Source organism: Aestuariibaculum marinum, from assembly GCF_014596975.1.
GTDB classification, from domain to species: domain Bacteria; phylum Bacteroidota; class Bacteroidia; order Flavobacteriales; family Flavobacteriaceae; genus Aestuariibaculum; species Aestuariibaculum marinum.
In genome coordinates, this window is record NZ_JACVXD010000004.1 from 1 (window position 1) to 57,671 (window position 57,671).

Genomic DNA, 57,671 nt, shown 5'->3' on the forward strand with positions numbered 1-57,671 from the left:
TCATATTAGAGTAAGAAAGAGGGACTTTAGTCCCTCGTGTAACAAACCTATGGACTTCAAGTCCATAGTGGTTTAGTCAAGGTGATATTGAATTTTTTTGATAACGACATCTTTTTCTTTAAGCATCTCGTAAATACAAGGTCGGGATTGCTTATTGGAGCCATTTATCGAATATATCGCGTTAAAAGCAATATGAGTTTGTACAAAGGCGTTTAGAATATTACAAAAATTGCTAATTTCGGCTAGCCCTAAATTTATTAATATTTAACTGAAAAGTATGAGAAGATTTTTTTTGAGTTTATGTTCTATGGTATTCGGATTGTCTGCATTTGCCCAGAGTTATGGTGGAAGCCCATGGGTTTTTGAAGCAGGAATTAATGCCGTAAATGTATATTCGGTAGGAGAGGATGCGCCTCAAGGTCCTTTTTTTGATGAGTTTTTTAATGTGAATGATCATTGGAATATTGGCTTACCAACTGTTAAAGTAGCTAGATACATAAATGATGATGTTTTTGTTAGTGTTAGAGCTTCTTTTAATAAATTAAATAAGTGGGGAGAATTTCCTAATGATCCAAAAGCGGAAGTGGATAAACTTACTTATTTAGGATTTGATGCCATGATTAATACAAATATTAACAACTTGTTTGAATCTGAAAAAGTAGAACCTTTCGTTGGAGCTGGATTTGGATATACCTGGATTCAGGAAGGGGAATATAATATGCTTTCACCAGCGAATGGAACCGATGATTTGGTTGGAGCGGCAACTATTAATGCAAGTGTAGGTTTAAAATACTGGTTTTCTGAAACTATTGGTTTAAGTTGGGAAACCACTTATAAGCATTCCTTTGAAGATTACTTAACAAAGCACTGGCAACATAGTCTAGGGGTTATTTTCAAGATTGAAGATTGTACCTGTTATTAATATAAACATGAAAATAAAAAAGGCTTAGTTTTTACTAAGCCTTTTTTTATTTAATACTTTAATAGAAGCTTACAAAGATTTAATAAGATCACGGAATAAAGTAATCATATTAGGTTCGGCTTTTTTAGCCATTTCAATAATCTCGGTAATATCCACAGGCTGTAAGTTATCTGGATCACATTCATCGGTTAAAACAGAAACTGCTGCAACCTGTAGTTTTAAGTGGTTGGCTACAATAACTTCAGGTACAGTACTCATGCCTACAGCATCGGCACCAATAATTTTTAGCATGCGATATTCGGCTCTGGTTTCCAATTGCGGGCCTAAAACACTGGCGTAAACTCCTTCGTGTAATGTGATACCACAATTCTTAGCTATAGTTTTAAATTTAGAATTAATAGTTGCATTATAGGGAGCACTCATATCGACAAAGCGTTCGCCTAAATGTTCAACACCCATAAATGCTAATGGTGAATCTCCTTGAAGGTTAATATGATCATCAAGAAGCATAAGTTCTCCTTTTTTAAAGTTGGTGTTAATCGCGCCGGCAGCATTAGACACAAGTAAGGTTTTAATACCTAATTTTTCCATAATACGAACAGGAAACGTTACATCCTGCAAGCTATAACCTTCATACAAGTGGAAACGGCCTTGCATAACCATGATTTTTTTCCCTTCTAAAATACCATAAATCAACTTGCCTTTATGAAATTCTACAGTTGCAGTCGGGAAGTTAGGAATGTGGTTATAGCTTACTTCGTGTAAAATTTCAATTTCGTTAACAAGCTGACCAAGTCCTGTGCCCAAAATAATACCTATTTCAGGATTATCGAAGCCCTTGCCTTTTAAATAATCTGTAGTTTCGTTTATTATCTTAATCATGTCGTGTAATACGGTTTTAATTCTTGATAGTCTTGAATATCTTCAAAGGTATCAATATCGTTTAACTCTTTTAACATGTAAACGTTGTTGTTTTGTAAATTTTCTAAAGTGTCTTTTAAAACGGTTTCGGTTCCCCAATGTTTATTTTTAAAAACGTCTTGATTTAATTTTGTCATGCCCAACAGGTAATAACCACCGTCTTTAGCAGGACCAATAACATAATCACCTTCATTTAATTTTTGAAACGCTTCGTTTATGATATCTTCCTTTAAATCTAACAAATCACTACCAATAATAATTGCTTTTTCATATCCTAAACTGAAAAGATGAGCAAAAGCCTGTTTCATGCGTTCTCCTAAATCCTTACCGTGTTGTAATTTCTTTTTGAAAACATCAGGGTTCCATAAATCGTCTTTAACGATATTTTCAGAATAAAACACAAACTTGTCTGCTTCAAGGTTTGCAGTAATTGATGCGGTATGAATTAATAGATGTTTGTAAATATTAAGAGCAGCTTCATCTCCAACAGTTTTAGCAAGTCGCGTTTTGCATTTTCCTAATTGCGGATTTCTAGTGAAAATGATTAAAGCCTTTTTTGATGTTGGAAAATGAAAATCGAATGTCATGTCGTTATCATTGTCCTGTCTTTTTTTATTGATAAACCTCATGGTTTTATGAATTAAGCAACTGTACCCTGACAACTACTTCCGGCACCCGCAGTACAACCGTAACAATGTTGAGAAACCACAATATCTCGACCTTCTAAAAGTTTCTCGTTATATTCTGAAATATGTTTTACTTCATTATTTACAGGAAGTTCGAGCATTTGATTAAAATCGCAATCGTACAAATACCCATTCCAACTTACAGAAAGTGTATTGGTACACATCACATTACTTACTGCATTCGGATTGAAAGCTTCTACCAGCGCGTACATGTAATCTTCATAATTTTCTGAAGCTATTAAATAATCTAAAAAGCGACTAATCGGTAAATTGGTTAAGGCAAATAGGTTGTGAAAATGAATACCAAAGTCATCTAAAAGCGCTTTTTTAAAATCTTTCTCCATTGCCATTTGATTTCCTGGTAAAAAAGCACCTGATGGATTATAAACTAAATCTAATTTTAAGTTGCTATCAGGCATGCCATATCCAACATCATTCAGCATTTTTAAAGCTTTAAGTGAAGCATCAAAAACGCCATCGCCACGTTGCTTATCGGTTTTGCCTTTAGTCCAGTGTGGCATAGAACTTACCACATGAACATTATGGTTTTTAAAGAATTCAGGTAAATCGTGATATTTTTTGTTGGCCGTAATGATGGTAAGATTCGATCGAACAATAAAATCTTTTATACCAGCCTTTGAAGCTTCATCTACAAACCATCGAAAATGAGGATTCATTTCCGGAGCGCCACCAGTTAAATCCAGCGTATGAGCACCAGTGTTTTTAATCACCTCCAAACATTGTAGCATCGTGTCCTTACTCATAATTTCTTTGCGGTCCGGGCTGGCATCAACATGGCAGTGGCTACACGTTTGATTGCACATGTATCCTACGTTTATTTGTAAAATTTCAAGCTTTTTAGCTTTAAGAGGGAACTGATTGGTTTCCGAAATTTTAGCTTTAAAGGTTGGTAACTCACCTTGTTTAAAAATGCCATTAGATAAAATGTCTAATTGCTTTTTAGCATGAGCTAACTCGCTTTCTCTTTTAAGCAGAGATTTAATCATAGGTGCTGTTTTAGTTTTCGATTCCAAGTAATATAAAGGGTTTACATGTCTAGTTTATTCACTTTGTTCATCATTTGAACACCGTGTACTAAAGACGCGCCACCACGAATAGCGGCAGCCACATGTAAAGCTTCCATCATTTCTTCTTTAGTAATACCTCGTTGTAACCCGTCGCCGGTGTAGGCATCAATACAATAAGGGCACTGAATGGTGTGTGAAACAGCTAAGGCGATTAGCGATTTTTCGCGTTCGGTTAGGGCGCCTTCCTCAAAAACTTTTCCGTAGTATTCAAAAAATTTAGTGCCAAGTTCTTCATTCCACTCCGATATTTTTCCAAATTTCTTAAGGTCCGCTGGGTCGTAATATGTTTTTTGCATGAATGTTTTTTGTTTAAAGATAGAAATCTATGGTTTTAAAGTCGAAAGGTTTTAATATTCTTAACAAAAAAAGCCCATGATTCACAAAGGAACAATGGACTTAAAAACGTTTCAGTTTTTTGATCTAGAAATTAAAAAGTGGAATTTAATCTTTTGTAATACTTCTGGAGATAACAATTTTCTGAATCTCGGAAGTACCTTCGTAAATCTGAGTAATTTTAGCATCCCGCATTAGACGTTCTACATGGTAATCTTTTACAAAACCATTACCGCCAAAAATCTGAACGGCTTCAGTGGAGTGTTGCATAGCTACTTTCGACGCTTGCAATTTTGCCACGGCACTGGATACGTCGTAATTTTTGCCTTGGTCTTTGTCCCAGGCAGCGCGCATCACTAGATAGCGAGCAGCTTCAATATCAGAATACATATCGGCCAATTTAAAAGCTATGGCCTGATGGTTACATATTTCTGTTCCGAAGGCCTTACGTTCTTTGGAATATTTTAATGCCAGTTCGTAAGCGCCAGAGGCAATACCCAAAGCCTGAGCAGCAATTCCAATGCGTCCGCCTGAAAGTGTTTTCATTGCAAAACGGAAACCGGAACCGTCATCACCAATGCGATTTTCTATAGGAACTTTTACGTCGTTAAATTGAAGGGTGTGGGTGTCGCTTCCGCGGATTCCTAATTTATTTTCCTTAGGTCCAATATGGAAACCTTCCATGCCTTTTTCAATAATAAATGCATTGATGCCGTGCGACCCTTTATCTCTGTCGGTTTGAGCAATTACCAGATACACATCGGCGCGACCACCATTAGTAATCCAGTTTTTTGTTCCGTTTAAAATATAATGATCACCTTTATCAATAGCCGTCGTTTTTTGTGAAGTCGCATCGCTGCCGGCTTCAGGTTCACTTAAACAGAAAGCACCCACAAATTCTCCGGTAGCCAGTTTGGTAAGATATTTTTGTTTTTGTTCTTCGGTTCCGTAGGCTTCCAGACCATAGCAAACTAATGAATTATTAACTGAAACAATCACTGAGGCTGAAGCGTCAATTTTTGAAAGCTCTTCCATGATAAGAACATACGATATGGTGTCCATACCACTGCCACCGTATTTAGGATCTACCATAATCCCCAGAAAGCCTAGATCACCCATTTTTTTGACGAGATCATTCGGAAAGTGTTGATTTTCATCACGTTCAATAACGCCGGGAAGCAATTCATTCTGAGCAAAATCGCGAGCGGCATCGCGAATCATTTTATGTTCTTCGGAAAGATTAAAATTCATAATTCTTAGTTATTTTGTTTATTTGGTAAAAAATATACACAAATATAGCTTTTTAATGATAATTTATTAAAAACCATTCTTATTTTTGTTGAGTATGGCAAAAAATAAATACAACGTAGTAGGAGTCATGTCGGGGACTTCGTTAGATGGTATCGATTTGGTTTATGTGACTTTTGAGAAAGGTAAGCAATGGGAATTTGACATTGTTAAAGCGGAAACAGTAGCTTACCCGAAACATTGGGAAGAACACTTGAGGGGATTGGTGTCGAATTCTTTAAAGGAATTGAAGGTTATAGATGTTGAGTATACGAAATATTTAGCTGAAGTGATTCGAAATTTCATTTTAAAACATGATTTAAAGAACATCGATGCTGTGTGCTCTCATGGTCATACAGCTTTGCATCAACCTGAAAATAAACTAACGTATCAAATCGGCAATCTACCAGAACTAGCAAAACTTTGTGACCAAAATGTGGTTTGCGATTTTAGGATTCAGGATGTGGAATATGGAGGTCAAGGTGCACCGTTAGTGCCAATAGGGGATAAGTTGCTGTTTGGAGGTTACGACTTTTGCTTGAATTTAGGAGGTTTCGCCAATATCTCAACCGATATAGAAGAACAGCGCATTGCTTACGATATTTGTCCGGTTAACATTGTATTGAATCATTATGTGAAGCACTTAGGATTAGCGTATGATGATTCAGGAAAAATTGCTGCTTCTGGAATTGTTCATAAGGAATTATTAAGCCAATTGAACGATTTAGGTTTTTACAAAGAATCCTATCCAAAATCTTTAGGTCTGGAATGGGTAAAAACAAATGTCTTTCCACTAATAGATCATTTTAAGCTAGTAACACAAGATATTCTTAAAACATTTGTCGAACATATAGCCGCTCAATTGGCTACTGAAATCAATAAAAAGGAAGCCGCTTCGGTGTATATTACTGGTGGCGGCGTTTACAATGTTTACTTAATAGAAAGACTAAAGCATTATACAAAAAACACCATAATAATTCCTGAAAATACGATTGTAGAATTTAAAGAAGCTTTAATTTTTGGGTTCTTGGGCGTGTTAAAACTTCGTGACGAAAATAACTGTTTAAGTAGTGTAACCGGTGCTATAAACGACCATTCTTCCGGCAAAATATACCTTCAGCAAAAATAATATAAAATTAATCTGTTAGGATTTTTAGTTTTTTATATTTGTGGATTAATAATTTTAAACTGTTTAAAAATGACTCAATTATAGCTACGCTTTAATTTATTATCCACGGAATACATCAATCAAAACTGAGCTAAAACGAATCAATTTTTAAATATCAACAATGAAAGAATTATTAAAAAAATACGAAAATAAAACTCCCGAAATTATATTTAACTGGAAAGATGCTGAAACCGAAGCTGAAGGCTGGGTGGTGATTAACTCACTGCGAGGTGGAGCGGCAGGTGGAGGAACCAGAATGCGATTAGGACTTGATGTAAACGAGGTACTATCTTTAGCAAAAACTATGGAAATTAAGTTTACAGTGTCAGGGCCAGCAATTGGCGGCGCGAAATCAGGAATTAATTTCGATCCTAAAGACCCAAGAAAAAAAGGGGTTTTAGAACGCTGGTACAAAGCGGTATCACCGTTACTTAAAAGTTACTACGGTACCGGAGGTGATTTGAATGTAGATGAAATTCACGAAGTGATTCCAATTACAGAAGAAAGTGGCGTCTGGCATCCACAGGAAGGTGTGTTTAATGGTCATTTTAAACCTACAGAAGCCGATAAGATAAACCGCATTGGGCAGTTAAGACAAGGTGTTATAAAAGTAATTGAAAACCCAAAGTATTCCCCTGACGTTTTAAGAAAATATACAGTAGCAGACATGATTACAGGCTTTGGAGTGGCTGAAGCTGTAAGGCATTACTACAATATTTACGGTGGCGAGGTTATAGGTAAACGCGCTGTAATTCAGGGATTTGGTAATGTAGGAGCTGCCGCTGCATATTATTTGGCTCAAATGGGTGCAAAAGTGGTTGGAATTATCGATATTGCGGGCGGTTTAATTAATGAGGAAGGATTTACGTTTGAGGAGATTAAAGCATTATTTCTTGCAAAACAAGGTAATACTTTAGAAAGCGATAATTTAATTCCTTTTGATGAAATCAACGATAAAATTTGGAGTATTCAAGCCGAAATTTTTGCACCATGTGCTGCATCTCGATTAATAACAGAAGGTCAGATTAATCAATTAATAGATAGTGGTCTTGAAGTGGTGTCGTGTGGAGCTAATGTGCCGTTTGCCGACAAAGAAATTTTCTTTGGACCAATTATGGAGCATACCGATAATCAGGTGAGTTTAATTCCAGATTTTATTTCAAATTGCGGTATGGCACGTGTGTTTGCCTATTTTATGGAACGCCGTGTACAAATGACCGATGATGCGATTTTTAACGATACATCAAACAAAATAAAAGAAGCAATAGAAAACGTATATAACAAAAACCAGCATAAAACCGGTGTGAGTGCCACGGCATATGAGATTGCACTCAGCCAACTTGTATAATTTTTAAATTTTTTATGGAAACAGCGATTATTTTAGTATTTGTATTAGGCTATTTGGCCATTACTCTTGAACATAACTTAAAAATAGATAAACTTATCCCAGCCTTAGTGATGATGGCTATTTGTTGGGCTTTGATTTCTTTAGGTTTAGATAGCTTTCCAAATTGGTTCGATTCTGCTCAACATGCTTTGTTAGATGGTTTTGGTAATTTCGGCCATGAAGAGAAGCTTCATCTAATGGAAGAAACTTTGTTGCACCACTTAGGTAAAACAGCAGAAATATTAGTCTTCCTTTTGGGAGCTATGACGATTGTGGAAATTATTGATTATTTCGATGGTTTCGCAACAATTAAAAGCTTTGTAAAGACAAAGAAAAAAAGCAAAATCTTATGGATTTTCTCAATCTTAGCCTTTGTTTTATCAGCTATCATAGATAACTTAACAGCAACTATTGTACTAATTTCAATTCTTCAGAAAATTGTTAAGGAAAGAGATGTGCGTATTTGGTACGCTGGTTTAATCATTATCGCAGCTAATGCGGGTGGAGCCTGGTCTCCAATTGGTGATGTAACCACGACTATGTTATGGATTGGTAAGAAAGTATCATCAGATCATTTATTTGTTTACCTTTTTATCCCTTCATTATTATGTATGGCGGTGCCATCTTTTATCGCATCTTTCTTACCAGTATTTAAAGGTGATTTAGAAATAGATGAAAGTGATGACGACAAACCAAAATCTAAATACAGTGCAACAATGTTGTATTTAGGTCTAGGAGCAATTGTTTTTGTTCCTGTATTTAAAATGGTAACGCACTTACCTCCATATGTAGGTATGATGTTATCTTTGGGTGTTGTAGCTGTTTTTGCTGAAATTTATAGCAGTTCAAAATTCAGTATGACTGAGTTTGGTGCAGAAGAAAGTGATGCGCACGCGCACCATAGTCCGGTACATCACTCGTTATCTAAAATTGAATTGCCAAGTATTTTATTCTTCTTAGGAATTTTAATGGCAGTAGCAGCATTAGAGTCTTTAGGTATTTTATTCGGTTTTGCTGAATCTTTACAGGAAACAATGCCTATGTTAGGAACAGAAATTCACGTAGGTGAAGGGGTTTCAGATTTAGTGGTCTTATTATTAGGAGTAGGTTCTGCTGTTATTGATAATGTACCTTTAGTGGCAGCATCCTTAGGAATGTTCCATGAGCCATTAGATAACGAACTTTGGCACTTTATTGCGTATGCAGCTGGTACAGGAGGAAGTATGTTAATCATCGGATCGGCTGCCGGAGTAGTTGCAATGGGAATGGAAAAAATAGACTTTTTCTGGTACTTTAAAAAGATTTCGTGGTTAGCTTTAGTTGGGTTTTTAGTAGGTGCAGCTGCATTTATGGTAACCAGAACAATGTTCTAACATACTTTTATAAGAAAACCTACGTTATACAATTGCCCAAAAACTTAATTATATGCTTAACACTTTATTACAAAACACTCAAGAAGGCGCCGAGTTATTAACCGATGAGGAGTCTGTTGAAAAAACACTTTCCATTATTGAGCTCATCAGTAGTGGTGGTGTTGCTGGTCAAGTAATTATCCTACTTTTATTTGTGTTGCTTGTTGCAGCGATTTACATTTATTTTGAACGCTTGTTTGCTATTAAAGCAGCAGCTAAAATAGATGCGAATTTTATGAATCAGATTAAAGACCACGTTACGCATGGTAAAATCGATTCAGCACAATTGTTATGTGCTCAGGCCAACTCGCCGGTATCAAGATTAATTAACAAGGGGATTTCTAGAATAGGAAAACCATTAGCCGACATCAATACTGCTATTGAAAATGCAGGTCGATTAGAGGTTTACAGTTTAGAGAAAAACGTAAGTGTGCTTGCAACTATTTCAGGAGCAGCACCAATGATTGGTTTCTTAGGTACGGTTATTGGTATGATCTTATCTATTTTCGAAATTGCTAATTCAGGAGGTCAAATCGATATTAAACTATTAGCTGATGGTTTATATACTGCGATGACTACCACGGTAGCAGGTTTAATTGTAGGTATTGTAGCATATATGGCATACAATCACCTGGTAGTTAAAACCGACAAAGTGGTGTACCAAATGGAAGCCCACTCGGTAGAATTTTTAGATCATTTAAATGAGCCTATTTAATGAATTTAAAAGGAAGAAATAAAGTTACGCCAGAGTTCAGCATGGCATCTATGACAGATATTGTATTCCTGTTGTTGATATTTTTCATGTTGGCCTCTACTTTAGTAACGACTAATGCGATTGATATTTTATTGCCGAAAGCCAGTGGTAAAACGGAGAATAAAAAATCAATTGCTGTTAGCATCAAGAAAGATTTAACCTATTATATCGACCAAAAACGTGTTGGTGAAAGCGTACTGGAAAACGAATTGTTAGCCTTATTGTCTTCAGAAGAAAAGCCAACCATTGTTTTAAGAGCAGAGAAATCGGTTCCGGTGGAAAATGTAGTTAAGGTTATGGATATAGCTAATAGAAACAAGTTTAAGGTTATTCTGGCAGTAAGGCCGAATAACTAAGGTTTCTAGAAATCGACGATTCTTATCCGTCGAGGTGAAATAAAGAGAAATGTCTACGGTTTGTAGACTTCAAATCCTAGACATTTCTTCTTTTAATAGATCAAAAATAATATTAAAATTAACTGATGAAATATTTCGAAACCAAGCACGAAAAAGACTCAGCAAAGTTAACAGCCTTAATTACTGTTATTTTGTTGTTATTGTTGTTTGTTGTTGGTGCGCCTTATATGGATCCGCCAGTGGAATATGGTGTAGCAGTTAATTTTGGAACTACCGATTTTGGTTCAGGAAATGTTCAGCCATTAAAACCTATAAAATCTGAACCTAACAAAATCAATCGTCCAACCGAACCAGAAGTTACTCAAACCGAACCGACTAAGTCCGCTGTAGCAAAGGAGGAAGTTTTAACAGCTGATAACGCAGAAGAAATTGCTATCAAAAAGCAAAAGGAAGCAGAAGCTAAGGCGAAAGCCGAAGCCGATGCAAAAGCGAAAGCCGAGGCGGAACGTATTGCTAAAGAAAAACGTGAGCAAGAAGAAAAAAAGAAGAAGCTCGATGCGTTAATTGGTGGTGTTAGTAAATCTGAAGGTTCAGCAACGGGTGGTGAAGGAGACGATAATAAAGCGGGCGATAAAGGCCAGTTAGATGGCGATCCTTATGCACCAAGCTATTTTGGATCTGGTGGTTCAGGAAGCGGAGGTGTAGGTTATGGTCTCAACGGACGAGGTAAAGCTTCATATCAAACTTTAAAACAAGATTGTAACGAATCCGGATTGGTTATTGTTAAGATAATAGTAAACCGAAATGGTAACGTTATTGAAGCGGAACCGGGTGTAAGAGGAACAACCAATACCGCAGCTTGTTTATTGGAGCCAGCAAAAAAAATTGCGTTATCTCATAAATGGCAGGCAGACCCAAATGCGCCAGTAAAACAAATAGGGTTTGTAAAAGTGAACTTCAAATTAGGGCAGTAATAGCATGACATATCAAGATACAATCAATTGGATGTTTACCCAACTACCAATGTATCAACGCCAGGGCCAAACGGCTTTTAAAAAGGACTTATCGAATACCATTAAACTGGTTGAATACCTCAATCATCCCGAACGAAATTTTAAATCTATTCATGTGGCTGGAACCAATGGAAAAGGGTCTTCAAGTCATATGTTAGCTTCTATTTTACAGGAAGCCGGTTATAAAGTGGGATTGTATACATCACCGCATTTAAAGGATTTCAGAGAGCGCATAAAGATTAATGGTAATATGGTGAATGAAACCTTTGTTGTTGATTTTATAGCTGATAATAAAGTGTTTTTAGAAAGTAACCAATTGTCTTTTTTTGAGATGACCGTTGGTATGGCTTTCGATTATTTCTCAAAAGAGCAGGTTGATATTGCAGTTGTTGAAGTAGGTATGGGCGGCCGATTAGACTCTACCAATGTGATTATGCCAGAAGTGTCGGTGATTACGAATATAGGGTTAGATCATACGCAATTTTTAGGAAATACACTTGATGCAATTGCTGCGGAAAAAGGAGGGATTATAAAGGTGCAGGTTCCTGTAGTAATAGGAGAAACTCAAAAGGAAACCACGGCTGTTTTTGTAAAATTGGCTGAAGAAAATGGGGCGAACATTATATTCGCTGATCAACAACCATTTAAAGCTTACGATAGCGATTTAATCGGGCCTTATCAAGCTAAGAATATTATAACTGTTCAGCAGGCTATAAAGCAATTACAGTTAAAAGGCTTTAGCATTTCAGAAGAACATATTAAAAAAGGCTTTAAGAATGTGGTAAAGAACACAGGATTATTAGGGCGCTGGCAAACGTTGCAAACAAAACCTAAGGTGGTTTGCGATACGGGGCATAATCGAGACGGGTTAACTTATGTGATGCAACAACTTTTAAAAGAAAAATATAAGGTCTTACATGTGGTTTTTGGGGTGGTAAATGATAAAGATATCAGTTCCATTGTAGACTTGTTGCCTAAGAAAGCCGTGTATTATTTTTGTAAACCTGACATTCCACGAGGTTTAGAAGCAGAAACTTTAAAACAGAGTTTTGAAGAATATGGACTGAACGGTGAAGCCTATGCTTCTGTTAATGAAGCATATCGTTCGGCATTAACAAACGCCAAAGAAGATGATTTTATTTTCATAGGTGGCAGTACTTTTGTCGTCGCTGAAATAATTTAAATTTTTACAAAAAATGTTTTTGTAGAACCAAAAACTAGCTTATATTTGCACACCTAATTGAAGGGCGCGTAGCTCAGTTGGTTCAGAGCACTTGGTTTACACCCAAGGGGTCAGGGGTTCGAATCCCTTCGCGCCCACATAAGTTTAAAAACCTGATATAGAAATCGGGTTTTTTAATGACATATTGTGAGGCTAATTTCAATTAGAAATTTACTCAAACCCGAAATATTCGGGCGCGTAGCTCAGTTGGTTCAGAGCACTTGGTTTACACCCAAGGGGTCAGGGGTTCGAATCCCTTCGCGCCCACATAAGTTTAAAAACCTGATATAGAAATCGGGTTTTTTAATGACATATTGTGAGGCTAATTTCAATTAGAAATTTACTCAAACCCGAAATATTCGGGCGCGTAGCTCAGTTGGTTCAGAGCACTTGGTTTACACCCAAGGGGTCAGGGGTTCGAATCCCTTCGCGCCCACATACACATATTAATAAAATCCTAAAGTATTGTGCTTTAGGATTTTTTATTTGCTATTATTTCTTCTTTCAAATAGGCATTTATCTTACAATTAGGCATTTTTTAATACATTTAGGATTACATAAGTTGCTATTATGAATTTAAATGAAATTAAAGGTCTTTATAAGGAAGTGTTTAAAACCTATGACCACCCGTCTTTAGAAGAACATGTTAAGAAGATTGTCGAGTTAGATACGTATTTACCTTATAGTTCTACTTTTTTTTGTATTACTAATACTCGCGATCTCAAGTTTGAGTATATAAGTAAGAATATGACCGCTTGTTTGGGATTGGAAAAGTCCTTGTTCGAAACGCAGGGCATGCGTTATTTTTGGGGGAGAATGCATCCTGATGATGTAGAACAATGGTTGCAGGCTTTAAATGAATTGATGAAGTTTACTTTATCTGAAATTGATTTAAAGGATAGGAGTAAGATGAGTTATACCTGGAATTATCGCTTAATGAATGCCGATGGCGTTTACGTGAATATTGTACAAAATACAACACCTATTGAGTTTGATATTGCTAACAAGCCTATAATTGGTTTGGCTCATTATACCGTTATGGCGCCTGAGATTAAGATGAGTATATGTGCAACGGCAAAGTTGCTGAATGATAAAAATGAGTATGAAACGGTTTATTTTAATAATTTTTCTCAGAAATTGTTGACTGACGCAGTAAGTAATCGTGAGCGGGACATTATTCGTCTATTGGTTCTTAATTATTCCAGTAAAGATATTGCTGAAAAGTTGAATATTAGTCCAAATACGGTGGATACACACCGTCGCAACATCTTAAAAAAGTTCAATATTTCGTCTACCGGAGAATTGATTGGTATTATAAAAATGAATAATAGTATTATCTAAACTACTGTGATACTTAAAAAATTATATTAAAAATACTCAAATTGAGTATTGTTAAGCAGTCGATAAAATACAATCTTTGTTAAGCTATTAATTAATTCTTAGGGAGAGTTAAGTAAATATGTGCCTGTTAATATTCATTTATTTCAGGCACTTTTATTTTAATTTCAGTAAATCCAAAATTCTTTCCATAGCCATACCTCTGGAGCCTTTTATTAATAGTGTGGCATGGTTTAAATCTTTAATGTTGAAGTTGGCTTTAAAATCATTAAAGGAGCGGAATTTTAACAGGTTATCAACAGTTGTTTGAGTATTGAAGAAATTTTCACCAATAACAATTAATTTATTAATATTAAGAGATGTTGATAACTTCACTATGTTTTCATGTTCTTCTTTTGCGTCTTTTCCTAGCTCAAACATATCACCAATAATTGCTATCTTATTGCTGTCATTTAACTTATCAAAATTAGAAAGTGCGGCCTGCATACTGGTCGGATTGGCATTGTAAGCATCTAAAATGATTTTGCAAGTTTCTTTGTTAATAACTTGTGAACGATTATTGGTAGGAGAATAGTTTTCAATAGAGGTTTTAATATCGTTATCATCAATCTTAAAGTGATTTGCTATAGTGATTGCTGCTGCAATATTGTTGAAATTATAGGCGCCGATTAGCTGACTTTGAATCGTGAGTTGGTTATAGTTTAATTTAACATTGGGTTGCGCTTCAATAAACTGAATAGTGATATCGAAACCTTCAGTTTCACCGAATACAATTCTGTTGGTATTTGCAGTTTTCTCTAATTGAATAGCATCAGAACCGTTTACAAAAATGGTTTTGTTGTTAGCAATTAAATAGTCGTGCATTTCACTTTTTCCTTTGATTACGCCTTCAACACTGCCAAAACCTTCTAAATGTGCCTTTCCGAAGTTTGTTATATAACCAAAGTCGGGTTGAGCAATTTTACAAAGGACTTCAATTTCTTTTAAGTGATTCGCTCCCATTTCTACAATACCAATTTCTGTATTTTTAGTCATGGATAATAATGTTAGCGGTACACCAATGTGATTGTTTAAATTACCAATGGTAGCTGTAGTTTTATATTTTTTAGAAAGCGTAGCATTGATTAATTCTTTCGTGGTGGTTTTACCGTTACTTCCGGTCAGAGCTATAATAGGAAGTTTTAAATAGTTTCTATGATAAGTTGCCAGTTCTTGTAGGGTTTCTAAAACATTAGTAACAAGAATGGTTTGAGACGAAGTGTTGAATTCTTCTTCGTCAATAACACAATATTTCGCGCCGCGTTGTATTGCCTGTTCGGCGTATTTGTTGCCGTTAAAATTCTCACCTTTTAAGGCGAAAAACATATCGTTGAATTCAATTTTACGAGTATCGGTACTAATGGCGCGACATTCTAAGAATAGACTGTGTAATTGGGCTATTTTCAAAAGATGAAGATGTTTTAAATTGGAAAATAAAAGTATAAAAAAAAAGTCCTAACGATAGGTTAGGACTTTTAATATTATTAACAAGTTGTAGAACTAGTTTTTTGTTTTGAATTTTTGTTGAGATTTAGAACCTACTCTCGACATAGCACATCTAAACCCGATGTAATCTGTTGCCATATCTTGAGGGTAGTAGCGACGTTGCGCAGGGTCTAACCAGTACTCTCTGTCTTTCCAAGAACCTCCTTTGTAAACTCTGGCTTCATCGTTGATTAAAGACGTTCTGTTGTTAGATTTGTCATATTGTCTAATAAGATTTCCTAAAGAGTCTCTTGTTACAACATTTTTAGGTGAGTTGTACATTTTTCTGGTAAGCGCATCAGCATTAGTACCTTCTTCATCGTCGTTAAAGCTTTCGAAATAACGAGAAGATCTTTTATCTCCGTCTCTATAGTTAACTTGATTACTCTTGTCGAAGTTAGTACGTAAATAAGTTTCGTTTTCATCAACAGGCACTTGTAAAATTTCACCTGGTAGATTTCTTGCTATTATTTTTCCGTTAGAAAGTGTATCGTACACGATGTCTTCTGGAGTTACTACTTTTACAGTTCCGTCATCGTTTAATGCATTTTTTGTATAAACGTTACCACGGTAGTAGTTGAAATCGTTGAATTCGTCATCAACAATCGGACGGTAAACATCGGCAACCCATTCTGCTACGTTACCAGCCATATCGTATAAACCGTAGTCGTTAGGCTCGTATGATTTAACAGCATTTGTAATGTCAGCTCCATCATCAGACCAACCTGCAATTCCGCCGTAATCACCTTTACCTTGCTTGAAGTTGGCTAGATGATCTCCACGGTATTTACGTTTTCCATTACGAGTGTATTGTCCTTCCCATGGGTATTTTTTACGCCCGCGGTATAAGTTGTAACTTCTAATTTCACTTAAACCTAAGGCTGCATATTCCCATTCTGTTTCTGTTGGAAGTCTGTACTTTGGTGTAATAAGTCCTGTTTCTCTGGTTGCATATATATTAGTTTCGTTACCATCGGCATCGGTTCTAACAAATCTTTTGTTTCTGCTGTCAGGATTTATAACTTCTTCGTTTCCTCCGTAGGTTAAAGTTGGAGCATTAATATAAGTATCCGTATTAAAAGTGGCATCAGCACCAACATCTGTAACTTTAGCATCGCGTTTAAGGTAGCCTTCGCGCTCTAGTGTATATTCGTTAACACGATCTGTACGCCAGTTAGCAAACTCAACGGCTTGAATCCAGCTAACACCTACTACAGGATATTCACCGTAAGCAGGGTGACGCAAGTAGTTATCAGTCATCACTTCGTTATATCCTAAACGATTTCTCCAAACTAATGTGTCTGGTAAAGCACCGTGATATATAGCTCTGAAGTTCTCATCAGAAGGTGGATAAACGCGTTTAATCCAGTCTAAATATTCCATGTACATGGCATTAGTAACTTCAGTTTCATCCATGTAGAACGATTGAACGTGTTGCTGGTTAGGCGTATTATTCCAATCGTGCATTACGTCGTCCTGTACTCGTCCTTTGGTAAAGGTTCCTCCTTCAATAAAAACTAAACCAGGAGCTGTTTCCTGTTCTTTAAAGTCTGTATTGTATTGAAAACCTCCCTCACGAGAGTTGATTTGCCATCCGGTAGCTCTGGAAGTGTTCTTCGAGCTCGATGATTTTTTACAACTAGTTATGGTCGCGGTTAGGGCTAAAACTAGTAAAACCTTGAATGCTACTACTTTTTTCATATTCATACATTTAAGTAAGCTAATAATATTTTTGGTGATGCAATATAAGAATTAAACCTAACAATGCAAGCGTATTTTTACATTTTACCCAAAAAAATGTGCATTTCAACCTATTTTTTGGTTCTTACATCGATGTTTTTGAGGTTTTTCGATCTTATTTTGTGTTTTATTAACGTGTATATTGCTAAATTATTATTGTATTTTTGAATCTGTTTTTAAAATAGTAGCTTATAGTCATACTATATAGGTGTTATTCACGTTAATTTTAGCAATGAAAGAGAAAATTTTATTCATCTTATTTTTAATTTCTGCTTTTGCTTTTGGGCAGCAGAAAACGTTTAATCTGACTTGGAAATCTTCTAAAACGATTTCCAGTGATACGTATACGCTGGAATTGCCGGGGTTTAATGATGAGAATTTTAGTTATGATTTTACAGAAGGTCTTCGATTTGTTTCTCAATGGTCAACCTCCAGCACAGTAGATGAAAGTTCTTTGGCGGTTAGTAATGTGGTTTACGCTTCAATATCTAAACAGGAGTTAAAAGATTTGGATGTTTCCACTATTACGTCAAATTTAAAATATAGTTTAAAAAATGCGATAGCCAGAGATAAACGATATGTGTTGTTTCAAATAACACCTATTATTAAAGATGCTAACGGCACGTTTAAAAAAGTAATGTCGTTTCAAATAAATTATTCACAAGGAGGAAATACTTCGAAAACCAATTTATTAAATAAAACTTATGCATCTAAGTCTATAGCTAATTCGGTGCTTAGTAGCGGGGAGTGGTATAAGTTTTATGTCGATACAACAGGTGTGTTTAAATTGTCTAAAAGTTTTTTACAGCGTTTAGGGGTAAATGTTAATAGCGTAGACCCAAGAACCATCAAACTATATGGTAATGGAGGAAGAATGATACCGTATTCCAATGCAGAAGCTTATCCGTACGATGTGCAGCAAAATGCGATTAAATTTGTTGGAGAAGAAGATGGTATTTTCGATAATAACGATTATATACTGTTTTATGCTCAAGGTCCGCGAATGTATAATTCTGAAAGCAATACGAATATCAATTGCTACACAGACAAAACATACTATTATATAAATGTTAGTGCTGGTTCAGGAAAGCGTATTCAACCTTTCGTTCAGCCAACCGGGACTGTTGGTATGGTAATTAATACATTTCAGGACTACAAGTTTTATGAAAAGGATGAACATAACATAGCGTTTTTAGGTCGTCGTTGGTTTGGCGATCGGTTTGATGTAGATAACAATAAAACTTTTTCTTTTGATTTTCCTGATTTGGTCACTTCTGAACCTGTAACTTTAAGGGTTTATGTGGCTGCTACAGCATCAACATCAACCTCTATGAATGTGAACGTAAATGGGAACTCATTAACGACTATGAATTTGAGTGGAGCCAATTCACCAACGCTTGCCAGTGGAGCTTCATACTTTAATAGTATTACGGTAAATTCATCAACGATTAATGTAGGGTTGAATTACAATAATCAAGGAAACCCCAGTGCTGTAGGTTATCTTGATTATATCTCGGTAGAAGCGACAAGATCGCTTAAATTTCATAATACACAGTTCGAATTTAAAAATGATAAGGTAATCTCCGCTTCCGGTATAGGTGAATATCAGATTACGGAAGCTTCCGGTATTTCTGAAATTTGGGATGTGACCGATATCTATAATGTGTCGAATTATGTTAATAGTGAACAGGCTGCAACCCTTAGTTTTACCGCTGCAATGGGAGAGTTAAGGAATTACGTTGCTGTTACTAACAATGATTTTTACGAACCCAAATATGATTCTAATACTACTATTAGTAATCAAAATATAAAGGGAACGGTTTTTCAAAATAGTTTGGGAGAGTTTCAGGATGTCGATTATATTATTGTTTCGCCAGATAATATGTTGAGTCAGGCCAATCGTTTAGCTCAGATTAATGCAAATCAGTATGGGCTTAACGTGAAAGTATTTGGTTTAGATGAAATTTATAATGAATTCAGTACCGGAAATCAGGATATTGGAGCCATAAGAAACTTAGTTAAATATGTTTATGATAATGCCAGTGCGCCTGATAAACGTTTAAAATATCTTTGTTTGTTTGGAGATGGATCTTTTGATTATAAAGACAGAATGGCCAACAATACGAATATAGTACCATCATGGCATTCCTATAATAGTTTTAATTTAACCAACTCATACATCTCAGACGATTTTTACGGTATGATGGATGATAATGAAGGAACCATGCTAACCAGTGATAAACTGGATATTGCTGTGGGAAGAATTATAGCCGATAACCCGCAACAGGCTAAAGAGCTTGTTGATAAAATTGAATCGTATTATGCTAAGGAGGCTTATGGAAGTTGGCGAAATAATTTTGTTGTGGTTTCAGATGATGTGGATCAGGATTGGGAAGGTATTTTGCAATCTACTACCGATAATCTTGGGAATATGGTAACAGAGGCCAAGCCGTTTATGAATGTTGTAAAGATTCATAGTGATGCCTTTAAACAGGAAACTTCTGCTGGAGGAGAGCGTTATCCGGAAGCGTCAACAGAATTTTTAAATGCCATTGATAACGGAGCATTGGTGGTTAATTATTTTGGGCATGGAGGAGAAGATGGCTTAGCTCAGGAACGTATTTTAACGAAACCAAATATTGAATCTTTCAGAAACTATAATAAACTGAATTGTTTTGTAACGGTTACTTGCGAGTTTACAAAGTTTGATAATCCGTATAGACAAACAGCAGGAGAGTTTACCTACTGGAACAAAGAGGCAGGTGCTATTGGTTTAATAACTACAACCAGGCAGATATTTGTGAGTTTTGCTATCGCATTTAATAATGTTTTGGGCGAGTATCTTTTTTCTTTTAATGATAATGATGCTTATGGAGATTTTGAATATCCATCCATGGCAGAAGCTTTACGCCTAACAAAAAATGACCCAATCATATCAGGTCAGAGTCAAAGGCGTTTAATATTTTTTATAGGAGATCCAGCAATGAAATTAGCTTTTGCTAAACCAAATGTTAGGTTAACACAAATTAATGATGTCCCAATTGCTCAATCAACAGATACATTAAAAGCATTAAGCTATGTTAAACTGGCAGGTGAAGTTACCGATTTGTCTGGAAATATACTTTCTAATTATAATGGTGTGCTTTCTACCACGATTTATGATAAAGATATTGATAGGCAAACTTTGGCAAATGATGGGACTCGATTAAATGGGGAGTTAGTAAAGTTGAACTTTAAAACATTGGGAGAAGCTATCTTTAGAGGGCAAGCCACAGTTGAGAACGGACAGTTTGAATTTGATTTTATAGTTCCAAAGGATATTGGTATTCCTGTTGGTTTTGGTAAAGTTAGTTTTTATTCTGAAAACGGAGCTTTGTTAGAAGATCAAACAGGGGCAAGTGTTAGCACAATAAAAATTGGAGGACTGAATGAAAATGCCGAAGAGGATAATATCGGGCCTGTGATTACTCTTTATATGAATGATGAATCATTTGTCTCTGGAGGTATTACTAATGAATCACCAACGTTATTAGTGAAACTAGAAGATGCAAATGGGATAAATACCGCAAGTGGAATTGGTCATGATATTGTTGCGATTTTAGATGGAGATGAAACTAACCCTTTCATATTAAATGATTATTATCAAACAGAGTTGGATGTATACACGAATGGTACAGTAAGTTTTCCTTTTCGAGATTTAGAGCCTGGTTTGCATACATTAACTATTAAAGCTTGGGATGTTTACAATAATTCATCAACTGCCGAAATTCAATTCGTGGTCTATGATGAAGATCAGGAACTGGTAATAGATAATGTTTTAAACTATCCTAACCCGTTTGTAAATTACACCGAATTTTGGTTCAATCACAATAGTTCGGCCCCTTTAAACGTTTCTATACAGATATTCACGGTTTCAGGAAAGCTGGTAAGAACATTAAATGGTCAAACAGCAGGTGGAGGCATTGTAAATAGCACTCTTTCAAGAGATATTGTCTGGGATGGTCGAGACGATTTTGGAGATAGAATAGGAAAAGGAGTGTATATTTACAAATTAACGGTGCAATCCGACATTTTAAATAAAAAAGTTGAAAAAATAGAGAAACTCGTTATACTTTAGATAATAAGAAATATTTGTAGAACAAAATCTAACCAATGAAAAACCAATTATTATTTCTTTTAGCACTGGTGGCTATTATAAACGTTAGTGCACAAACAACTATAATTCCAAATCCAAATGATTCTAGGGTAATAACAACCGGTATGCCGTTTGTTTTAATTGCACCAGATGCAAGAGCGGCAGGTATGGGAGATATGGGAGTGGCAACTTCAGTTGATGCTTTTTCGCAACAATGGAACTCTTCTAAATATGTTTTTTCGGAAACAAAATCAGGAATAGGTGTTAGTTATACGCCTTATTTAAGTAAGCTAGTAAACGATATTTTCTTAGGAAACGTAACATATTTTAATCGTTTAGATGAGCGTAGTGCATTTGCTGTGAGTTTTAAATATTTTTCTCTAGGTGATATTGAATTTGTAGCAGATGAATTCGCTACACCGTTAATTCAGCGTCCAAATGAGTTAACTATCGATGCATCTTATGCTTTACGTTTATCAGATCAGTATGCAATGTCTGTGGCAATGCGTTATTTGCGTTCCGATTTAAGATTAGATGGTGTAGATGGCGATACAACGCCGGCTGGTACGTTTGGTGTTGATATTTCCGGATATTACCAAAGTGAAGAGGAAGTGTATTCTGATTTTAATGGACGATGGAGAGCAGGTTGGGCCATCCAAAACATAGGTCCTAAGTTTAAATACGATCAAGGGGGTTACGAAAACTTCCAGCCGACTAATTTAAGATTAGGAGGGGGCTTCGACTTTATTTTCGACCAGTATAACACGATTGCCGTAACTGCAGAGTTTGCTAAATTATTGGTGCCAACACCTCCGATTTTAGGTACAGAATACGAGTATGTTGACAACAATGGTAACGGTGTTTATGACGAAGGGGTTGATGATTTAGGTAATCAGGTATCAGAAACAAATGGTGTGATTTACAAAGGGAAATCACAAGATGTTAGTTTCTTGTCTGGAATCTTCCAGTCTTTTGGAGATGCTCCGGGAGGTTTTAGCGAAGAGTTAAAGGAATTTACATGGGCATTAGGTGCGGAATACAGGTATCAGGATTCTTTCGCTTTTAGAGCTGGTTATTTTAATGAAAGCGAGGAAAAAGGAGCTAGAAAATTTATGGCCTTAGGAGCCGGATTTAAAGCGAATATTATAAATATTGATTTATCTTATTTGTTCTCTACTTCAAAAGTACAGAGCCCACTTGAAAATACATTGCGTTTCTCTTTAACCTTTAATATTGGTTCTGGAGAATATATGGAGTATTAAGTAAATACTTAGATATTACAAACAAAAAAACTATTGCTCACAGCAATAGTTTTTTTGTTTGTAATAGTTTCTTAACTTTATTGAAGCGAGGAACTGTAAAAGTGATCCTCATCTATCAATTGGGTATATGAAACAAATAAAAATAGAAACGGTTTTACAGGTTTTCGATTCTATAGATGAATTACCTGTTAATATCAAGTCTTTAATGAAGAAAGCTGTAGAAGCAAGAAGTAAAGCTTACGCACCGTATTCTAAATTTAATGTAGGCACAGCGCTTTTATTAGACAATGGTGAAGTTGTTTTAGGGAATAATCAGGAGAATGCTTCCTATCCATCGGGTTTATGTGCTGAACGAACTGCTATTTATTATGCGGGTGCACAGTATCCCCAAGCTAGAATTTTAAAAATCGTAATTACAGCGACTTCTACACAAAAGCCAACAACCAGTCCTATTCCACCATGTGGTGCTTGCAGACAGGCTATTGCCGAATATGAAATAAAGCAAAAGGAACCGATAGAAATTTATTTTATGGGTGAATCTGGTTCTGTTGCCATGTCAAAATCTCTTGAAAATCTCTTGCCCTTTGTTTTTGATAAATCGGCACTTTAATTTTCCTAAAAGTGCAAATTATTGGTTTGGTTAAACGTTTGAAATTTTAAAAAACGTATCGTTTTTTGTAAAATGTTGAAAATATGTCAAAGTTGAATATGAAGCGTTTTTTTTTTGACATTTTTTTTTACTTTCATTAGTTTCTGTTTTTGCAATAGCGTTCAATGTATTACTTTTGTAATTCGCTTAAGTAAAACCTAGAAATTAGTCGATGCAAAAAATCACAAAAGAGGTTTACCTCAAATGGTATGAAGACATGTTGTTCTGGAGAAAGTTTGAAGATAAACTTGCTGCAGTTTACATACAACAAAAAGTAAGAGGATTTCTTCACTTATACAATGGTCAGGAAGCCGTGTTAGCAGGAGCTTTACACGCCATGGACTTGACAAAAGATAAAATGATTACTGCTTATAGAAATCACGTTCAACCAATTGGTATGGGTGTAGATCCTAAACGTGTTATGGCAGAATTATATGGTAAAGTAACAGGAACATCTCATGGTATGGGTGGTTCTATGCACATATTTTCTAAAGAGCATCGTTTTTATGGTGGTCACGGTATTGTAGGTGGGCAAATTCCTTTAGGAGCAGGTATTGCTTTTGGTGATAAATACCACGGTAGTGATGCTGTAACGTTATGTTGTTTTGGTGATGGTGCCGCTCGTCAAGGGTCACTTCACGAAACATTTAACTTAGCTATGCTTTGGAATTTACCAGTAGTATTTGTTTGTGAAAACAACGGATACGCGATGGGTACTTCAGTAGAACGTACTGCAAACCATAGCGATGTTTGGAAATTAGGTTTAGGATATGAAATGCCATCTGCTCCGGTTGATGGAATGAATCCTGTAAAAGTAGCTGAAGCATTTGATGAAGCTATTCAACGTGCACGTAAAGGTGGTGGACCAACGTTCTTAGAGCTTAAAACTTACCGTTACAGAGGGCACTCAATGAGTGATGCTCAGCACTACAGAACGAAAGATGAAGTAGAAGAGTACAAGAAAATAGATCCTATTACGCAAGTAAAGGAAACTATTTTAGCTGAAGGGTATGCTACCGAAGATGATATAAAGGTTATCGATAAGCGCGTTAAAGATCGTGTTTCTGAATGTGAGAAATTCGCAGAAGAATCTGCATGGCCAGAAATACAACAACTTTACGATGTGGTTTACGAACAAGAAGATTATCCATTTATTAAACATAAATTATAAGATATGGCTATAGTAGTAAATATGCCGCGTTTAAGCGATACAATGGAAGAAGGAACGGTCGCAACTTGGTTAAAAAAAGTTGGTGACAAGGTTGAAGAGGGTGATATTTTAGCTGAAATAGAAACAGATAAAGCCACTATGGAATTTGAATCTTTTAATGAAGGAACGTTACTTCATATTGGGGTTCAAGAAGGTGAAACTACCAAAGTAGATGAGCTTTTAGCAATTATAGGAGAAGAAGGAGAAGACATCTCTGCGCTGTTAAGTGGAGGAGGTTCTGCCTCGGCGGCTCCAGCAAATGAAGAAGCACCAGCTGCTGCTGAGGCTGCTCCTGCTGAAGCAAAAGAAGAAGCATCAGAAGCAGTAGACTTACCAGAAGGTGTTATCATGGTAACGATGCCGCGTTTAAGCGACACCATGGAAGAAGGAACTGTAGCCTCTTGGTTAAAGAAAGTAGGTGATGAGGTGTCAGAAGGTGATATTCTTGCTGAAATTGAAACCGATAAGGCGACAATGGAGTTCGAATCATTTCAGTCAGGTACGTTATTACATATAGGTCTTCAGGAAGGTGAGTCTGCAAAAGTAGATTCATTATTAGCTATTATAGGTCCTGCCGGAACAGATGTTTCTGGCGTGGCGGCTAACTTTAAGGTTGATGCTCCTGCTGCAAAGACAGAAGAAGCTCCAAAAACTGAAGTTAAAGTCGAAGCGCCTAAGGCAGCTCCTGCATCAGCTCCAGCTGCTGACAAACCAGTGAAAAGAGCAGCTACTCCTGTTACAGAAAACGGACGTGTATTTGTTTCTCCATTAGCGAAGAAAATAGCTGAAGAAAAAGGTATCAACCTAACAAAAATACAAGGTACTGGTGAAAACGGACGTATTGTAAAATACGACGTAGAGAATTACGAACCAGCTCAAGGTGCAGCTGCAGTTGGTAAGTTTGTACCAGCAGGTCAAGAAGATTTTGAAGATATTCCTAACTCGCAAATGCGTAAAGCGATTGCTAAGGCGTTAACAAACTCTAAGTTCTCAGCACCGCATTATTACCTAAGTGTAGAATTCGATATGGAAAATGCTATGGCTTTCCGTGCGCAATTCAACACAATTCCGGATACAAAAATATCATACAACGATATGGTTGTTAAAGCTTGTGCTTTAGCATTAAAACAGCATCCTCAGGTGAATTCGCAGTGGTTTGCAGATAAGATGCGTTTAAATAATCACGTTCATATTGGTGTGGCTGTTGCTGTGCCAGATGGATTAGTTGTGCCAGTAGTAAAATTTGCTAACGAGCAAACTTTACCACAAATTGGTGCTGCAGTAAAAGAATTAGCAGGAAAAGCTAGAAATAAAAAATTAACACCTGCTGAAATGGAAGGTAGTACGTTTACAGTTTCTAACTTAGGAATGTTTGGTATTGATACCTTTACATCAATCATCAATCAACCTAACTCAGCAATTCTTTCTGTTGGTAATATTGTTGAAAAACCAGTCGTTAAAGATGGTCAAATAGTTGTTGGTCACACAATGAAATTATCATTAGCCTGCGATCACAGAACTATTGATGGTGCTACAGGAGCTCAATTCCTTCAAACTTTAAAAGGATATATTGAGAACCCTGTAACAATGTTAGTGTAATCATTATTCTGAATAATTTAATTCGGGATTTAGTTATATAATATTTTAAAAAAGCCTAATTCAAATTGAATTAGGCTTTTTTTATTTGTGTTTAGAGTTCAGTTATTCAGAGGTTACAGGATCAATTATAGTTGATACTGTACTTATCATATTAGCCGGAAAGCCACCTTGTTTGGCATGTTCTTCTACCAATTCTTTATTAGGCGCAATATACACACAATAAATTTTGTTTTCGGTTACATAACTTTGTACCCAGTTAATTTCGGGTCCCAGGTTTTGTAAGACCTTACATGAGGTTTGAGAAATTGATTTTAATTCTTCACCAGAAAGGTTACCTGCTCCAGGTATTTCTCTTTCTATTACATATTTAGGCATAATTTTAATGTTTAAAGGTTTATTATTTAGCAATTATCATCCCTTTTAATGACCATAGTATTGCGAGTACATCTTTTTTTGTGTCGTCGTCTATTTTATGTTCATCTAAAGCAATAAAAATATCATCAATGGCACACATATACTCGGTTGGGCTAATATTCATGCCCTTGTGAGCTGTTTCCATATCTCTGCCTTCATAAACGGCAGGTCCGCCACTACCTGAATTAAAGAAATTAATGCTGTGTTGTACAACCGTTTCAAAATATTCAGGTCGGTCTTTGTAAGGAAGAAATCGCGCATTAATGTCTGGGTTTTCCATGTGTATATTAATTGCACGTCTTACGATTGCTGAAATGCCATCATTTCCTCCTAATCTTTCGAATAGTGATTTTGTCATAATTTATTGGTTTTACGCAGGCAAAAGTACTAGTAGAAAAGAGGCAATGAATTTAAATTAGGTAGACCTTGATAGGGGTAACATAAGTGTTTAAATGTCTAGTAAGTTTCTCCAGAAGAAGAATGGTCTATTACAGTTACTACTTTTGCAATAGTGTTAGCCGGGAATCCACCTTTTTCGGCGTGTTCTTGAACGAGTTCTTTACTCTCAGCAAGATAAACACAGTACATTTTATTTCCTGTAACATAGCTGTGAAGCCATGTAATTTTAGGCCCCATTTCTTTAAGTACACTACAGGAAGTTTTTGAAGCTGTTTTAAGGTCGGTAGCAGACCATGTGTCTAAGTTAGGGATTTCTCGTTCAATAACATACATACTTTGGCTTTTTAATGTCGTTTTTTCACGTAAAACATCTGGAATTGATTTTTCCTGAGCAAATAATTGGAATGAAATTAGTGTCAGTACTAAGCACAAAACAAATCTAAAAGTTTTCATAATTTTTGGTTTTAGGGTTAAATAAATTAGGTTACATCCCAAAATTAAAACCTTGTTATGAAAGTTATTTGTACAAATAATTCAAAAACTTGTATTTTTAAATCATTGATAAATAATGTTTTATGGTTTTTTTTGTTGGGCGTATTGTGAAGGAATGGTGTTGTATTTATTTTTAAAACATTTGGAAAAATAAGCAAGGCTATTAAACCCGGTTTCAAAAGCAATTTCAGAAATATTTCCTTTTTGGTTGTTAATAAGTTTTAAAGCACGATCTAATCTATAGTCTCTAATAAAAGTATTTGGGGATTTTCCTGTAAGGGCTTTAAGTTTTCTGTAAAGTTGAGATTTACTAAACCCTAAATTATCGCTAAACCTATCGATATTAAATTCAGGATTTTGCCAGGTGTTTTCAATTTCATCCATTACTTGTGTCAGGAATGTTTCTTCAGAAGGACTTAAAACCCGAATTTCATGCTTGGCAGAAATAGGATGTCTTTGTTCATTTTCATAAAGCGTTTTTACTTCAAATGATATATTTATAGCGGAATTAATAACTTCTGATAAACGCGTGGTTAAAATGATTGTTTCTTCAAATATTTGAGGCTTATCTGTTACAGGATCACCGGAAGCGATACCGATTTTTATTTGTGAGGATGCATCGGTGTATTTAGGTCTTAATTCATTTTCTATTTTTAAAGCTGTATTGATAGCTTTATCGGCAGATTTAAATGAAATTAAATACGAGTGAGATGTGTTGTTAACAATATTACCTTCTTGTTCTTTGATAAGATTGTTAATAGCTGTTTCAAAATGTGTTGAAATGGATTGCGTAATATTTGAATCCTGATTGTTTATTATCCTCAGGTTTTTAACAGTCATTAATATACGGTGTGCTGAATCTTTAATGATGTTTAGTTGGGTATTTTCAGATTTTTCGGGATCTGAAATTCTTCCAAGAAAGGATTCTACAATAGTCGGTTCAACTTCAATAATCGTGTTAGGCACATCGCCATGTGCATGTCTATGCATACTTTCTATGGCGGCTTTATTCGGAGCTTCAATCAGGCAAAAAGCATTTTGACGTCTTTCATCAAACCAATAGGTAAACCCACGACAACCGTATTCGTGTTCAATTTTTAAGTCTTCTTGGTGTATTTGTGCTAATAACTCAGCCGATACATTTTCAGAGACATCGTGACGATCCATAAATATAGGCATGATTAATAAATTTCACACAAATTAATGATTTATAGTGAGTTACGCAATTCTATTCGACCAGTTGTAATAATTGGAATTAATCGGATTTTAATTTTATTAGGGTATTGAACTTTTTTATCTTTAACCACAAATAAAAATTAATGCATAAAAATATCATAATAACTGGAACGAGTAGAGGGATAGGTTTTCAGTTGGTAGAATTGTTTGCGAAAGCAGGACATAACGTGTTGGCACTTTCCAGAAACGAAAAGCCAATAGCAAATTTAAACCTTAATAATGTAACTTCATTTTCTTTTGATTTGGCTGATGCAAAAGCTTATAAAAAGGTTGAAGATTTTATATCGACAAATTGGGAACAGGTTGATGTTTTAATTAACAATGCAGGAATGTTGGTAAATAAACCTTTTTCTGAAATTACCATGGGCGACTTCGAAGCGGTTTACAAAACGAATGTTTTTGGTGTTGCAGAACTTACTCGTACTGTATTGCCATATATGAAAGTTAATAGCCATGTAGTAACGATTAGTTCTATGGGAGGTGTACAAGGGAGCATGAAATTCCCAGGGTTAGCCGCATATAGTTCAAGTAAAGGTGCCGTAATTACCCTTTCGGAATTGTTAGCCGAAGAGTACAAAGAATCAGGTATATCTTTTAATGTCTTAGCCCTTGGAGCTGTACAAACCGAAATGTTAGAAGAAGCGTTTCCTGGTTATCAGGCACCAACATCGGCTATAGAAATGGCTGAATATATCTTCGAATTCTCGTTAACAGGAAACAAATATTACAACGGTAAAATGTTACAAGTTTCGAACTCTACACCTTAATAAACTCTATGAAAAAATATAAATGTATAATTTTTGATTGCGATGGGGTGTTGGTTGATACCGAAGTTATAAGCAATCAATTACTGGTAGATATGGCTAATGAATATGGTGCTAATATCGATTTAGATTATGCCATGAAATACTTTAAAGGAAGTCATTTTAAGCATTGCTTAAACCTTATAAAAACATTGGTAACTGAACAGGTTCCTGATTCGTTTGAGAAAGATTATAGAACAGAATTAGACAGACAGTTTAAAGAATCGGTTCAACCTATTAATGGCATTAAAAAAGTTATAGACCATTTAGAAATCCCGTTTTGTGTGGCTTCCAGTGGTACAGTTGAAAAAATTCGATTGAATTTAGGTTTGGTTGGACTTTTAGATGAGTTTGAAGGAAAAATTTTTAGTTGCTATACTATTGAAAAATGGAAGCCAGAGCCCGATGTGTTTTTACTGGCAGCAAAAACTATGGGTTTTAAACCTGAAGAGTGCTTAGTAATTGAAGATAGTAAATTAGGAGTTCAGGGAGCTAAAAATGGAGGTTTTGATGTTTTTGGATATACCGAACACGATTATTATAATGATTTAGAAGGTTTAGCAACCCAAACCTTTCAGAGCATGGATGAATTGATAGATATGATTCCGTAGTGGTTAAGGGACTTTAAAATAAAACCCTTATTTTTGTTTATATGCATGAGAAACTTCAGGATTACATTCCACAAAATGCCATTCCGCAAGTTGTAAACCTTTTAGATCATGATGATTTAGTTATCAAGGTAAAAAAAGAACGTAAAACCCGTCATGGTGATTATATGCGATTACCAAACGGAAAGCATCAAATCACGGTGAATTCCAATTTAAATGAATACAGGTTTTTAATAACACTTATTCATGAAATAGCTCATTTTGAAGCTTACAGAACCTTTGGAAGATTAATTAAGCCTCATGGTATTGAGTGGAAGAGAACCTTTCAGTATTTAATGCTACCATTTTTAAATCCGGATATTTTTCCGGAATCACTATTGCCTTTATTGGCAAAACATTTTAAAAACCCTAAGGCATCAAGTGACACCGATGTTAATTTAGCCTTAGCATTAAAGCAATTTGATGAACCAAATGGTAAAACTTATATATTTGAAGTGCCTTTAGGAAGTATGTTTAAGTTATACAATGGGCGAATTTTTAAAATGGAAGGTAAACGTACCAAGCGTTTTGAATGTGTTGAAGTTAAGACGGGAAGATTGTATCTATTCAATCCTAATGCAGAAGTAGAATTATTAACCAATAATTAGTTTGAAGTTAATAGGGTGTTGAAACTTTCATCAACTTTGAACAAAAAACCGACATAGATGAATAAAAATTATTACGCCATTTTAATGGCAGGAGGTGTAGGGTCGAGATTCTGGCCAGTTAGCACACAAGAGTTTCCAAAGCAGTTTCACGATATGCTAGGAACGGGTGATACACTTATCCAAAAAACATTTCAGCGATTATCACGATTAATTCCAAAAGAAAATATTTTTATTCTAACCAACGAGCGTTACAACGATCTGGTATTTGAGCAATTACCAGAATTAACCGAGCGTCAGGTTGTTTTAGAGCCAGCTATGCGTAATACAGCACCTTGCATTTTGTATGCCTCTCTTAAAATTCAGAAGGAAAACCCGGATGCTGTTATGATAGTGGCACCAAGTGATCACTGGATTGAAGACGAGGTGGCTTTTTCTAAAAATGTGGAGCAGGCCTTTAATTTTTGTGAAAAGAATGATGCATTAATGACTTTGGGGATTCAACCTACATTTCCGAATACGGGTTATGGTTATATCGAATTTGATAAATCGTCTACAGAAACTATTAAATCGGTTAATCAGTTTAGAGAAAAGCCAGATTACGACACAGCAAAAGGGTTTATAGAACAAGGAAATTTCCTTTGGAATGCCGGTATTTTTATGTGGAGCGTAAAGAGTGTTATTGAAGCTTTTAAAAATAACCAACCGAATTTATACGCTCATTTTGAAAAAGGAATAGTAACATATAACACCGATGCCGAAGAAGCTTTTATAGCTGAAAATTATCCGTTGGCTGAAAATATTTCGGTGGATTATGCTGTAATGGAAACATCAAAAAATGTATATGTTATTGCAGCAGAGTTTGATTGGAACGATTTAGGAACCTGGGGAAGTTTATACGATAAGTTAGGAAAAGATGGAGATGATAATGCTGTTGTAAATGCCAGAACACTTACCGAAGATGCCTCAGGTAACATGATTCGAACTAAGAATAATAAAATTGTTGTGGTTGATGGATTAGAAGATTATATCATTGTCGATAAAGATGATGTCTTACTAATTTACCCTAAAACAAAGGAACAGGATATAAAACAAGTGCTTAAAAAGGTGAAAGATACCTTTGGTGAGCAGTACGGATAGAAGATTTCTATTCTAGATTTTAATGGTTCGGTTTTTAATTGAAAAGATTAATAACCGAACCATTTATTTTATATATTAGTATGTTACTAGTAATCTCACACCAATGGAAGAAAACAAGTTCAATTTTTCTGAGGAAGAACAAAAGAAGGAGCAAATTGTTGATGAAACAAAGGCGGCTGTTAAAAAAGATGCACAAGGGCTACTTTTAAGTATTAAACGTTTTTTTAGTGAATTACTGGATTTTCGTGATGACACTGATAGGGATGCTACCATTCAGGCGATTAAAAATGATATCCCGTTTAAAGGAGCTACAGCATGGATTTTAGTGTGTTCCATTTTTGTGGCGTCGATTGGTCTTAATGCGAATTCAACAGCTGTTGTTATCGGTGCCATGTTAATATCACCATTAATGGGGCCTATTCTGGGGATTGGACTCTCCGTTTCTATTAACGATATTGATACGCTAAGAAAATCATTGGTCAATTTTGGAGTAATGATTGTGCTCAGTGTTTTTACTGCATTTTTATTCTTTTGGTTTTTCCCGTTAAGTGAAGAATCTTCAGAATTACTCGCGCGTACGCAACCCGATATACGCGATGTGCTTATTGCTTTTTTTGGTGGTTCGGCGTTAATTATAGCCAGAACCAAAAAAGGAACAATTGCTTCTGTCATTTTTGGTGTGGCCATTGCTACAGCCTTAATGCCTCCATTATGTACTGTAGGTTATGGTTTGTCTGTTGCTTTAGATCAGGAATTTGGAAAGGGAATGCGCTATGCACTAGGAGCGTTGTATCTATTTATTATTAATACCATTTTTATAGCCTTAGCGACTTTTTTAGTGTTGAAAGTTTTAAAATTTCCCATGCTTAGATATGCTAATTCGGCACGACGTAGACGTATTAGCCGATTGGCTACAACCCTAGCCATTGTGGCTATGATTCCTGCTTTATGGACGTTTGTAAACGTATTAAAGCAGAGCCGATTTGAGCTTGATGCTAGTAATTTCGTAAAAAGAGAATTAAGTGCTTTACCGCACTCAGAATACATAAAAAAGAACGCTTCATATAAATATTCAGAGGATAAAAAGATACCATCAACAATAGAACTGAATACGTTTGGTTTAGATGAAGTAGATGAAAATTCTATTGCATTACTTGAAGATAGAATGCGAACTTATGATGCTTTAAAGACCAGTAAATTAATTTTTAATCAGAATAAGAGTAAGAATTTAGATAACTTAAAATATATGGAACAAATTCGTTATCGAGATTCGATTGATTTATTAGGACAATCTCAAAAAATTGTATTTCTGGAAGGCCGATTAAAAAGCTTGGAAAAGCTGGAGCGACAACAAATACCATTTGATGAATTAACTAAAGAAGTCAAGATTCTTTATGATGGTATCGATAAATTATCTTACTCAAGTGTTATTACTTCTAACTTTGATAAAACAGATACGTTATCGGTAATTACAGCCAAGTGGGATACTAAAAAGATTAAGGAAAAGGATATTGCCAGTCAACAAGAAAAACTTGAAAAGTGGTTAAAGCAAAAATATAAATTAGATAGTCTAGTAGTCACCCGACAGTAAAAAAGTCGGGTTTGTTTTAGGTTTTTCTAAATTTGAATTACTCATTTTCCTCAATATACATACGTCTTACTTTTTTGAATAAGTTAGACGAGTATACAAAATCGGTTACCGAAGTGTTGTCGGTTTTAAATATGGTGTCTTTAGAGCCTTCCCATTCTTTGTAACCGTTTTTAAGAAAGACAATTTTTTCCCCAATTTCCATTACCGAGTTCATGTCATGTGAATTGATTACTGTTACAATCTGGTATTCATCGGTAATCTCCTGAATTAAATTGTCAATTACAATAGATGTCTTCGGGTCTAAACCTGAGTTAGGTTCGTCACAAAACAAATACTTTGGGTTGTTAACAATAGCACGGGCAATAGCGACACGTTTTTGCATACCTCCAGAAGCTTCACTGGGCATTTTGTTATGTGCATTCTCAAGATTTACGCGTTTTAAAACAAAGTTTACACGATCTTCCATTTCGCTTTTACTTTGCTTAGTGAACATTTTTAAAGGAAACATGACGTTTTGTGCAATGGTCATAGAATCGAATAAAGCACTCCCTTGAAATACCATACCTATTTCGGCACGTAAATTACGTTTTTCAGCATCAGATAATTTTGAAAATATCTTTCCGTCATAGGCAATACAACCTTGCTCATAATCAAATAACCCTAAAAGGCATTTTAAGAATACGGTTTTACCAGAACCACTTTGTCCAATAATAAGATTGGTTTTTCCTTGTTCAAAATTCGTGGTGATACCTTTTAGAATTTCAGTATCTCCGAACGATTTATGTAAATCTTTAACCTCAATCATTAACTTAAAAGCATTTGGGTTAGTAAATAGTTTAATATAATAATAACCACACTGGTCCATACAAACGATGTCGTACTGGCTTTACCTACTTCAAGAGCGCCACCTTTCATGTAATACCCATAAAACGATGGTATTGTTGCTAAAACAAACGCAAAGACAAAAGTTTTTATAAAAGCATAGGAGACATGGAATGGTATAAAATCGGTTTGAATACCTGAAATATAATCTTCTAAAGAAGTAAAGCCTCCAAAAACACCAGCAGCTATTCCTCCTAAAATTCCTAAAAACATACCAATAGCAATTACAAACGGATAAAGCATTAAGGCCACTGTCTTAGGAAAAACAAGGTAGTTTAAAGAATTAATACCCATAACTTCTAGAGCATCTATTTGTTCGGTAACACGCATAGTTCCAATACTCGAGGTTATAAATGAACCTACTTTACCGGCCATAATTATAGAGGTAAATGTAGGTGCGAATTCTAAAATAATAGATTGTCTGGTTGCAAAACCTATCAAGTATTTAGGAATTAAAGGGTTGTCGATATTTAAAGCAGTTTGAATAGTAATAACGCCACCAACGAAAAACGAGATAAAGGCAACAATACCTAATGAGCCTATAACTAAATCGTCAATATCTTTAAGTATTAATGTTTTCATTACCGACCACTTTGTTGGTTTACGAAACATATTAACAATCATTAAAGAATATGCGCCAATATTATGTAGATAAGTCATATGCAAAATTAATAGTGCTAAAGTAAAAAAAAGTAACAGGTAATTAACGTTAAATTTAAATTATGATTTCATTTAATAAGTATTTTTGGCATCTTTATAAAAATTTTACCATGAAAAAAATTTCAACTTTTTTATCTCTTGTTATACTTGCTATGGGGTGTAAGGCACAGCAACAACCTAAAGCATCCCAATCAACAGAGCAATCGTCTTATTACTTCAATCATAAACCAAAATTGGTGGTTGGTATTGTAGTCGATCAAATGCGATATGATTATTTAACTCGTTTTTATACTAAATACGGAGAAGGAGGTTTTAAACGTATGATGAATGAAGGATTTAACTGTAAAAACAATCATTTTAATTATGTGCCAACCAAGACAGCTCCAGGACATGCTTCAGTGTTTTCTGGAACAACACCAAAATATCACGGTATTATTTCAAACGATTGGTATGACAAAGAAATAAAATCATCAGTGTATTGTGCTGGAGATGATAGTGTAGAACCTGTAGGAACAACCAGTGATGCGGGTAAAATGTCGCCACACCGTATGATAACCACCACTTTTGCAGATGAAAATAGATTATTTACACAAATGCGAGGAAAATCAATCGGAGTTTCTGTAAAGGACAGAGGCGCTATTTTACCAGCCGGACATTCGGCTAATGCGGCATATTGGTTTTATGGAAAGGATCAAGGAGATTTTATTACCAGTACATATTATATGAATGATTTACCAAAATGGGTGAAAGATTTTAATAGTTCTGATGTTGCAGAATCTTACTTAAAACCTTGGACAACTTATTACGATATTAAAACTTACACCGAAAGTGGAAGCGATTTGAATAATTTTGAAGGTGGATTTACTGGTAAAGAAACAGCCACGTTTCCTTACGATTTACAAGATTTGAAAGATAAAAACGGAGGTTTCGATATTTTAAAGGGAACAGCCTACGGAAACAGTATTGTAGCCGATTTTGCTATCGCTGCTTTAACAGGAGAACAATTGGGTAAAGACGAACATACCGATGTGTTAACCGTTAGTTTTTCAAGTACCGATTATGTTGGGCATAACTTTGGTGTTAACTCAAAAGAGATTGAAGACACTTACATTCGTTTAGATTTAGATTTGGAGCGTTTCTTTAATGCTTTAGATGAAGAGGTAGGAAAAGGAAATTACACTGTGTTTTTAACGGCCGATCACGCTGCGGTTGATGTACCTGCCTATTTACAAAGTGTAAATATCCCTGCAGGTTATGTTACGCCAAAAGAGAATGCCAAAAGAATGAGAGCCTTTTTAGTTGCTAAATACGGAGTAGATTTCATCGAGAATATTAGTAATAATCAGGTGTTTTTCGATCGCGCTAAAATTGCTGAAATGAACTTAGATTTGGATGATGTTCAAGAAGCTTTGGTAAACGAGATTATAAGTTATAAAGATATTGATAAGGCATATTCTGCAAAAACATTAACAACGACTTCTTTTCCAATAGGTCTTGAAGCTTTATTACAAAAAGGTTATAACCAAAAGCGTTCAGGTGATGTTGTGTTCGATTATAAGCCGGCGCATATTTCTTATGGACATACTGGGTCTACCCATGGTTCAGGTTTCGATTACGATACGCATGTGCCATTATTATTCTTTGGAAAAGGCATTAAGCATGGACAAACGTTTGACAAAACTGAAATCACTGATATTGCTCCAACCATATCTGCATTGTTAGATATTAGTTTCCCTAACGGAGCGATTATTGGAAAACCTTTAGAATTTGTTTTAGAATAATTTGAAAAACAAAAGTATATATACCTTATTTGCCGTTGTACTTGTTGTGGGTGTTTATGGTTACGAACACTTTTTAAAAGAAGAAGAAAAGGTTCAAACCATAGAGGAAGGAAAAGTTGTTAAAACAGATACTAACGCGTATTTCCTCCCAACAAGTACAACCGGCCAAATAGTGCATCACGATAGTTATTCGTTAAGTTATAATGAAGCTTATGAGCAAGCAGAGTGGGTGGCTTACGAATTAAAAAAATCACATTTATCACATACTAATTTTAAGCGTCCTTATTTTCAAATTGATCAGGCTGTAAAAACAGGGGCTGCACATTGGCGTAATTATAAAAAATCTGGCTATGATAAAGGCCATTTATGTCCCGCAGGAGATAGGCGTTACAGTCAGGCAGCACATGATGAAACCTTTTTAACAAGTAATATTAGTCCACAGGATCACGATTTTAACGCAGGTATTTGGAATACGCTCGAACAGAAAGTACGGTATTGGGCCAATAAGTATGATGGGGTTTTTGTGGTTACCGGAGGTGTCCTTCAACCTGGATTAAAACGCATTGGTAACGAAAAGGTTGCTGTGCCTAAACAGTTTTATAAGGTGTTGATTGATATGAATTCTGGCCAACCTAAAATGATCGCTTTTTTAATACCTCACAACAAATCTAAAAAACCTTTGTACGACTTTGTGGTTTCGGTTGACTCTATCGAAACACTTACTGGAATTGATTTCTTTCCCGAATTAGATGATGCTATTGAGACCAAACTGGAAGCGTCTAGCAGTTATAAAGGGTGGAGTTTTTAGTTTAACTCCGAATTTTGGTTTAGTATATAGGCCGCTCTTCCAGAACTGATACAACAACCTTTATGCGCTTCAGAGTGGTTGTTCGTAGAATTAGGAGCTATACAACGCTGCTCACCAATCTGGTTGTTCACTTTAACCACATCAGGTTTAGGTTGTTCTTGAGTTAGAAAGAAGATTCCAACAATGCAAATTAATAGGAGTCCGAAAGTTTTCATAGACTGAAAATAGCAATTTTTAGAATAATAATCCCAATAGGTTTGTCTTTAAATTGGCTTTAACTGAATTTATTCAGCATGCCTTTCCAACGTAAATTGCGAATAAATTGGCCTTCTTCAACAGAAACTAAAGGTTCAATATTATGTTTTTGAGCTTTAAAATAACCTGCCATATAATCCCTAAACAACGAAAAGCTCTTTTTCTTATACGCCAGTTTTAAAGCAGAAATGAGAGTGATGGTAAAGCCATAACGCATTTTGTACATCGCTTCTCCTTGCAGGTATTTTGAAGCTTTATTATAACTGATGCCTGTTGGTTTTAAATGTTTAACATGTAGTGACTCGTCGGTTAAAATAGACCAACCATAATATTTAGCCAAAAGTTCATCAACCGTATCCCAACCCATGGACGGTTTAAGTTTACCGATTTCTAGAAAACAGGCTTTTGTATAAGCTTTTAAAGCACCACGAATGTGGTCTTTGTTGGTTAAATTTTCCAATACCCAACCCCCATTTTTTTCAATATAACAGAAACCTGCAGCCATACCCAATTTGGGGTTACTTTTAAAATGGTTGGCAATTTTCTCTAAATAATTTTCAGGAAAAATCAGGTCAGCATCAAATTTGCAAATGATGTCGTAATCATCATCTAATACGTCATATCCTTTATAAAAGGCATTAATGATTTTTGATCCCGGTAAGTGTTTGTTAGAGGATTGCGAATTTACTAATTGAATCCAATCGTGTTTCGAAGCGTAAGATTCTACAATAGCCTGAGTGCCATCGGTAGAGTTGTCGTTAACAATTACAGCGCGTTTAGGTAGTAAGGTTTGCTTGGTTAGAGATTCTAAAGTCAATCCAATAGAGTCTTCTTCGTTATGCGCCGGTATGATGATGTAGAAATTCAAAATTGAAATGTTAAAGGTTCAAAGTTAAACTCTTTCAGCGTAAACAATGTAATATCTGGGTGTAAACCAACGAAGGATAGGACGGATGCCTAATTTCTTTGTTGGATTGGTCCATTTCTGGCGATCTACAATTTTCCAACCCGCTTTTTCAAGTAACCAATCGAACTGCCAATCTTCAAATTCATGGTAGTGTCTGTCAAGCATATCGGTTTTGCTTCTGTAAGCAGAAGAAAACCATAATTTAAGAGGGACACTGGCTACCAATTTATCGGTTTTAATGGATTTTAAAACGGTGAAAGGGGATAAAAGATGCTCAAAAATTTCGAATGCTGTAACCACCTCCGCTTCCGAATTTTCAATAGTTGAGGTGTCTATGTCTAAATCTTCTCCTTTTGTGTTTTCAACAGTGTAGCCTTGCTGAGACATGATTTCAGAAAACGGATTTACAACTCCCAGATCTAAAATAGTTTCAGAAGTGGATACATGATTTTGTAGAAATTCTAACGTATGTTTAAAACGTTTGTTAGGAAATGTGTTTTCGTACATTTTGGCATTTCCGCTTTAGCGGCGATATTAATATTTGTAAACAATAGCGTTAATGTGCATTCCTGCACCAACACTTGCAAATATAACAACATCACCTTTGGTAAGGCTATGGTTTTCTAATTTATTATTTTTCACTAAATCGAATAAGGTTGGAACTGTTGCTACCGAGCTGTTTCCTAAGGTTTGGATGCTCATCGGCATAATGCGTTCAGGAATTTCGGTTCGGTATAATCGATAAAAGCGTTTTAAAATGGCCTCATCCATTTTTTCGTTGGCCTGATGAATAAAAATCTTTTTTACATCTTTAATATCGACACCACTGGCATCTAAACAACTTTTCATAGCCTTTGGAACGTTGGTAAGTGCGAATTCGTATATTTTACGCCCATCCATTTTAATATAACGTGTACCCTTATCTAAAGTCTGGTTGTTTGAATTTCCGAAGTATAAAAAGTAGGCTTCATCATAAGTGAAACTTGCTGTTTCGTGGGCAAGAATGCCTCCTTCATCTTCAGTAGCTTCAATAATGGTAGCGCCGGCACCATCAGAAAAAATCATGGAATCTCTATCGTGTTTGTCCACCACACGCGATAAGGTTTCCGATCCTATAACCAAACAACGTTTGGCCATGCCTGCTTTAATGAAGGCTTGGGCCTGAATAACCCCTTCAATCCATCCAGGACAGCCAAACAAAATATCGTAAGCAATACATTTTTGGTTTTTAATACGCAAGCTATGTTTTATGCGTGCTGCTAACGATGGTAAAACATCGCTTTGAATGGTGTTGTGTTTTACATCTCCAAAGTTATGAGCTACGATAATGTAGTCTAAAGTTTCAGGATCTATTTTTGCATCTGCAATGGCGCGTTCGGCAGCAAAGAATCCTAAATCTGAAGAGTTTAAATGCGGTTTGGCATACCGACGTTCAGCAATACCAGTGATCGCTTTAAACTTTTCAATAATGACTTCATTTGGGTGGTTTATAACCGATCCATCGGTATTAAGAAATTGATGCTGATGGAATGCATCGTTTTTTTCAATTGTATCGGGAATATAACTTCCTGTCCCCGTAATTTTTATATTCATAAAAAGAAAATGCCTTTTATTTTTAGCAGTACAGCAATATACTTACTTTCAATAAAAGGCAAAGTCTATTTTAGATTATTTTACGATGTTCAACGCCTATTTTAGGCTTCAGCATAAGCTTCAATAGGGGCGCACGAACATACTAAGTTTCTATCTCCAAAGGCGTCGTCTACACGTCTTACCGTTGGCCAGAATTTATTGTTTTTAACGTACTCTAAAGGATATGCAGCAGCTTCACGAGTATAAGGTAAATCCCAAGAGTTTGCTGTTATCATTTCTAAAGTGTGCGGAGCATTCTTTAAAACGTTGTTTGTGTCGTCTTTAGAAGTGTTTTCAATTTCTTTTCTAATTGAAATTAAAGCATCACAAAAACGATCGATTTCAGCTTTGCTTTCACTTTCGGTAGGCTCAATCATTAAGGTTCCAGCTACAGGGAATGATACTGTAGGTGCGTGGAATCCGTAATCAATTAAACGTTTAGCGATATCTACTACTTCAATGCCATTAGCTTTAAACGGACGACAGTCAACAATCATTTCGTGAGCCGCACGACCACATTCTCCAGAATATAATGTCTCGAAATTACCTTCTAAACGCGACTTAATGTAGTTGGCATTTAAGATGGCAATTTTAGTTGATTCTGTTAAACCTTCCGCACCTAGCATCTTAATGTATCCGTAAGAGATTAAACATACCAATGCAGAACCGAAAGGAGCAGCAGAAATAGCAGGAATCGCATCTGTGCCACCTACTTTTCTAACTGGGTTTCCAGGTAAGAATGGGACTAATTGTTTAGCCACACAAATTGGACCAACCCCAGGACCACCACCACCATGAGGAATGGCGAATGTTTTGTGTAGGTTCAAGTGACAAACATCTGCTCCAATGTTTCCAGGATTTGTTAATCCTACCTGAGCATTCATATTTGCACCATCCATATATACTTGTCCGCCGTTATCGTGGATGATTTGCGTAATCTCTTTAATTGCAGATTCGTAAACACCATGTGTTGATGGATACGTCACCATTAAACAAGATAAGTTGTCTTTGTGTAAAATAGCTTTTTCACGTAAATCTTCAACATCGATATTTCCTTCTGGAGTCGATTTAGTAACCACAACTTTCATGCCCGCCATAACCGCACTCGCAGGGTTTGTTCCGTGAGCCGATGATGGAATTAAACAGATGTTTCTGTGGTGATCGCCACGAGATTCGTGGTACGCTTTAATAACCATTAAACCGGCAAACTCGCCTTGAGCACCAGAGTTTGGCTGTAAAGATGTTGCAGCGAATCCAGTAATTTCGGTTAACTGATCTTCTAATTCTTTTAAAACGGTTAAATAACCTTCCGCTTGATCTGAAGGAACAAACGGGTGAATGCTAGACCATTTCATGTTACTTAAAGGCAGCATTTCTGAAGCCGCATTAAGTTTCATTGTACAAGATCCTAAAGAAATCATCGATTGGTTTAAAGCTAAATCTTTACGCTCTAACCATTTAATGTAACGCATTAACTCTGTTTCAGAGTGGTAAGTGTTGAATACATCTGAAGTTAAGAATTCAGAGGTTCTTGTTAATGCTTCTGAAATATTATTGCTTTCTTTTAATTCAGAAACTGTGATTGCTTCTTTGTTTGCAGCTTGAGCAAATACAGAAAGAATAGCATTTACATCATCAACAGACGTTGTTTCGTTTGTTGAAATGGTAACGGTTTCAGCATCTGGATAGAAGAAGTTTATTTTGTTATCTAAGGCTAATGTTTCAATCGCTTTAGCATCTGCTTTTACTTTAATCGTATCGAAGAAATCACTGTTTTCTTGCTTATAACCTAATGCTTTTAAACCTTCGGCTAAAGAAGAAGCCGCGTTATGTACTTTATCAGCAATAAACTTTAATCCTTTCGGACCGTGGTAAACTGCGTACATACTGGCCATAACCGCTAATAATACCTGAGCAGTACAAATGTTAGAAGTCGCTTTATCACGCTTAATATGTTGTTCACGTGTTTGTAAAGCCATACGTAAGGCACGATCTCCGTTCATATCTTTACTTACACCAATGATACGCCCAGGCACATCACGTTTGTAAGCTTCTTTAGTAGCGAAGTATCCGGCATGAGGTCCACCATATCCCATTGGTACACCAAAACGTTGTGTAGTACCAACAACAACATCTGCACCAGATTTACCAGGTGCTTCAAGTTTTACTAAACTTAAAATATCGGCAGCTACAGCTACTTTTATATTGTTTTCGTTTGCTTTGCTAATGAACGATTTAATATCGGTAATCTGACCGTCTTTTCCAGGGTATTGTAAAATAGCTCCGAAGAAATCTTCCGAAAAATCAAAATCATTTTCGCTTCCTACTACTAATTCAATACCAATAGGTAATGCTCTGGCTTCAAGAACAGATAATGTTTGTGGTAAAATAGCATCTGAAACAAAAAACTTGTTTACACCAGCTTTTTTCTGAGAACGATCGCGAACTGCGAATAGTAAACTCATCGCTTCTGCCACGGCAGTACCTTCATCAAGTAAAGAAGCGTTTGCGATTTCCATTCCGGTAAGTTCGATTACCATAGTCTGGAAATTTAATAAAGCTTCTAAACGCCCTTGAGCAATCTCAGCCTGGTATGGGGTGTAGGCCGTGTACCATCCTGGGTTTTCAAGAATATTTCTTTGAATTACTGCAGGTAAAACCGTTGGGTGATATCCTAATCCAATGTAAGTTTTAAAAACTTTGTTCTTATCAGCCAATCCTTGAATATGTAGAGAATACTCATATTCTGTCATTGGTTCAGCTAAGTTTAAACCATTTTTTAATTTAATATCATCCGGTAAAGTTTCGTAAATCAACTGGTCTAGTGAATCTACCCCAATAGTTTGTAACATTTGGTTTTGTTCGTCTTCTCTAGGTCCAATATGACGCAATGCAAAAGCGTTTGTATTCATTAAAAATTGAATTTTGTTAAATATGCCGCAAAAGTACATAATATTAAGTGTGTTTTCTTGTCTAAAAGGGGGTGTTTTTATTCACAGGATGTTAACTTTAACACTTTGTTTACATTTGTGTTATGAAAATTTTTAAACAGCTCCTGAATTTCTACATCAATAGCAGTTTTCATGTAGCCTTTGCAGTAGTTGCATTAACATGGATAACCTTGCTGGAATTTCACCTTGGTTTTGATAGAAATCTTCTCACTTTTGTATTCTTTGCCTCGGTTACAGGTTATAATTTTGTAAAGTATTTTGGTATAGCAAGATTCCATCACAGAAGCTTGTCTAATTGGTTGAAGACGATTCAGATTGTATCTTTTTTCTGTTTTGTATTCATGTGTTATTATGTGTTGAAATTAAAGCTGGAAACCTTAGTTTTTATTGTTGGATTTGGTGTTGTAACCTTTTTTTATGCCGTTCCGTTTATACCAAAACGTTTGTATTTGGATAGCAAACAAAATTTGAGAAATATAGGCGGATTGAAGGTCTATTTAATAGCTTTGGTATGGACCGGTGTTACCGTTTTTTTACCAGTGATTAACAATAATTACGGTATTGAGTACGATGTGATTTTAACAGCGATTCAGCGTTGGATATTTATTATTGTTTTAATGTTGCCTTTTGAAATTCGCGATTTAAGTTACGATAGTTTAAAACTGGCAACTATTCCGCAGAAAATAGGGGTAGAGCAAACTAAAATTATGGGGATGGTACTGCTCGGAACCTTTTATACAATAGAGTTTTTTAAAGACAGTATTGCTTCAGGAAATTTATTAATTATGTTTTTAATTAGTGCAATAACCTTGTTTTTTGTGAAGTATGCCGATGTGAATCAAGGCCGGTATTATTGTTCGTTTTGGGTTGAAGGGTTACCTATTTTATGGTTCTTGTTACTGCTAATATTTAACTAATTTTCTGTTCTTTTAAAGCTTTGTTAAATTTCTCTTTTAAAGCTGCCTTACACTGTTTATCCATACATTGAATGTTAGATGATTTTATAGCGTCTGTAAGTTTTTTGTTATTCTTCGTATAGTCTCGGCAGCACGGACATAAAATTAAGTGAACGTTTAATTTTAGTTTTTCCCAAAGAGAAGCCTCTTGATACTGTGCTTTGTCGCAAACGTGATTTGCTTTATTACAAGGGTTTGTACTGTTATCTTTACTACTCATATTAAAACCAATTTTCTTTTAAACATTCTGCCATTGCCGTACGTGCTCTGTGAATAATAACCCAAAGGTTAGACGCAGTGATATTAAGTTCATTACAAATAACTTCGGTGTCTTGACCCTCAATCGTTTTCAATCTAAAAACCTGTGCCTGTTTTTCGGGGAGTTTACTTAAGCAGTTATAAATGGCATCACCAAGTTCGGTGTTTTCCATAGCATCTTCAGCAGTTTTGTCGAACGGATCTGCCACGCGCTCTTCTAACCAGTCGCCTTCGTCTTCTTCCGTGTTGAAGCTCATTCGCACTTCGGCTTGTCCTTTATTTGAATTAATCTTACGATAGTAATCAATAATTTTCCGCTTTAAAATAGAAATCAGCCAGGTGCGTTCGCTGGATTCTCCTTTAAAATTTTTCATTGATTTTAATCCTGCAAAAAAAGTGTCCTGAACTAAATCCTGTGCTACCTCTCTGTCGTTAACACGCGAAATAGTGTAATTGTAAAGGTAATCGGAATATAAATCGATCCACTTATTCGGATTAATTTTATGGTTAGACATTGGTTAGGCTGTTTATAGATACCTTTCAAAAATAGAATAAAAAAGCCGATGTATTACAATCGGCTTTTCATTTGTTCTAATTTTTTATTAATCCCGCACGTCTTAGTAACGCTTCTGGTTGCGGTTCTTTTCCGCGAAAGCGTTTGTATAAGGTCATCGGGTCATCGGTACCACCTTGCGATAATATGTTGTCTTTAAATTTCCGAGCCACTTCTGAACTAAAAATGCCTTCTTCTTTAAAATACTCGAAAGCGTCGGCATCTAAAACTTCCGCCCATTTGTAGCTGTAATATCCAGAACTATACCCGCCTTGAAAAATATGAGAAAATGACGTGCTCATACAGTTTTCGGCAATATCAGGATATAGTTTTGTGTTTTCAAAAGCCTGAGTTTCGAAATCTTTTACTGAAGTAATTTGCTCTGGCGAATCACTACCATGCCAGCTCATGTCTAATAATCCGAAACTCAACTGACGTAAAGTCTGCATGCCTTCATGGAAGGTTGCCGACTCTTTTATTTTCTCAACCAGTTCCATAGGAATCACTTCGCCGGTTTCGTAGTGTGTAGCGAATAATTCAAGCGCTTCTTTTTCGTAGCACCAGTTTTCCATCACCTGACTTGGTAGCTCTACGAAATCCCAGAACACGCTGGTTCCTGAAAGACTCGGGTAAGTCGTGTTGGCTAACATGCCATGTAATGCATGACCAAATTCATGAAATAAAGTAGTAACCTCGTTAAATGTTAATAACGACGGTTTGCTCTTGGTTGGCTTCGTAAAATTACAAACAATGGAAATATGCGGACGGCTGTTTTCACCATCTTTCACATATTGTGGTTTGTAAACCGTCATCCAGGCACCGTTACGTTTTCCAGGTCTTGGGAAAAAGTCGGCATATAGAATCGAAATGTAGTCGCCGTTGGTATTGGTAACCTTGTATGTTAATACATCGTCGTGGTATTTATCGATGGTATTTATTTCTTCAAATTGTAAACCGAAAAGTTTTTCGGCAACAGTAAAAGCACCGTTAATAACATTTTCTAGTTTGAAATAAGGTTTTAGTTTTTCATCATCTAAATTGAATAATTTCTGTTTCAATTTTTCTGAATAATATGCTGAATCCCATTTTTGAAGCTGATCGATACCATCTAAATCTTTCGCAAATTGTTCAAGATTCCCAAATTCGGCTTGAGCAGCAGGTTTTGCTTTTTCAAGAATATCGTTTAAGAAGGTTTGAACGTTTTCTGGGGTTTTAGCCATACGTTCTTCTAGAACGAAATCAGCATGAGTTTTATACCCTAATAGATTCGCACGTTCATGACGTAGTTTTACAATTTTTAAAACAATCGCCTGATTATCTAATTCATCGTTTTGAAACGATTTTGCACCAAACGCAATGGCTAAGGTTTTACGCAATTCACGATTATTGGCATAAGTCATAAACGGAATATAGCTCGGATAATCTAAAGTAATTAACCAGCCGTCTTTGCCTTTGCTTTCTGCTAATTGCGCTGCCGCTTCTTTAGCCCCTTCAGGTAAACCAGCTAAATCCTCTTCATTTGTAATATGAAGCTCGTATTTGTTAGTTTCGGCTAAAACATTCTCACCGAAGGTTAATTTCAGTTTACTTAATTCTTTATCAATCTCACGGAGTTGTTGCTTTTTGTCTTCTGCTAGGTTTGCTCCATTTCTTGAAAATCCTTTGTACTTTTTGTCTAAAAGCGTAGCTTGTTCGGTTGTTAAGTCTAACGAATCTTTAGCATCGTACACAGCTTTTACACGTTTAAAAAGCGCTTCGTTTAAGGTAATGTCATTACTGAATTCTGACAGCATAGGGGAAACCTCTTGTGCTATTTTTTGAATCTCGTCGTTAGTCTCTGCCGAATTTAAATTGAAAAATATACTCGATACGCGATCTAACTGCTCACCAGAAAAATCTAAAGCTTCAATAGTATTTTGAAACGTTGGAGCTTCGGGGTTATTAGTAATGGCGTCTATCTCTGCTTTTGCGTTTTCAATGCCTTCTTTTATGGCCGGAAGAAAATCACTATTATTAATTTGTGAAAATGGCGCTGTATTAAAAGGAGTATGAAATTTTTTTAGTAAGATGTTTGTCATTTTAGTAATAAATATGTTAAAACAAAAAATATATTATGCATACATAGTATATTTTTTGTAGATTTGACGCAGTTCAATTGAAAGAGTGACTAACTCAAATGAATTATTCTTAATAGCACTAAACCCCGAATCTCTTCGGGGTTTTTTGATTTATAAGCCTTTAGCCGACTCGTATACCTTTTGCTTTAAGCTTTCTTTATAGTCAATTATTTTGTTTAAAACGACTTCGTCTGCAGAGCCAATAATTTGTGCGGCTAAGATTCCCGCATTCTTTGCACCGTTTAAAGCTACAGTTGCTACAGGGACACCTCCAGGCATTTGTAAAATAGATAATACAGAATCCCAACCATCTATAGAGTTGCTGCTTTTTACAGGAACACCAATAACAGGTAGTGGCGATAAAGAGGCTATCATACCTGGTAAGTGTGCGGCACCTCCGGCACCCGCGATAATTACTCCAATACCGCGAGTATGGGCATTTTTACCATAGTCGAATAATTTCTCAGGAGTTCTGTGTGCAGACACGATATCTACTTCAACTTCAATATTGAAATCTTTTAAAATGTCTATAGCGTCTTGCATTACAGGCAAATCGCTTTTGCTTCCCATGATGATTCCTACTTTATTCATCTAAAATTGTTTTTGTGTTTTTATCTTTATTGATTTGGCGTTTATTCGCTAATCACTTTTATCGTCGATTTTACTTCTTCGGCAATTGTTCTGGCCATATTGATATCTTGATCCACAATAGTAACATGTCCCATTTTTCTAAACGGACGTGTTTGTTTTTTACCGTAGATGTGTGGTGTAACACCATCTAATCCCATAATGGCCGAAATGTTTTCGTAAACCACATTGCCACTGTAGCCTTCAGCGCCTACTAAGTTTACCATAACGCCACCAACTTTACTATCGGTACGCCCAAGAGGTAAATCTAAAATGGCTCTTAAATGCTGTTCGAACTGGGAGGTGTAACTCGCTTCGATAGACTGGTGACCAGAGTTGTGAGGTCTTGGAGCGACTTCGTTTATTAAAATCTCGTCGTTTTGTGTTTGAAACATTTCAACGGCTAATAAACCAACATGGTTAAAAGCTTCCGAGGTTCTTAAAGCGACATCAATGGCTTTTTGTGCAACGTCTTCCGGTATTCTTGCAGGACAAATAACGTATTCTACCTGATTAGCCTCAGGGTGAAATTCCATTTCAACTACCGGAAAATTTTTACTTTCTCCAGAAAGTGTGCGAGCCACAATTACTGCCAATTCATTTTTAAAAGGTACTAATTCTTCAGCAATACATTCAACATTTGGTAAGCCGTCTAAATCTGAAACTGATTTTACAATTTTAACCCCTTGTCCGTCGTAACCAAACTGAGCTGATTTCCAAACAAAAGGCACAGTTAAACTGCCATGGTCGATAGCCTCTTTTACTTCTGTAGTATAAGCAAAACGCGTAAAAGGCGAGGTTGGTAAATTATTGTCTGTATAAAACAATTTTTGTCTCGCTTTGTTTTGAATAGTCCTAAGAGTTTTAGAGGCAGGATATACTTTGATACCTTCTTTTTCAAGTGCTTCTAATGCATCAACGTTTACGTTTTCAATTTCAATGGTTAATACATCAACCTGTTTACCAAAATTGTAAACGGCATCAAAATCCATTAAGTCACCTAAATGAAATTCGTTACTTGCAATTTTACAAGGAGCTTCGTTACTAGAATCTAATACACAAGTGTATATGTCAAACTTTCTGGTATCGTTAAGAAGCATTTTACCTAATTGACCGCCACCAAGAATACCTAGTTTAAAATTTGAAGAAAAATAGTTCATTGTTTATCTTTAAAAATGAAATTAAATTGTCTAACCGACAAAATATGATGCAAAAATACACTTAAATATTAATTAGTATCTAAATCGTAAATCAAAAAATGGTGATTCCTTAATCTATTGATTATCTTTGCACCTTTATTAAAATAAGTTTCAGTGGTAAAGCTACACGACAAATTTTTTAAACCGTTTATTTCTGCCGAAGAAATTGACCGGGCTATGACTCGAATGGCGAGTGAGATAGCAAAAGATATTGGAGATGAAATTCCTGTGTTTATTGGTATTTTAAACGGATCGTTTATGGTAGTAAGCGATTTTGTAAAGAAATATCCAAAACCATGTGAAGTAACGTTTATTAAGCTGGCCTCTTACGAAGGGGTAAAGTCTACCGAAGATATTCAACGACTTATAGGCTTAACGCAAGATTTAACAGGACGCACTGTGGTTATTCTTGAAGACATTATCGATACAGGTAATACTTTAGCAGAAGTACATCGTATTTTTAAGAATGAGCAGGTAAAATCGTTAAAAATTGCAACGTTATTTTATAAACCTGAAGCTTATAAAAAAGATTTCAAACTTCATTATATTGGTATAGAGATTCCTAATAAATTCATTGTAGGCTATGGATTGGATTACGACGGACTAGGAAGAAATTTACCCGAAATATATCAAATAAAACAAACAGAATACATGACAAATTTAGTGCTATTTGGCCCTCCAGGTGCTGGGAAAGGAACACAAGCAGAATTTTTAAAAGAAAAGTATAAGTTAGTACATATTTCTACTGGCGACGTTTTTAGATACAACATTAAAAACGAAACAGCTTTAGGAATGTTAGCAAAATCATACATCGATAAAGGAGAATTAGTGCCAGATCAGGTAACAATCGATATGCTTGAGGCTGAAGTAGAGAAAAATACCGATGCTAACGGATTTATCTTCGACGGGTTCCCACGTACAAGTGCACAGGCAGAAGCATTAGATAGATTAATGGAAAGCAAAGATTCTGCAATTAGCGCAATGATTGCTCTTGAAGTTGACGATGAAATTTTAGTAGAACGTTTGATAAAAAGAGGTGAAACCAGCGGAAGAGCTGATGATGCTGACGAATCTATTATTAGAAACAGAATTACTGAGTACTATAACAAAACAGCCATCTTAAAAGATTACTATTCTGCCCAAGATAAATATTATGGCGTAGATGGAGTAGGGTCTATCGAAGAGATTACTGTACGTTTAAGCAGCGTTATAGATAACTTATAAATCTTAATCCGTAAGGATTTAAAGCAATAAAAACCATATCTTTAAAGTATTAAGGATATGGTTTTTTTAAAATTAAAATAGCATTAAATAGGAATTCCACGGTGGTGGAAGATTAAAATAAACAAGAATGACAGAAGGAAATTTCGTTGATTATGTAAAAATGTATGTGAGCTCGGGTAATGGAGGAAAAGGTTCAGCACACTTACATCGCGAAAAATATATAGCTAAAGGAGGACCTGACGGAGGTGACGGAGGTCGTGGTGGTCACGTTATTGTTCGTGGAAAATCTAATCTGTGGACCCTTCTGCATTTAAAGTTTAAAAAACATATTCGCGCCGGACATGGTGAGCATGGTAGCAGCGGACGTAGTTTTGGAGCCGATGGTGAAGATGTGTATATCGATGTGCCATTAGGAACCGTCATTCGTGATACCGAAACAAACGAAATCCTTTTTGAAATTACAGAGGACGGACAAGAAAAAATTCTTGCTCAAGGAGGAAAGGGTGGACTTGGAAACTGGCATTTTAAAAGTGCAACCAATCAGACGCCACGTTATGCACAACCTGGATTGCCGTTAGAAGAAAAGTTTGTAACCATGGAACTTAAGGTGCTTGCCGATGTTGGATTGGTAGGTTTTCCGAATGCAGGGAAATCAACATTACTGTCTGTGGTAACCTCTGCAAAACCAAAAATTGCCGATTACGAGTTTACAACCTTAAAACCGAATTTAGGTATCGTAAAATATCGTGATTACCAAACTTTTGTTATGGCCGATATTCCGGGGATAATTGAAGGGGCAGCCGAAGGTCGTGGTTTAGGTCATTACTTTTTACGCCATATTGAACGTAACTCTATTCTATTATTTTTAATTCCAGCAGATGCCGAAGATATTAGAAAGCAATACGATATTTTGTTAGACGAATTACGTCGTTATAATCCTGAAATGTTAGACAAAGAACGCATCATTGCCATATCAAAATGCGATATGTTGGATGATGAACTTAAAGCAGAGTTGAAGGAGGAATTAGATAACGAACTGCCAATACCGTATATGTTTATTTCATCGGTAGCGCAGCAAGGTATTAAGGAACTTAAAGATAAACTTTGGAAAATGTTAAATGATTAATTGATGACATGTGAGACATCATATCAAAAATATGGTTGAATTAAATAACAGTAAAAGAAGTAAGTTCTTTGCGTTATTTATTCAACTGTTAATTTTGATTTCGATTATCATCTTTTCCATTGAAACCATTCCAGATTTAAATCCACACACTAGAAAGGTTTTACATTACATAGATCTTTTTATAGTCATTATTTTTACAATTGAGTATATTTTAAGAATATACTTAGCCAGGCATAAATTAAGGTTTGTTTTTAGCCTTTTAGGACTTATCGATTTACTGGCCATTCTACCATTTTATATCTCTATTGGTGTCGATTTGCGAGCACTTAGGGCGTTACGCTTTTTAAGTATTTTCAGAATATTTAAGTTAATACGATACAATCGGGCAATTCATCATTTTGTAAGAGCTATAAGGTCGGCTAAGGAAGAGATACTACTTTTTATATTTGTTACGCTTATTCTAATCTTTTTTTCTGCTGTTGGTATTTATTATTTCGAACATGAAGCGCAACCTGAGTATTTTTCTAGTGTGTTCGAAAGTTTATGGTGGGCTGTTATCACTCTTACAACAGTTGGCTACGGAGATGTATATCCTGTAACGGTTGGTGGGCGCGTTTTTACTTTCTTTATTTTAATGATTGGACTTGGTATTATTGCTATTCCAACAGCAATTATTTCTTCAGCATTAACAAAATCAATGGATAGAAAGGTAGAAAAGTAAAATTTCGTAAATTTCAGTATCTAAATCTATTCAATAATGAAAACGTTACTTTTAGCTTTAATGATTCTTGTTCTAATCTCCTGTTCTTCTGTTCGGGTTAATCACGATTACGATAAGGAAACCAAATTTTCTCAATATAAAACCTATAATTATTACGCCGATATGAATACTGGATTGAGTGAACTCGATACCAAACGCTTTCTGGATGCTTTAGATGCACAGTTATCTCAGCAAGGTTATAAGCTCGCTAAAGAACCAGATTTCTTTATTGATTTGAGTAGTAAAGAATATGAAGAGGGACCTAAAAGTTCTTTTGGTATTGGTTTGGGTGGAACTGGAAGGCATGTTGGTGGTGGTGTTTCCATTGGTGTACCAGTAGGACAGTCAAATATTAACCGACAAATTACTGTCGATTTTGTTGATGAAAATAAAAAACAATTGTTTTGGCAAGCGGTAAGCGAATCAACATTTAAACATAATGAAACGCCGGAAAGCAGAGAGGCGATTTTTAAGGCTATTGTTGTTAAAATGTTATCTGAGTTTCCGCCTAAACCATAGTTTTATAATTATCATAACATTTTAAATGCTTCAATTGATTTTTCGTTTAGTAATTTTACGAAAATCACTAAAAAATAGTTATGAGTTCATTAAAAGATAAAGTAGCCTTTATAACCGGAGGCACAAAAGGAATAGGTTATGGAATTGCACAATCTTTATTAAACGAAGGTGTAAATGTAGCCATTACTGGAAGAGATTTAGCTGCGGCACAAAAAGCTGCAAATGCATTAAATTCCAATTCAACTCAAGGAGCTAAAGCAATTGGTATTCAGGCTGACGTTAGAAGTTATGAAAGTCAGCAAGAAGCGATTCAAACCGTTTTAGATACCTTTAATAAAATAGATGTTGTCATTGCGAATGCTGGAATAGGACATTTTGGAAGTATTGAAGATTTAACAGTAGAGCAGTGGCAGGAAACCATTGATACTAATTTAACCGGTGTGTTTTATTCTATTAAATCGAGTATTGAAGCCTTAAAACAATCAAAAGGATATTTTATTACTATTTCTAGTTTAGCAGGAACTAACTTCTTTGCGAAAGGATCGGCGTATAATGCTAGTAAATTTGGATTAACTGGATTTTCGCAATCTGTAATGTTAGATTTACGTAATTATGGGATTAAAGTAAGTACCATTATGCCGGGATCGGTATCGACCTATTTTAATGGTAACACACCAGATGAAAGTGATGCCTGGAAAATTCAAATTGAAGACTTAGGAGAAATTGTTGTCGATTTATTGAAGTTAAATCCAAGAACATTACCAAGTAAAATAGAGGTTAGACCGACTATGCCTCCTAGTAAATAAATGACGTGAATAATTTAATTATTGATATTATAAAATCACCGACTTTAAGTTGGTGATTTTATTTGATTTAAAAGGATTATTTTTGCTAAAATTAAAATAGTATAATGCCTCGAATTCTGTTTTTACTTTTCTTTCCTATATTGACAATGGCTCAGGTGGATGCCAATAGCATTCAAGATTTATTTAATCAAGAAAAATTCATAGAAGCCGAAACTATTTTAAAGTCCCATTTAAAACAATACCCCAATGATGTAGAAGCAGTAGAATTATTGGGGGATGCTTACGGGCATCAAAAGAAATGGGATGAAGCCATTGAGAGTTACCAATCGTTAATCGATTTTGATCATAAAAATGCTAATTTCCATTATAAATACGGTGGGGTTTTAGGGATGAAAGCCTTATCGGTGAGTAAGGTTAGAGCATTAACTCTAATAGGAGATGTTGAAGAAGCCTTTGTTAAAGCCGCTGAATTAGACGCAAATCATATCGATGCTAGATGGGCTTTAGTTGAATATTATATGAAGTTACCTGGTTTTTTAGGTGGAGGTGTTTCTAGTGCTTTACCGTATGCTAATCAGTTAGAAATGCTTTCAAAAGTGGATGGGTATTTAGCTAAAGGTTTTATTTACGAAAGCGATAAGGAACCAGAGTTGGCCGAGAACTATTATAAAATGGCCATAACCGAAGGCGGTTCGTTGGTGTGCTATGATAAATTAACCAAATTTTATCTTGCTCAAGATGAACCTGAAAAAGCAATTTTAAACCTTAAAGCAGCTTATGAAAAGCATCAGGATGCGGATTTACTGATTCAAATTAGAGAGCTGGAAAACGATAAACAGTAAAATTTAGAGGGCTTGTATTACCGCTAAAAAAATAGCAATCCTTATCTTTACACTCTACAAAAATAACTTATGAACGTACATTTTATAGCCATTGGCGGTGCGGCAATGCACAACCTTGCTTTAGCATTACATAATAAAGGATATCAGGTAACCGGTAGTGATGATGAGATTTTCGAACCTTCAAAATCACGTTTGGTAAACAAAGGATTATTACCAGAAGCGTTTGGTTGGTTTCCTGAGAAGATCACTGAAAATTTAGATGCGGTTGTTTTAGGAATGCATGCAAAAGCCGAAAATCCAGAGTTATTAAAGGCTCAGGAATTAGGACTTAAAATTTACAGTTATCCAGAGTTTTTGTATGAGCAATCTAAAAATAAAACCCGCGTAGTTATTGGTGGAAGTCATGGGAAAACTACCATTACTTCAATGATTCTTCATGTCATGCATTACCATAATCGCGATGTTGACTATATGGTGGGAGCACAACTTGAAGGTTTCGATGTGATGGTAAAGTTAACCGAGGAGAATGATTTTATTGTTCTTGAGGGCGATGAGTATTTAAGTTCTCCAATAGACAGACGTCCTAAATTTCATTTGTACAAGCCTAATATTGCTTTGTTAAGTGGTATTGCCTGGGACCATATAAATGTATTTCCAACCTATGAGAATTATGTAGAGCAGTTCAAGATTTTTGTAGATTCTATCGTAAAAGGCGGAAGTATTAATTATAACGAAGAAGATGCTGAGGTAAAACGTGTGGTTGACGCTTCAGAAAATCCGATTCGTAAAATAGCTTATCACACGCCTGAATATACTGTTGAAGACGGCGAAACCTATTTAGAAACACCAGAAGGACCAATGCCAATCGAGGTGTTTGGAAAACACAATTTAAATAATCTGGCAGGAGCGAAGTGGATTTGTCAACATATGGGCATTGATGAAGACGATTTTTATGAGGCCATTTCAACCTTTAAAGGGGCAAGTAAACGTCTGGAAAAAATAGCGGAAGGCAAAACTAGTGTAGCTTACAAAGATTTTGCGCATTCACCAAGTAAAGTTGAAGCTACCACCAAAGCGGTTAAAGAGCAATACAGTGACAGAAAATTAGTGGCTTGTTTAGAACTTCATACCTATAGCAGTTTAAATGCTAAATTTTTAAAGGAGTATAAAGGCGCTTTAGATGCTGCCGATACGGCCGTTGTGTTCTATTCGCCGCATGCGGTAGAAATTAAAAAACTGGATGCCGTGTCTCAAGAACAAATTGCACAGGCTTTTGAGCGTGACGATTTGGTTATTTATACAAACCCAGACGATTTTAAAAACTTCTTATTCTCACAAAATTTCGAAAACAAAGCATTATTACTAATGAGTTCGGGTAATTACGGCGGACTCAATTTTGATGAGGTTAAGGCTTTGATAAAATAATAAAACATCTTTTCTTTTTAAGATGTTTTATTTTCAATAGTGTTATTATTAGGCATACTCTTGATGTGAATGTCTCTTTGAGGGAAAGGTATTTCTATACCCGCTTCTTTAAACGCATTATAAACTGCCACAGAAATCTCACTTTTAGTCGTTAAACTCAGTTCGTAATGTACCCAACATTGTAACACGAAATTAAGAGAGTTATCTCCAAACTCAAGAAACAGTCCGCGTGGAGGTGGTGTTTTTAGAGTGTTAGGATGTGATGCACCTGTTTTAGCCAGTATTTCTAATACTTGATTTGGGTCAGCGTCATAAGTTGCGCCAATAAAAATATCGATGCGTTTAATGTTATCCGAAAGCGTCCAGTTAATAAGATTGTTAGACATCAGGTTGTAATTGGGTACTATAACTTCGGCACCATCAAATGTTCTGATTTTAGAGGAGCGCACCCCAATTTTATGTACACGCCCTAAAAGGTTATCAACTTCAATCGTATCACCTTGTAAAACTGGTCGTTCAAAGACTAAAATTAACCCTGAAACAAAATTGGAGATTAAGGTTTGTAAGCCAAAACCAATACCAATACCCATAGCACCAGCAAGCAGGTTAAATTTACTCAAATCCATACCCAAGGACGATAGTGCAAAAACAAACCCGAAGGCGACAATAAAATAACGAATTACTAGAGAAACGGCGGCAGGTATTCCTTTTGGTAATCGTAAGGATTTTAAAACGCCTTCACCATCGCCATCATCAATCATAAACGAAATGAGTGTGGTTAGCAGATATGATGAAATCAGGATAATAATAAACGACAAAATCGAACCGATGGTAATGCTTATGGTACCGAGTTTATAGGGTTCTGAAAGTATGTCTGTTAAATAATCTTTTAAGGGTCTGTAGACTTCAATCATATTCAAGAAAAACAGAAACCAGAAAATTAAGACCACCACTCTTAATATTTTCATTAATTTAAGTTCTAAAGCTAATTTTCTGTTGAAATCAATTTCAGCTTTGGAACTAAAATGTCTGTGAATTACACTGGTTGAGATACCTTCAAGAATTAACAATAAACTATAAAAAATGACAGTGATAACGCCAATATGTGTACAGATTTTAAGGGTGATGTCAGTTAGGTTTGTATAGCCCAAGAAATTCGACATGATGGCTACAAAAACCAGAATATAAATAGAAGGACTTAATTGAATTAAGAACTTACTAAGCGGATTGATTTTAGCATCTTTTGTTGCATAGAGTTTTTTTAGTAATAAGTAAACCGCTGCACCAATTAGAATGGCTTCGAACAGTAAGTAAACTCTATAAACTCCGGAGTGAAACCATAAATATGTTTTTAATAAATCTATAATATAGAAAAACGTAATAACGTAGTATATGTTTTTAAACTGCGTTTTTATTTGTGGTCGTACTACATACGATGAGACAATGATTAACCCCAAGATTAAAATACTTTCAAAAAGTTTAGGTGTTCCTGTGAAAAATATATTTCCAATAAGTAAAGACAGGAATATATATGATGCAATAGGGTGTTTTAAAATAACATCTTTAGAGATGTGTAAATTTGGGTCGTTCGCTACAAACTCATATTTTTCAAACCCACGTTTCAGAAAGTAGATAATTCCGGAAAGAAATAAAATAAGTGTAAAATACAGGTAGAACGAACTTTTATTGTTTTTTATAAAGCTTACAAGTTCTTTAAAACTATCTGATGCGGCTTCTAATGCCGAACTATTACTTGAGCTTTCGGTTTGAGAAAAGGAAATTTTCCAAATAGGACTGTGTCTTAAATGAAATAAATCATAGGTTTCTGAGTTTTTAAGGGTTAAAATCTCCTCCATGATTTCGTTAATCAATTCCACTTTAAAATTGATTTTCGATTCTAACTTTAAAGCAGTATTGTTTTCTTCAATAATGGCTTTATCTATCGCTTCAATATCTTTAATTAAATCGCTAATGCGGTTTAATATTTCTTTTGGCGCTTCTTCATTTTTAGCATTTTCAAGCGTTAAATCCCAGGTTTTGTGATGCAATT

The 57,671-nt window shown here is 35.6% G+C and carries 53 protein-coding genes and 3 tRNA genes (1 of these 56 running past the window's edge); 32 read left to right on the forward strand and 24 right to left on the reverse strand.

Translation table 11 applies throughout. The features are described 5' to 3' along the window. Positions 1-277 precede the first annotated feature (277 nt). Positions 278-922, forward strand: coding sequence for a hypothetical protein (locus ICJ85_RS08715; RefSeq protein WP_188223415.1), 645 nt, complete (start codon positions 278-280; stop codon positions 920-922). A gap of 69 nt (positions 923-991) precedes the next feature. Here ICJ85_RS08715 and ICJ85_RS08720 read toward each other — a convergent pair whose 3' ends face one another. The 5 genes from ICJ85_RS08720 to ICJ85_RS08740 form a co-directional block, all read right to left on the reverse strand. Beyond that, positions 992-1,804, reverse strand: coding sequence for a purine-nucleoside phosphorylase (locus ICJ85_RS08720; RefSeq protein WP_188223416.1), 813 nt, complete (start codon positions 1,802-1,804; stop codon positions 992-994). Further along, positions 1,801-2,472 carry a TIGR04282 family arsenosugar biosynthesis glycosyltransferase gene (locus tag ICJ85_RS08725; protein ID WP_188223417.1) on the reverse strand — a complete coding sequence of 224 codons (672 nt, stop codon included), beginning with the start codon at positions 2,470-2,472 and terminating at the stop codon, positions 1,801-1,803. The genes ICJ85_RS08720 and ICJ85_RS08725 overlap by 4 nt, the downstream gene beginning before the upstream one ends. An 11-nt stretch (positions 2,473-2,483) precedes the next feature. Further along, positions 2,484-3,536: an arsenosugar biosynthesis radical SAM (seleno)protein ArsS gene (gene arsS, locus ICJ85_RS08730; protein ID WP_188223418.1), complete on the reverse strand. Its 1,053-nt coding sequence runs from the start codon at positions 3,534-3,536 to the stop codon at positions 2,484-2,486. Positions 3,537-3,577: 41 nt separating this feature from the next. After that, complete coding sequence (locus ICJ85_RS08735) at positions 3,578-3,913, reverse strand: arsenosugar biosynthesis-associated peroxidase-like protein (RefSeq protein ID WP_188223419.1); 336 nt, start codon at positions 3,911-3,913, stop codon at positions 3,578-3,580. A 145-nt stretch (positions 3,914-4,058) separates the two neighbouring features. Continuing rightward, positions 4,059-5,201 (reverse strand): acyl-CoA dehydrogenase, encoded by a 1,143-nt coding sequence (locus tag ICJ85_RS08740; protein WP_188223420.1) that lies wholly within the window; start codon positions 5,199-5,201, stop codon positions 4,059-4,061. A 94-nt stretch (positions 5,202-5,295) separates the two neighbouring features. Between ICJ85_RS08740 and ICJ85_RS08745 the strand changes: the two genes are divergently transcribed. The 11 genes from ICJ85_RS08745 to ICJ85_RS08795 all read left to right on the forward strand — a co-directional run bounded on the left by ICJ85_RS08745 (position 5,296) and on the right by ICJ85_RS08795 (position 13,890). After that, positions 5,296-6,366, forward strand: a complete 1,071-nt coding sequence (locus ICJ85_RS08745; RefSeq protein ID WP_188223421.1) for an anhydro-N-acetylmuramic acid kinase — start codon at positions 5,296-5,298, stop codon at positions 6,364-6,366. Between the two features lie 160 nt (positions 6,367-6,526). Next, a complete protein-coding gene (locus tag ICJ85_RS08750) occupies positions 6,527-7,753 on the forward strand; it encodes a Glu/Leu/Phe/Val dehydrogenase dimerization domain-containing protein (protein ID WP_188223422.1) in 1,227 nt (408 codons plus the stop codon). A gap of 14 nt (positions 7,754-7,767) precedes the next feature. Beyond that, entirely contained in the window at positions 7,768-9,165 is a 1,398-nt protein-coding gene (gene nhaD, locus ICJ85_RS08755) for a sodium:proton antiporter NhaD (RefSeq protein ID WP_188223423.1), read from the forward strand. Between the two features lie 52 nt (positions 9,166-9,217). Beyond that, positions 9,218-9,919, forward strand: coding sequence for a MotA/TolQ/ExbB proton channel family protein (locus tag ICJ85_RS08760; RefSeq protein ID WP_188223424.1), 702 nt, complete (start codon positions 9,218-9,220; stop codon positions 9,917-9,919). Beyond that, entirely contained in the window at positions 9,919-10,314 is a 396-nt protein-coding gene (locus ICJ85_RS08765; RefSeq protein ID WP_188223425.1) for an ExbD/TolR family protein, read from the forward strand. Before ICJ85_RS08760 ends, ICJ85_RS08765 begins: the two co-directional genes overlap by 1 nt. A 125-nt stretch (positions 10,315-10,439) precedes the next feature. Continuing rightward, positions 10,440-11,288 (forward strand): energy transducer TonB, encoded by an 849-nt coding sequence (locus ICJ85_RS08770; RefSeq protein ID WP_188223426.1) that lies wholly within the window; start codon positions 10,440-10,442, stop codon positions 11,286-11,288. A 4-nt stretch (positions 11,289-11,292) separates the two neighbouring features. Then, positions 11,293-12,510, forward strand: coding sequence for a bifunctional folylpolyglutamate synthase/dihydrofolate synthase (locus tag ICJ85_RS08775; RefSeq protein WP_188223427.1), 1,218 nt, complete (start codon positions 11,293-11,295; stop codon positions 12,508-12,510). A gap of 62 nt (positions 12,511-12,572) precedes the next feature. Next, positions 12,573-12,647 (forward strand) — tRNA-Val (locus ICJ85_RS08780). Between the two features lie 94 nt (positions 12,648-12,741). After that, positions 12,742-12,816 (forward strand) — tRNA-Val (locus tag ICJ85_RS08785). 94 nt (positions 12,817-12,910) lie between these two features. Further along, positions 12,911-12,985, forward strand: a tRNA-Val gene (locus ICJ85_RS08790). Between the two features lie 134 nt (positions 12,986-13,119). Further along, positions 13,120-13,890 (forward strand): LuxR C-terminal-related transcriptional regulator, encoded by a 771-nt coding sequence (locus ICJ85_RS08795; protein ID WP_188223428.1) that lies wholly within the window; start codon positions 13,120-13,122, stop codon positions 13,888-13,890. 153 nt (positions 13,891-14,043) lie between these two features. On the opposite strand, the gene ICJ85_RS08800 is transcribed toward ICJ85_RS08795, so the two are convergent. Together ICJ85_RS08800 and gldJ are read right to left on the reverse strand one after the other, a co-directional pair. Next, positions 14,044-15,333, reverse strand: coding sequence for a UDP-N-acetylmuramoyl-tripeptide--D-alanyl-D-alanine ligase (locus ICJ85_RS08800; protein WP_188223429.1), 1,290 nt, complete (start codon positions 15,331-15,333; stop codon positions 14,044-14,046). A 93-nt stretch (positions 15,334-15,426) separates the two neighbouring features. Then, on the reverse strand, positions 15,427-17,118 hold the full coding sequence (gene gldJ, locus ICJ85_RS08805; protein WP_188223430.1) for a gliding motility lipoprotein GldJ: 1,692 nt from the start codon (positions 17,116-17,118) through the stop codon (positions 15,427-15,429). A gap of 265 nt (positions 17,119-17,383) precedes the next feature. On the opposite strand from gldJ, the gene porU reads away from it, so the two are divergent. The 5 genes from porU to ICJ85_RS08830 all read left to right on the forward strand — a co-directional run bounded on the left by porU (position 17,384) and on the right by ICJ85_RS08830 (position 26,006). Beyond that, positions 17,384-21,268: a type IX secretion system sortase PorU gene (gene porU / locus ICJ85_RS08810; protein ID WP_188223431.1), complete on the forward strand. Its 3,885-nt coding sequence runs from the start codon at positions 17,384-17,386 to the stop codon at positions 21,266-21,268. A gap of 35 nt (positions 21,269-21,303) precedes the next feature. Then, positions 21,304-22,548, forward strand: coding sequence for a type IX secretion system outer membrane channel protein PorV (gene porV / locus ICJ85_RS08815; RefSeq protein WP_188223432.1), 1,245 nt, complete (start codon positions 21,304-21,306; stop codon positions 22,546-22,548). Positions 22,549-22,675: 127 nt separating this feature from the next. Further along, the gene (cdd, locus tag ICJ85_RS08820; RefSeq protein ID WP_188223433.1) at positions 22,676-23,158 is read left to right on the forward strand and encodes a cytidine deaminase; all 483 of its coding nucleotides are present in this window, start codon (positions 22,676-22,678) and stop codon (positions 23,156-23,158) included. 211 nt (positions 23,159-23,369) lie between these two features. Continuing rightward, positions 23,370-24,368, forward strand: a complete 999-nt coding sequence (gene pdhA / locus ICJ85_RS08825) for a pyruvate dehydrogenase (acetyl-transferring) E1 component subunit alpha (protein ID WP_188223434.1) — start codon at positions 23,370-23,372, stop codon at positions 24,366-24,368. Between the two features lie 3 nt (positions 24,369-24,371). Further along, positions 24,372-26,006, forward strand: coding sequence for a pyruvate dehydrogenase complex dihydrolipoamide acetyltransferase (locus tag ICJ85_RS08830; RefSeq protein WP_188223435.1), 1,635 nt, complete (start codon positions 24,372-24,374; stop codon positions 26,004-26,006). 102 nt (positions 26,007-26,108) lie between these two features. On the opposite strand, the gene ICJ85_RS08835 is transcribed toward ICJ85_RS08830, so the two are convergent. From ICJ85_RS08835 to ICJ85_RS08850, 4 genes are all read right to left on the reverse strand, one after another. Beyond that, on the reverse strand, positions 26,109-26,381 hold the full coding sequence (locus ICJ85_RS08835) for a DUF4242 domain-containing protein (protein WP_188223436.1): 273 nt from the start codon (positions 26,379-26,381) through the stop codon (positions 26,109-26,111). Positions 26,382-26,403: 22 nt separating this feature from the next. Next, on the reverse strand, positions 26,404-26,778 hold the full coding sequence (locus ICJ85_RS08840) for a group I truncated hemoglobin (RefSeq protein WP_188223437.1): 375 nt from the start codon (positions 26,776-26,778) through the stop codon (positions 26,404-26,406). A 98-nt stretch (positions 26,779-26,876) separates the two neighbouring features. Then, positions 26,877-27,272 carry a DUF4242 domain-containing protein gene (locus ICJ85_RS08845; RefSeq protein WP_241739520.1) on the reverse strand — a complete coding sequence of 132 codons (396 nt, stop codon included), beginning with the start codon at positions 27,270-27,272 and terminating at the stop codon, positions 26,877-26,879. A 120-nt stretch (positions 27,273-27,392) separates the two neighbouring features. Next, complete coding sequence (locus tag ICJ85_RS08850; protein WP_188223438.1) at positions 27,393-28,490, reverse strand: nickel-binding protein; 1,098 nt, start codon at positions 28,488-28,490, stop codon at positions 27,393-27,395. A gap of 140 nt (positions 28,491-28,630) precedes the next feature. Between ICJ85_RS08850 and ICJ85_RS08855 the strand changes: the two genes are divergently transcribed. The 5 genes from ICJ85_RS08855 (at position 28,631) to ICJ85_RS08875 (ending at position 33,333) form a co-directional block, all read left to right on the forward strand. After that, on the forward strand, positions 28,631-29,314 hold the full coding sequence (locus ICJ85_RS08855) for an SDR family NAD(P)-dependent oxidoreductase (protein WP_188223439.1): 684 nt from the start codon (positions 28,631-28,633) through the stop codon (positions 29,312-29,314). Between the two features lie 8 nt (positions 29,315-29,322). Beyond that, on the forward strand, positions 29,323-29,961 hold the full coding sequence (locus ICJ85_RS08860; RefSeq protein WP_188223440.1) for an HAD family hydrolase: 639 nt from the start codon (positions 29,323-29,325) through the stop codon (positions 29,959-29,961). A gap of 41 nt (positions 29,962-30,002) precedes the next feature. After that, positions 30,003-30,605 carry a SprT-like domain-containing protein gene (locus ICJ85_RS08865; RefSeq protein WP_188223441.1) on the forward strand — a complete coding sequence of 201 codons (603 nt, stop codon included), beginning with the start codon at positions 30,003-30,005 and terminating at the stop codon, positions 30,603-30,605. 57 nt (positions 30,606-30,662) lie between these two features. Then, on the forward strand, positions 30,663-31,742 hold the full coding sequence (locus ICJ85_RS08870) for a mannose-1-phosphate guanylyltransferase (protein WP_188223442.1): 1,080 nt from the start codon (positions 30,663-30,665) through the stop codon (positions 31,740-31,742). Positions 31,743-31,845: 103 nt separating this feature from the next. Then, positions 31,846-33,333 carry a DUF389 domain-containing protein gene (locus tag ICJ85_RS08875; protein ID WP_188223443.1) on the forward strand — a complete coding sequence of 496 codons (1,488 nt, stop codon included), beginning with the start codon at positions 31,846-31,848 and terminating at the stop codon, positions 33,331-33,333. Positions 33,334-33,370: 37 nt separating this feature from the next. On the opposite strand, the gene ICJ85_RS08880 is transcribed toward ICJ85_RS08875, so the two are convergent. Together ICJ85_RS08880 and ICJ85_RS08885 are read right to left on the reverse strand one after the other, a co-directional pair. Continuing rightward, positions 33,371-34,138: an ABC transporter ATP-binding protein gene (locus ICJ85_RS08880; RefSeq protein WP_188223444.1), complete on the reverse strand. Its 768-nt coding sequence runs from the start codon at positions 34,136-34,138 to the stop codon at positions 33,371-33,373. Continuing rightward, positions 34,138-34,875, reverse strand: a complete 738-nt coding sequence (locus ICJ85_RS08885; RefSeq protein WP_188223445.1) for an MlaE family ABC transporter permease — start codon at positions 34,873-34,875, stop codon at positions 34,138-34,140. The genes ICJ85_RS08880 and ICJ85_RS08885 overlap by 1 nt, the downstream gene beginning before the upstream one ends. A gap of 110 nt (positions 34,876-34,985) precedes the next feature. Here ICJ85_RS08885 and pafA point away from each other — a divergent pair, with 110 nt between their 5' ends. Both pafA and ICJ85_RS08895 read left to right on the forward strand, forming a co-directional pair. Next, on the forward strand, positions 34,986-36,656 hold the full coding sequence (pafA, locus tag ICJ85_RS08890) for an alkaline phosphatase PafA (protein ID WP_188223446.1): 1,671 nt from the start codon (positions 34,986-34,988) through the stop codon (positions 36,654-36,656). A gap of 1 nt (position 36,657) precedes the next feature. Next, entirely contained in the window at positions 36,658-37,464 is an 807-nt protein-coding gene (locus ICJ85_RS08895; protein WP_188223447.1) for a DNA/RNA non-specific endonuclease, read from the forward strand. Here ICJ85_RS08895 and ICJ85_RS08900 read toward each other — a convergent pair. The 5 genes from ICJ85_RS08900 to gcvP form a co-directional block, all read right to left on the reverse strand. Continuing rightward, complete coding sequence (locus ICJ85_RS08900; protein ID WP_188223448.1) at positions 37,461-37,679, reverse strand: hypothetical protein; 219 nt, start codon at positions 37,677-37,679, stop codon at positions 37,461-37,463. The two genes, ICJ85_RS08895 and ICJ85_RS08900, sit on opposite strands and share 4 nt — an antisense overlap. Positions 37,680-37,738: 59 nt before the next feature. Next, on the reverse strand, positions 37,739-38,587 hold the full coding sequence (locus ICJ85_RS08905; protein ID WP_188223449.1) for a glycosyltransferase family 2 protein: 849 nt from the start codon (positions 38,585-38,587) through the stop codon (positions 37,739-37,741). A gap of 24 nt (positions 38,588-38,611) precedes the next feature. Further along, on the reverse strand, positions 38,612-39,133 hold the full coding sequence (locus tag ICJ85_RS08910) for a methyltransferase (protein ID WP_188223450.1): 522 nt from the start codon (positions 39,131-39,133) through the stop codon (positions 38,612-38,614). Positions 39,134-39,160: 27 nt separating this feature from the next. Continuing rightward, positions 39,161-40,219 (reverse strand): 3-oxoacyl-ACP synthase III family protein, encoded by a 1,059-nt coding sequence (locus ICJ85_RS08915; RefSeq protein WP_188223451.1) that lies wholly within the window; start codon positions 40,217-40,219, stop codon positions 39,161-39,163. Between the two features lie 101 nt (positions 40,220-40,320). Then, complete coding sequence (gcvP, locus tag ICJ85_RS08920) at positions 40,321-43,170, reverse strand: aminomethyl-transferring glycine dehydrogenase (protein WP_188223452.1); 2,850 nt, start codon at positions 43,168-43,170, stop codon at positions 40,321-40,323. A 122-nt stretch (positions 43,171-43,292) separates the two neighbouring features. Here gcvP and ICJ85_RS08925 point away from each other — a divergent pair, with 122 nt between their 5' ends. Beyond that, entirely contained in the window at positions 43,293-44,126 is an 834-nt protein-coding gene (locus tag ICJ85_RS08925; RefSeq protein WP_188223453.1) for a UbiA prenyltransferase family protein, read from the forward strand. On the opposite strand, the gene ICJ85_RS08930 is transcribed toward ICJ85_RS08925, so the two are convergent. The 5 genes from ICJ85_RS08930 to ICJ85_RS08950 all read right to left on the reverse strand — a co-directional run bounded on the left by ICJ85_RS08930 (position 44,119) and on the right by ICJ85_RS08950 (position 48,880). Next, complete coding sequence (locus ICJ85_RS08930) at positions 44,119-44,385, reverse strand: hypothetical protein (protein WP_188223454.1); 267 nt, start codon at positions 44,383-44,385, stop codon at positions 44,119-44,121. The genes ICJ85_RS08925 and ICJ85_RS08930 overlap by 8 nt on opposite strands. Position 44,386: 1 nt before the next feature. Beyond that, a complete protein-coding gene (locus ICJ85_RS08935) occupies positions 44,387-44,938 on the reverse strand; it encodes a sigma-70 family RNA polymerase sigma factor (RefSeq protein ID WP_188223455.1) in 552 nt (183 codons plus the stop codon). Positions 44,939-45,014: 76 nt separating this feature from the next. Then, positions 45,015-47,054, reverse strand: a complete 2,040-nt coding sequence (locus ICJ85_RS08940) for a M3 family metallopeptidase (RefSeq protein WP_188223456.1) — start codon at positions 47,052-47,054, stop codon at positions 45,015-45,017. Between the two features lie 150 nt (positions 47,055-47,204). Next, positions 47,205-47,684, reverse strand: a complete 480-nt coding sequence (gene purE / locus ICJ85_RS08945; RefSeq protein WP_188214771.1) for a 5-(carboxyamino)imidazole ribonucleotide mutase — start codon at positions 47,682-47,684, stop codon at positions 47,205-47,207. 41 nt (positions 47,685-47,725) lie between these two features. Further along, on the reverse strand, positions 47,726-48,880 hold the full coding sequence (locus ICJ85_RS08950) for a 5-(carboxyamino)imidazole ribonucleotide synthase (RefSeq protein WP_188223457.1): 1,155 nt from the start codon (positions 48,878-48,880) through the stop codon (positions 47,726-47,728). A 153-nt stretch (positions 48,881-49,033) separates the two neighbouring features. On the opposite strand from ICJ85_RS08950, the gene ICJ85_RS08955 reads away from it, so the two are divergent. The 7 genes from ICJ85_RS08955 to ICJ85_RS08985 all read left to right on the forward strand — a co-directional run bounded on the left by ICJ85_RS08955 (position 49,034) and on the right by ICJ85_RS08985 (position 55,621). Continuing rightward, positions 49,034-50,143 (forward strand): adenylate kinase, encoded by a 1,110-nt coding sequence (locus ICJ85_RS08955; protein ID WP_188223458.1) that lies wholly within the window; start codon positions 49,034-49,036, stop codon positions 50,141-50,143. A gap of 127 nt (positions 50,144-50,270) precedes the next feature. After that, positions 50,271-51,269, forward strand: a complete 999-nt coding sequence (obgE, locus tag ICJ85_RS08960; RefSeq protein ID WP_188223459.1) for a GTPase ObgE — start codon at positions 50,271-50,273, stop codon at positions 51,267-51,269. Positions 51,270-51,300: 31 nt separating this feature from the next. Further along, a complete protein-coding gene (locus ICJ85_RS08965) occupies positions 51,301-51,990 on the forward strand; it encodes an ion transporter (RefSeq protein WP_188223460.1) in 690 nt (229 codons plus the stop codon). A 36-nt stretch (positions 51,991-52,026) separates the two neighbouring features. Beyond that, on the forward strand, positions 52,027-52,548 hold the full coding sequence (locus ICJ85_RS08970; RefSeq protein WP_188223461.1) for a DUF4136 domain-containing protein: 522 nt from the start codon (positions 52,027-52,029) through the stop codon (positions 52,546-52,548). An 80-nt stretch (positions 52,549-52,628) separates the two neighbouring features. Next, the gene (locus ICJ85_RS08975; RefSeq protein ID WP_188223462.1) at positions 52,629-53,354 is read left to right on the forward strand and encodes an SDR family oxidoreductase; all 726 of its coding nucleotides are present in this window, start codon (positions 52,629-52,631) and stop codon (positions 53,352-53,354) included. A gap of 104 nt (positions 53,355-53,458) precedes the next feature. After that, positions 53,459-54,196, forward strand: a complete 738-nt coding sequence (locus ICJ85_RS08980; protein WP_188223463.1) for a tetratricopeptide repeat protein — start codon at positions 53,459-53,461, stop codon at positions 54,194-54,196. Between the two features lie 69 nt (positions 54,197-54,265). Beyond that, the gene (locus ICJ85_RS08985) at positions 54,266-55,621 is read left to right on the forward strand and encodes a UDP-N-acetylmuramate--L-alanine ligase (protein ID WP_188223464.1); all 1,356 of its coding nucleotides are present in this window, start codon (positions 54,266-54,268) and stop codon (positions 55,619-55,621) included. 17 nt (positions 55,622-55,638) lie between these two features. On the opposite strand, the gene ICJ85_RS08990 is transcribed toward ICJ85_RS08985, so the two are convergent. Continuing rightward, positions 55,639-57,671: the 3' portion of a mechanosensitive ion channel domain-containing protein gene (locus ICJ85_RS08990; RefSeq protein ID WP_188223465.1), read on the reverse strand. The gene runs 472 nt beyond the window's last position; the window shows 2,033 of its 2,505 coding nt (coding positions 473-2,505); its start codon lies off the right edge, out of view; it ends in the stop codon at positions 55,639-55,641.

Coding starts and splice junctions, on each gene's coding strand:
- ICJ85_RS08970 (WP_188223461.1), top strand. CDS start 52,027: ATGAAAACGTTACTTTTAGCTTTAATGATTCTTGTTCTAATCTCCTGT.
- ICJ85_RS08715 (WP_188223415.1), top strand. CDS start 278: ATGAGAAGATTTTTTTTGAGTTTATGTTCTATGGTATTCGGATTGTCT.
- ICJ85_RS08735 (WP_188223419.1), bottom strand. CDS start 3,913: ATGCAAAAAACATATTACGACCCAGCGGACCTTAAGAAATTTGGAAAA.
- ICJ85_RS08830 (WP_188223435.1), top strand. CDS start 24,372: ATGGCTATAGTAGTAAATATGCCGCGTTTAAGCGATACAATGGAAGAA.
- ICJ85_RS08915 (WP_188223451.1), bottom strand. CDS start 40,219: ATGAATATAAAAATTACGGGGACAGGAAGTTATATTCCCGATACAATT.
- ICJ85_RS08835 (WP_188223436.1), bottom strand. CDS start 26,381: ATGCCTAAATATGTAATAGAAAGAGAAATACCTGGAGCAGGTAACCTT.
- ICJ85_RS08850 (WP_188223438.1), bottom strand. CDS start 28,490: ATGCCTATATTTATGGATCGTCACGATGTCTCTGAAAATGTATCGGCT.
- ICJ85_RS08860 (WP_188223440.1), top strand. CDS start 29,323: ATGAAAAAATATAAATGTATAATTTTTGATTGCGATGGGGTGTTGGTT.
- ICJ85_RS08985 (WP_188223464.1), top strand. CDS start 54,266: ATGAACGTACATTTTATAGCCATTGGCGGTGCGGCAATGCACAACCTT.
- ICJ85_RS08935 (WP_188223455.1), bottom strand. CDS start 44,938: ATGTCTAACCATAAAATTAATCCGAATAAGTGGATCGATTTATATTCC.
- pafA (WP_188223446.1), top strand. CDS start 34,986: ATGAAAAAAATTTCAACTTTTTTATCTCTTGTTATACTTGCTATGGGG.
- ICJ85_RS08950 (WP_188223457.1), bottom strand. CDS start 48,880: ATGAACTATTTTTCTTCAAATTTTAAACTAGGTATTCTTGGTGGCGGT.
- ICJ85_RS08975 (WP_188223462.1), top strand. CDS start 52,629: ATGAGTTCATTAAAAGATAAAGTAGCCTTTATAACCGGAGGCACAAAA.
- ICJ85_RS08760 (WP_188223424.1), top strand. CDS start 9,218: ATGCTTAACACTTTATTACAAAACACTCAAGAAGGCGCCGAGTTATTA.
- ICJ85_RS08770 (WP_188223426.1), top strand. CDS start 10,440: ATGAAATATTTCGAAACCAAGCACGAAAAAGACTCAGCAAAGTTAACA.
- gldJ (WP_188223430.1), bottom strand. CDS start 17,118: ATGAATATGAAAAAAGTAGTAGCATTCAAGGTTTTACTAGTTTTAGCC.
- purE (WP_188214771.1), bottom strand. CDS start 47,684: ATGAATAAAGTAGGAATCATCATGGGAAGCAAAAGCGATTTGCCTGTA.
- ICJ85_RS08910 (WP_188223450.1), bottom strand. CDS start 39,133: ATGTACGAAAACACATTTCCTAACAAACGTTTTAAACATACGTTAGAA.
- ICJ85_RS08865 (WP_188223441.1), top strand. CDS start 30,003: ATGCATGAGAAACTTCAGGATTACATTCCACAAAATGCCATTCCGCAA.
- ICJ85_RS08720 (WP_188223416.1), bottom strand. CDS start 1,804: ATGATTAAGATAATAAACGAAACTACAGATTATTTAAAAGGCAAGGGC.
- ICJ85_RS08725 (WP_188223417.1), bottom strand. CDS start 2,472: ATGAGGTTTATCAATAAAAAAAGACAGGACAATGATAACGACATGACA.
- gcvP (WP_188223452.1), bottom strand. CDS start 43,170: ATGAATACAAACGCTTTTGCATTGCGTCATATTGGACCTAGAGAAGAC.
- ICJ85_RS08855 (WP_188223439.1), top strand. CDS start 28,631: ATGCATAAAAATATCATAATAACTGGAACGAGTAGAGGGATAGGTTTT.
- ICJ85_RS08840 (WP_188223437.1), bottom strand. CDS start 26,778: ATGACAAAATCACTATTCGAAAGATTAGGAGGAAATGATGGCATTTCA.
- ICJ85_RS08750 (WP_188223422.1), top strand. CDS start 6,527: ATGAAAGAATTATTAAAAAAATACGAAAATAAAACTCCCGAAATTATA.
- pdhA (WP_188223434.1), top strand. CDS start 23,370: ATGCAAAAAATCACAAAAGAGGTTTACCTCAAATGGTATGAAGACATG.
- ICJ85_RS08765 (WP_188223425.1), top strand. CDS start 9,919: ATGAATTTAAAAGGAAGAAATAAAGTTACGCCAGAGTTCAGCATGGCA.
- ICJ85_RS08870 (WP_188223442.1), top strand. CDS start 30,663: ATGAATAAAAATTATTACGCCATTTTAATGGCAGGAGGTGTAGGGTCG.
- porV (WP_188223432.1), top strand. CDS start 21,304: ATGAAAAACCAATTATTATTTCTTTTAGCACTGGTGGCTATTATAAAC.
- ICJ85_RS08925 (WP_188223453.1), top strand. CDS start 43,293: ATGAAAATTTTTAAACAGCTCCTGAATTTCTACATCAATAGCAGTTTT.
- ICJ85_RS08875 (WP_188223443.1), top strand. CDS start 31,846: ATGGAAGAAAACAAGTTCAATTTTTCTGAGGAAGAACAAAAGAAGGAG.
- obgE (WP_188223459.1), top strand. CDS start 50,271: ATGACAGAAGGAAATTTCGTTGATTATGTAAAAATGTATGTGAGCTCG.
- ICJ85_RS08845 (WP_241739520.1), bottom strand. CDS start 27,272: ATGAAAACTTTTAGATTTGTTTTGTGCTTAGTACTGACACTAATTTCA.
- ICJ85_RS08965 (WP_188223460.1), top strand. CDS start 51,301: ATGGTTGAATTAAATAACAGTAAAAGAAGTAAGTTCTTTGCGTTATTT.
- ICJ85_RS08885 (WP_188223445.1), bottom strand. CDS start 34,875: ATGACTTATCTACATAATATTGGCGCATATTCTTTAATGATTGTTAAT.
- ICJ85_RS08940 (WP_188223456.1), bottom strand. CDS start 47,054: ATGACAAACATCTTACTAAAAAAATTTCATACTCCTTTTAATACAGCG.
- arsS (WP_188223418.1), bottom strand. CDS start 3,536: ATGATTAAATCTCTGCTTAAAAGAGAAAGCGAGTTAGCTCATGCTAAA.
- ICJ85_RS08930 (WP_188223454.1), bottom strand. CDS start 44,385: ATGAGTAGTAAAGATAACAGTACAAACCCTTGTAATAAAGCAAATCAC.
- ICJ85_RS08745 (WP_188223421.1), top strand. CDS start 5,296: ATGGCAAAAAATAAATACAACGTAGTAGGAGTCATGTCGGGGACTTCG.
- ICJ85_RS08775 (WP_188223427.1), top strand. CDS start 11,293: ATGACATATCAAGATACAATCAATTGGATGTTTACCCAACTACCAATG.
- cdd (WP_188223433.1), top strand. CDS start 22,676: ATGAAACAAATAAAAATAGAAACGGTTTTACAGGTTTTCGATTCTATA.
- ICJ85_RS08980 (WP_188223463.1), top strand. CDS start 53,459: ATGCCTCGAATTCTGTTTTTACTTTTCTTTCCTATATTGACAATGGCT.
- nhaD (WP_188223423.1), top strand. CDS start 7,768: ATGGAAACAGCGATTATTTTAGTATTTGTATTAGGCTATTTGGCCATT.
- ICJ85_RS08740 (WP_188223420.1), bottom strand. CDS start 5,201: ATGAATTTTAATCTTTCCGAAGAACATAAAATGATTCGCGATGCCGCT.
- ICJ85_RS08900 (WP_188223448.1), bottom strand. CDS start 37,679: ATGAAAACTTTCGGACTCCTATTAATTTGCATTGTTGGAATCTTCTTT.
- ICJ85_RS08795 (WP_188223428.1), top strand. CDS start 13,120: ATGAATTTAAATGAAATTAAAGGTCTTTATAAGGAAGTGTTTAAAACC.
- ICJ85_RS08880 (WP_188223444.1), bottom strand. CDS start 34,138: ATGATTGAGGTTAAAGATTTACATAAATCGTTCGGAGATACTGAAATT.
- porU (WP_188223431.1), top strand. CDS start 17,384: ATGAAAGAGAAAATTTTATTCATCTTATTTTTAATTTCTGCTTTTGCT.